We start from the raw sequence: 57,671 nt of genomic DNA on the forward strand, positions 1-57,671 counted from the left end.
CAACCCGCCATCGCCTCTGCCCAGCCCGCATCATTTTCCAGATCGGCAGCGAAGAAATGCAGCCTGGCGTTGTCGATGTTCAGCCAGCCGCGAACCTCGCCCTCGCGCTTGAGGCTGCGAACGGTCGTGTTCACTGACCAGCCATTGTCGATCAACTGCCGGATCAGGAAGCCCGCGATATAGCCGCTGCCCCCGGTGACCAGTGCCCTACCCGCCATGCGCGCCTCCCGTCCCGTTCGGCAGGAAGATAGCGTATCGGATCCTATTTCAGAAGCACCAGTTCCTCGGCCATGCTCGGGTGCAGCGCGACCGTCGCGTCGAAATCGGCCTTGGTCAGCCCGGCCTTTACGGCGATGGCGGCGGCTTGCAGGATTTCGGGCGCGTCGGGGCCAATCATGTGCAGCCCGACGACCTGGTCAGTCGCCGCATTGACGATCATCTTGTACAGCGCGCGCTCGTTGCGGCCCGCGAGGACATTCTTCATCGCGCGGAAATCGCTGGTGTAGACGCGGATCGAACCGAGCTTGTTGCGCGCCTCGGCCTCGGTCATCCCGACCGCCCCGATCGGCGGGTGGCTGAACACCGCGCTCGGGACATTCTGATAGTCGACCACCGTCGGCTTGCCGCCATAGAAGGTGTCGGAGAAAGCCTGCCCCTCGCGGATTGCCACGGGCGTGAGCTGGATGCGGTTGGTGACGTCGCCGACCGCGAAGATGCTCGGCACCGACGACTGGTTGCGTTCGTCGACCTTGATCGCACCGTCCTTGTCGAGTTTGACGCCGACCTCTTCGAGCCCGATGCCGCGGCTGTTCGGCACGCGCCCTGCCGCAACCAGCACCGCGTCGGCCTGCATCGGCTCGCAGCCTTCCAGATGGACGGTCAGTGATCCGTCGTCATTCTTTTCGATCGACCGAAACGGTGCGTTGAACTTGAAATCTATGCCCTTCGTCATCGAAATCTGGAGCAGCCGGTCGCGGATCTGTTCGTCATAACCGCGCAGGATCGTGTCGCCGCGATTGACGATCGTCACCTTGCTGCCGAATTCGTTGAAGATGCCGGCGAACTCGTTGGCGATATAGCCGCCGCCCGCGATCACGACCCGCTTCGGCAGCGTTTCGAGATGGAAGACCTCGTTCGAGGTGATCGCATGTTCGCTGCCCGGAAATTCGGGAACATGCGGCCAGCCGCCCGTCGCGACCAGGATGCGCTCGGCAGTGAGTTCGGTCCCGTCGGCGAGCCGCACCTTCTGCGGACCGACAACCGTCGCACGCGTCCTGAGGACCGTCACCTTGTGATTGTCGAGCGTCTGGCCATAAAGGCCTTCGAGCCGGTCGACCTCGGCGAGCACATTGTCGCGCAGTACCGGCCAGTCGAATTTGCAATCGGGCACGTCCCAGCCGAACTTGCGCGCATCGTGGATATCTTCGGCAAAATGGGCGCCATAAACGAGCAGCTTCTTGGGCACGCACCCGCGAATGACGCAAGTGCCGCCGACCCGATACTCTTCGGCTACCGCAACGCGTGCGCCGTGCGACGCCGCAATGCGCGAGGCGCGGACGCCGCCCGAACCGGCACCGATGACAAAGAGATCATAGTCGAAATCGCTCATGGAAAACCCCTGAATTGGACAGGCAGGCATTCGCGCCCGGCGCCTATGTGGTTACACGGGCGCAGCTTGCCAATCGAAATTTGCGTTCAGTGACAGCGGCGCGGCCTCAGTCGCCGAGCGCCGCCTGCATCAGCGCCTGCGTCGCCGCGTCGAACTCGACCGTGCCTTCGGCCAGCCCCTTCGCCATCTCCTTGCCCAACTCGACCCCGAACTGGTCGAACGGGTTGATCCCGAGCAGCACGGCATTGGCAAAGACGCGGTGCTCGTAAAAGGCAATCAGCGCACCAAGGCTGCGCGGCGTCACCTGATCGAGCAGGATCGTCGTCGAGGGACGGTTGCCGGGATAATTGCGTGCACCGTCCTCGCTCGCACGCCCCGTCATCAGCGCCGCGCCCTGCGCAATGCAGTTGGCGACGAGCGTTTCGTGGTGCGCATCGTCGAGCAGATGATCGGGTTCGCGCGCAACGACGAACTCGACCGGGGTCAAGTGCGTGCCCTGATGGAGCAACTGGAACACCGCATGCTGCGCGTCGGTGCCGACACCGCCCCAGGTGATCGGCGCGGTCTGCTGCGCGAGCGGCTGTCCGTCGAAGGTCACCGACTTGCCGTTCGATTCCATTTCGAGTTGCTGCAGATAGTCGGGAAGCAGGCGCAGCCGCTCGTCATAAGCGAACACCGCGCGCGTCTGGCAACCGAGGCGGTTGGCATAGATCTGGTCGGCAAAGGCCGCGAGCAGGCAGATATTGTCGGCGCTGTCGGCCAGCCGGAAATGACGGTCCATCTCCCCCGCGCCTTCGAGCAGGTCGGCGAAGGCATCCCACCCAAGCGCGAGCGCCGCCGGGAAGCCGATCGACGACCAGAGCGAATAGCGTCCGCCGACGGTTTCGTTGAACGGGAGGATGCGCGTTTCGTCGATCCCCCATTCCATCGCGCGCTCGGGCTTGGCGGTCAGCGCGATAAAGCGGCCGAGCGGATCTTCGACGCCCGCCTCGCCCAGCCATTGCAGTGCAGAACTGGCGTTGAGCAGCGTCTCGGTGGTCGTGAAGGTCTTGGATGCGACGGCGACAAGCGTGTGTTCGGGGCTGAACTTCGCAAAGGCTTCGTCGAGCGCCGCGCCGTCGACATTCGATACCACCGCGACGTCGTAACGATCGCTGTGGCGGCCGAGCGCGTCGACGAGCAGATCGGGGCCGAGTGCCGATCCGCCGATACCGATATGCAGCAGGTGGCGGATCTCCCCGAACGCGCCCGCCTCGATCGCATCGACCATCATCCGCATCCGTTGATGCAGCGCCTGCGCGACATGCACCGATTCCGGCGCTCCGTCGCCACGTTCGGCGCTATGTTCGGCGGCGCGGCCCTCGGTCGGGTTGGCGATGCCGCCGGCAAAAAGCGTCTTGCGGCGCCCGTCGAAATCCTGCGCCGCCGCAAGATCCGACAGCGTTGCAATCGCGGCATCGTCGAGATGCGTCTTGGCGAAATCGAAACGGATATCGGCGACGCTCCGCACCAGCGCCTGCAGCCGCCTTTGCGGATCGGCCGCGACCAGATCGGTCAGCTTTTGCGGCTGCCAGTCGGAAAGGGCCTGCCAGGCCTGCGGAGCGGTCGTCATGCGCATCTGTCCTCGAAGGAGTGAATCTTCCGATTTTCTCTAGGCCCCCGTACCCCCGGGCGCCAGTGCCGTCCGCCGATATTTGCTTGACGTGGCAACCTATTCATAGCCAATGCCGCGGCATGACCAATGCCAGCTTTACCGCCGATGTGACGCCCCCGACCGAGCCCGCGCCGCCCGCCCCCACCCCGGCACCGGTGTCGGCCAAGGAAGAAGCGGTCGACACCGTCCGCTTCCTCGCCCTGCTCGCAATCGCGGTGTTGATTTTCCGCAGCTTTTTCCTGTCGCCCTTCAACATCCCGTCGGAATCGATGCAGCCGCGCCTGCTGATCGGCGACTATCTGCTCGTGAACAAAATGGCCTATGGCTATTCGAAATACAGCCTGCCGTTCAGCGTGCCGCTGATCCCGGGCCGTATTTTCCCGCGCACACCCGAACGCGGCGACGTCGTCGTGTTCAAGGCGCCGCCGGTCAACGACAATGATTATATAAAGCGCGTCATTGGCCTGCCCGGCGACAGCGTGCAGGTGAAGGACGGCATCGTCTGGCTCAATGGCACCCCGCTGAAGCGCGAAGCGATGCCCGACCTCGTCATCCCGGTCACCCAGAACATGATCGACGCGTCGCGCGCGACGGGCACGCTGCCTTGCTACTCGATGGAGTTCGAAGAGGTCGCTGCCGACGGCCAGCGCCAGTGCCGCTACAAACAGTTCAAGGAAACGCTGCCCGGCGGTAAAAGCTATGCAATCCTCGACATCACCAACATCCCCGAGGACAATACCCCGCTCGTCGCCGTTCCCGCAGGCCATTTGTTCCTGATGGGCGATAATCGCGACCGCAGCGCCGACAGCCGTTTCCCCGCGATGGAAAATCAGGGCATCGGCCTTGTTCCCGAAGAAAACCTCGTCGGCCACGCGCTCGTCGGCATGTTCTCGACCGACGGCTCCGCGAGCTGGTTCAACCCGATCAGCTGGTTCACCGCCGCGCGCTGGAGCCGCATCGGGGACGGTTTTTGAACGACGCGCTCGATACCGGGGCGCTCGCCGGCATCATCGGCGACGCTCCGGGCGATCCGGCGCTCTACGACTTGGCGCTGACGCATGGCAGTACCGGACGCGCCGATTATCAGCGGCTCGAGTTTCTCGGCGATCGCGTGCTCGGGCTCGTGATCGCGGCCGAACTCTACACCCGCTTTCCGATGGCGAGCGAGGGCGAGATGTCGTCCCGGCTGCACGTGCTGGCATCGGGCGCGACTTGCGCCGCAGTCGCGCGCAAGCTCGACCTGACCGGGCTTATCCGTTTTGGCGCGCAGGCGCGCAACGATGGCGGGCGTTACAGCGACAATATCGCCGCCGACGCGATGGAGGCCTTGATCGGTGCGCTCTGGCTCGACAAGGGCGCCGATGCCGCACGCAGCTTCATCCTGGCGCACTGGAACGAGATGATCGACGGGCAGCAGGCCGCGCCGAAACATCCCAAGGCGGCGCTCCAGGAATGGGCGCTGGCGCGCAAGCGACGCCCGCCCGAATATGAGATCGTGTCGCGCGAAGGCCCCGACCATGCGCCGCGCTTTCGCGTTGCGGTGAGCGTCGGCAAGCTCGCCCGCGCCGAAGCCGAGGGCGCATCGAAACAGGCGGCCGAAAAGGCCGCAGCGGCGGCGCTGCTCGCCGAACTTGAAGGAATGAAACCATGACCCACCGCTGCGGATTTGTCGCCGTCGTCGGCGCGCCCAATGCGGGCAAATCGACGATCGTCAACGCGCTCGTCGGCCAGAAGGTCGCGATCGTCAGTCCGAAGGCACAGACGACACGCACGCGCCTGATGGGCGTCGCGATGGACGGCGAAGCCCAGATCGTCCTGATCGATACGCCCGGCATTTTTGCGCCGACGCGCCGGCTCGACCGCGCGATGGTCGCCGCCGCCTGGGGCAGCCTCGAGGAAGCCGAAGCGATCCTCGTCATGGTCGACGCCGCGGCGAAACTGACGGGCCGCGTCGAGCGCGTACTCGAAGGCATCGCGAACCGCCCCGAAAAGAAATATCTGGTGCTCAACAAGGTCGACCTGACCAAGAAGGACAAGTTGCTCACCATCGCGACCGACCTCAACGCCCGGGTTGCCTTCGACGAAACCTTCTTCATTTCGGCCAGCAGCGGCGACGGCGTGCCCGAACTCAAGGCGCATCTCGCCGAACTGATGCCCGAAGGTCCGTGGCATTTCCCCGAGGACGAGGTCAGCGATGCGCCCGAACGCATGCTGGCGGCCGAAATCACGCGCGAGCAGCTCTATCGCCAGCTCCACGAGGAACTGCCCTATCAGTCGACCGTCGAGACCGAGCTGTTCAAGACGCGTCCCGACGGCAGCGCCGAAATTCACCAGCAAATCTTCGTCGCACGCGACAACCAGCGCGCGATCGTGCTCGGCAAGGGCGGCGCGCGCATCAAGGAAATCGGTGCCCGCGCTCGCGCCGAACTGACCGAATTGATGGGCCGCAAGGTCCACCTGTTCCTGCACGTCAAGGTGAAGGAAAATTGGGACGAGGACCGCAGCGTCTATCGCGACATGGGGCTCGACTGGGTCGATTGAGGACGGCGCCCGAAGGCGCCGCCTACCTCAACTCGTCGTTTCGCGAACCAGCGTGATCCGTACCTTTCCGTCGCTCGACCGCATCCGCAGCCGATCGCCGTCGACCCAATAGCGCACGCGCAGATCGCCGTCGGGGACATAGATTTCCTTCTCGTTGATCTGGAAATCCTGATACATTTCGCCTTCACCGCGCAGAGGACGCTGGAAATAGGTGATAAATTCCTCGTCCTCGGTGAACTCCACCGTATCGCCGCGCGACAGATCTTCGACCCCATCCAGCGACACGACGCGCCATTTGCCGATCACACGCATCGGTTGAATCGCTTGCAATTCCAGCATCACCGGGTCGTCTTCTGCGACAGCGACGAATGCGACCGGCGACGGAGCGTTTGACCCGACAGCCGCCAGCGGCTGCATGGTCTTCGGCGCCTCACCGGCATAACCGGCGTAGATCGCCGCCTTGCCGCGCATCGTGCCGACGAGTTCGACTTCATTCTTCAGATCAGCGAAATCGACCGCCGTCAGCCGGTTGTTGATACCGTCAAGCAGCGCAAAGGCTGCCTTCGGGTTGCCGTCATGATGGAAAGCGCGCGTCGCGGCGTTCAGCGATACATATTCGTCGATCAATATCTGTGCGAGGCGCAGATTCTTGTGCGGAGCATCCGAAGGCGCCCCGACGCTCACGGCATCGTTATGCTTGCCGCCATCGAGCGCGCTGACATAGCTGAGCCGCACATCCATCAGCGGCGCCTGACCGTCCAGCGTGGCGGCCGGCAGGTTTGCCCGGCGGTCGGCTTTGGCCAGCGAGGCATAGATGCCACCGCCGTTCGACGACAGGAATACCGAGGGAATGGTGATTGCAACGGCGCCGTCGCGCCCTTCGCTCATCATCCCGTCCGGCACGCCGAACACGCCGCTGATCTTGTATCCCGGATGCGGGGCGAGCGTCATCACCAGATCATGCGCGACCTCGCTTACCATGTTGCGAAATTCCTTCCCCATCAGTTCGCCGCCCTTTCCGGGACCGTCGACGAAGAAGAGGTTGCCGCCGCGAACGCTGGACACTTTGGTCGCCAGCCTGCCGTCGAACTGGACCCCGACCCCGATGGTGGTCAGGCCAATACCCTTCCGCGACGCTTCCTCGGCCATGCCCATGAAACTGGCGGCGTCGGTACGGCCGACGTTCGGCTGTTCGTCGGTGAACAGCATCATGCGGACTGCGCCGTCAAAGGATCCGGCTTCCTTGAACGCGGCGTCATAGCCGAGCTTGAGACCCGCCTCCATATAGGTCGATCCCATGATCTCGATCGCGTCGATGGCGTCGTGCAACGCCTGTTTGTCACCGCTCGCAGCGGTGGGTTGCAAATGCACCTTGCTATCATCGCCATAGATGACGATGCCCAGCCGGTCCTGCGCACCAAGCTGATCGACCAGCGCATGCAGCGCCGCTTTCACATTGGTCATCGGATTACCCGACATCGACCCGGACCGGTCGACGACGGCCATAACGCTCGTCGGGCCGCGCTTCAGCTTGTCGGCATCGACATTGCTGTCGAAAGCCAGCCCCACGAACAGCCGGTCGTCGGGCCGCGTCGGCAGGTTTGCCGCCATCGACTGCACGTTCAGGCAAAACAGTTTTGCGCACGCCGCCGTGGACGGGAGCGTCAGATCATGATCGCCCATCAGTCCTTCGACCGTCAGCGATTCGGGGCGTGGCAGCGTCGTCGCCGTCAGCGCCATCGAACGGAAATGCTGGATATCCTGTGCACCGCCCTGGCGAATGCGCGTGCCGGTGACGATGACCTCGCTGAGACTCTCATCATCGTCCTGCGCGACATCTTGCGCGAAGGCCGAAAACGGCGCGGCGGTCGCCAGCAGCGCCAGCGTGGTCAACGATGCGTGGAAGAATTTGAAGCTTGCCATGTCCGCTCTCCCAAATCCCTGTTATCGGGAGAGGAAAGCTATCATGAATGCCGGCGCAACCGTAACGGAAAATGCGCATCCCCTGCCCCGCTTTCGGACGCTTGGAATCAGATCCGTCGGCAATCGTTCGGCGGCGGATTGCCGTCGAAGCGCGAAGTGATCCAGCCGATCGTTTCCTGCGCGCTGTCCTTTGCGCTCGCGCCATGGTCGCCCGTCATGTCGATCCAGCGCGTTGGGGTTCCGCGTTTGCACACTGCCTTTGCGAACTTGCGCGTGACCGCGGGGGCGACGATCGTGTCCTTGCTGCTCTGCGCAATGAGTAACGGCCCCGGAACGCGCGCCGGATCGACGCTGTTGGCGCGCTCGAACGAGGCAAAGGGTTCGATCTTCGCGATATCCTTGTTCTTCGTCGCGCGGGCGATGGTCAGGATGCCGAGGATGGTACCGAGCTTCGGCTTCTTGTTGAAGCTGACGCAATTATTCTCGGACAGCCGGCGGATGATACCCTGATTGGTCCGGTTGGTGATGCTGTCGAGCGAGAAATCGTAGAGGGTCGACCAGCTGTGGAGCGCGAAGGAGAGCAGCAGCGCGCGCGCATTCTTGTCGCTCCCCTGCGCGAGGTTGGCGCCCAGGTCGGTCGGCGGCGCCGCTGCGGCGGTGGCGACCAACGTCAGGTCGGGCGCATAGGAGCGCGCCTGCACGGCCGTCCACAAGGCGGCGTGGCCGCCCTGCGATTCACCCCAGACGGCGAAGCTGCTCCCTGCCGCTGCACCCGGAATCTCACGCGCCGCCCGCACGGCGTCGAGCACGGCGTTCGCGGTATCCTGTCCGACGAGAAACGGATGCATCGTCTGGCTGGCAAGCCCGATATAATCGGGCGCGACGACGACATAGCCGCTGCGAACCGCGTTCATCCCCGCCGAATATTCAAAGAAGTTCGGGCTGAGCGACGGCGCGCATTTTTCGGCGACGCCCCATGCGCCGTGGGTCCAGGCGATGACACGGCGCGGGCGCGGCGGGATCGCTTCCATCGGCGCAGCGACGACGCCCGTGACCGCTAGGCGCTGGCCGCTCCCGTTCGTGGTCCAATATTGCACGCGCCACGCTTGCGTTCCGGGCGGCGTGTCGGTCATCGGCTGAGCCGAGATCAGATAGCGCGATGGCTGTGCCGCAGCGGGCGGCGACAGCGCAGACAGGATGGCGAGCAGGATTACGGCATAGAAATGGCGCATCGAAAGACCTCCCGATGCGCCACCCTATCACGGCTCTTCTGCTGCGCAAACGCCGTGCGTTAACGCTATTCGGCCGCAGCCTTCTTCTTTGCCGGTGCCTTCTTGGCCGTAGGCTTTTTTGCCGCAACCTTCTTCTTCGGTGCGGCCTTCTTCTTGCCCTTCGCCGGCCCCTTCGCCGCGCGCGCGTCGATCAGCGCGATCGCCTCTTCGAGCGTGAGCGTTGCAGGGTCGGCGGTCTTGGGCAGCGTCGCATTGGTCGTGCCGTCGGTCACGTAAGGACCGAAGCGCCCCTCCATCAGCTTCATCTCGCCGCCGCTCGTCGGATGCGGGCCGAAGGTGTTGAGCGGCTCGGCCTTGGTCCGCCCGCGCCCGCCGCCCGCAGCAGCCTCGGCGATGCGAACGACCGCAGCGTTCATGCCGATGTCAAAGATTTCGGCGGTGCCCGTCAGCTTCGCATATTTGCCGTCGTGGAGCAGATAGGGGCCATAGCGCCCCAGCCCCGCCATGATCGGCTTGCCGCTTTCGGGATGCACCCCGACCTCGCGCGGCAGGCTCAAAAGCCGCAGCGCATAATCGAGGTCGAAATCCTCGCCCGGGATATCCTTCGGGATCGACGAGCGCTTTGCCTCCTTGCCGTCGCCGAGCTGGATATACGGCCCGAAGCGCCCGCTACGCTTCGTGACTTCCAGCCCGCTTTCGGGGTCGTTGCCCAGCGTCTCGGGCCCCGTATCGGCGCCGTCGCTACCACCCGGCTGCGCAAATTTTCGCGTATATTTGCAATCGGGATAATTGCTGCACGCGATGAAAGGCCCGAATTTGCCGCCGCGCAGCGCCAGCCGCCCGGTGCCGCAATTGGGGCAGAGGCGCGGGTCGCTGCCGTCGCCCTTGTCGGGGAAGAGATAGGGGCCGAGGAACTCGTCGAGCGCCGCGGTGATCTCCGACGGCTTCTGCTCCATCACCTCGCCGGTGCGCGGCTTGAAATCGCGCCAGAAACGTTCGAGCACTGCCTGCCATTGCGCGCGGCCGCCCGAGACGTCGTCGAGCTCTTCCTCGAGCCCGGCGGTGAAGTCGTAACCGACATAGCGTTCGAAGAAGCGTTCGAGGAACGCCGTCAGCAATCGCCCGCTTTCCTCGGGGATGAAGCGGTTCTTTTCGACCGTCACATAGGCGCGGTCCTTCAGCACCTGCAGGATCGACGCATAGGTCGACGGGCGCCCGATGCCGAGCTCCTCCATCTTCTTGACGAGGCTCGCTTCCGAATAGCGCGGCGGCGGCTGCGTCTCGTGGCTCTCGACCTCGACGCCGGTCTTCGCCGGTGCGTCGCCCTTCGCCATCGCGGGCAGCAGGCGCGCGTCGTCATCGTCGCCCGCATCGTCGCGGCTTTCGTCGTAGAGCGCGAGAAAGCCAGGGAATTTCACGACCTGCCCCGTCGCACGCATCACCGTCTTGCCGGTGCCGTCGGACAGATCGACGCTCGTGCGTTCGAGCCGTGCCGACGCCATCTGGCTCGCGAGCGCACGCTTCCAGATCAGCTCGTATAGCCGCGCATGATCGCCGCTCCCCGCCTTATCCTTCGAAAAATCGGTCGGGCGGATCGCTTCGTGCGCTTCCTGCGCATTCTTCGCCTTGGTCTGGTACTGACGCGGCTGGTCGGGGACATAGCCGCCATCGTAGCGCGTCGCGATCGCCTTGCGGGCCGCGCTGATCGCGCTGCCGTCCATCTGGACACCGTCGGTACGCATATAGGTGATCGCGCCATCCTCGTAGAGCGCCTGCGCGATGCGCATCGTGTGGCTTGCCGAGAAGCCCAATTTGCGCGCCGCTTCCTGTTGCAGCGTCGAGGTCGTGAAGGGCGGCGGCGGGTTGCGCGTCAGCGGCTTCGTTTCGACCGTATCGACGGTGAAATGGCCCGCCTTCACATCGGCTTCGGCGGCGCGTGCGTCGGCTTCGTTGGTGATCGAGAGGCGCTCGATCTTGTCGCCCTTCCATCGGGAAAGGCGCGCCTTGAACGGCGTACCGCCCATTTCGAACAGCCCGGTGACCGACCAATATTGCTGCGCAACAAAGGCCTCGATCTCGCGCTCGCGCTCGACCACCAGCCGCAGCGCGACCGACTGCACGCGCCCCGCCGACTTCGCGCCGGGCAGCTTGCGCCACAGCACCGGCGACAGGGTGAAGCCGACGAGATAGTCGAGCGCGCGGCGCGCACGATAGGCGTCGATCAGGTCGGTATCGAGTTCGCGCGGATGCGCCATCGCGTCGGTCACCGCCTGCTTCGTGATCGCGTTGAAGGTCACGCGATCGACCGATGCCGGCAGCGCCTTCTTCGCGCGCAGCAATTCCTGCACATGCCAGCTGATCGCTTCGCCCTCGCGATCAGGGTCGGTCGCGAGGATCAGGCGGTCGGCGCCCTTGGCCGCGTCCTGGATTTCCTTCAGCCGCTTCGCCTTGTCGGGATAGAGCTGCCATTGCATCGCAAAGCCGTCGTCGGGATCGACCGATCCGTCCTTGGGCGGCAGGTCGCGGACATGGCCATAGGACGCCAGAACCTTGAAATCGCGACCGAGATATTTCTCGATCGTCTTCGCCTTTGCGGGCGATTCCACAATCACCAATTGCATTGAAAAACTCGTTCCCCGAAAACTATTACGTACGTACGCGCGAGGGTGGCGCGGCTGGCGAGATCGTCAACTGAAAATTTTCTGAAGCTCGCGGGTCGGCGGCTCGATCACCGTCAACAGCGCAACCGCCGCAAGATACCCGCCGACGATGCCGGTTGAGGAGCAAAGATTCAATATGAATTGCATCAGGAATTCCTCGCCACCGAAAAAACCGGACATATGGCCCGCAAGCCAGAAGGGCCCCACCGACAGGGCCGCCATGATGATCGACAGGGCAAGCGCCGCCGGCCAATGCGCCTCCAGCAGCCGCCAGCTCCGTTCCATCGCGGCGCGGCGCCCGCCTCCATCGAGGATCAGGATGCTCCCCGCGAGATACCAGCGCGACGCGACGTAGAGACCGGGCAGGATCAGCAACAGCAGGCCAAGCGTTATCCCGAGCGCGATCAGAATCGCTTGCAGGACAACGCCGAGGCTCTGCGCGACACCGAGCGTCGGCGCCGCGCCCAGCCGCGTCAGCGCCTCGCCGGTCAGCCAGACCTGCACCCCGGTCAGGATCACCCAATAGGCGATCGCGACGCTCAACTGGAGTCCGATGTCTAGCTTTACGCTGGCGTCGGACATGACGCCCAGCGACGCGACGAGCAACCACGCAACGGCTATGGTCGCCGGCATCGCAGCGATCAATTGCCCGATCCGCCGCAGCGCCGGACCAAAAAGGCTGGCATCGAATTGCATCTTGTCCCCGTGGCCCGAGTATCAGGCGCGGGGTGTGGCGGGCGCACCACCGCCGCGTCAAGCGGATAACGGCGCGCCGCCCGTCATCAGGATCAACGCAGCGCGCCGAGCCGCCCGACCAGCATCGCGCTGGCGAGGCTCGCCGCTTTCGCCGCGCCCTCCTCATAATTGCCCGGCTTGGCGGTGAACTGGAACTTGCGCGTCTTGCCGAAGCGCAACCCGCCAAAGCCCGCGACGGCGGCAAGGCCGCCCGCGACGTTCGCGCCCGACTGGAGCGCCTTGTCGGTCCCGCTCGATGCATCCGCCTTTTCGACAAACTCCCCCTCGACCGCGACCGGTGCCTTGATCGTGATCACCGACTGTTTTCCGCTCGGCGCGATCAGCGTGATGCGCGAATAATCGGCGCTGACCGACAACGCGCTATTCACCTGAAGCCCGCCGAAACTGAAGGCGCCGGGGCGCTTCTGCTGCGAAAAGTCGATCAGGTAGACGACATCGACCACGCCGACGCCAGCCTCGCGCGCATAGTTGGTGAGCGCCATGCCCGCCTGCCCCGCCGACATGTTGATCCCCATGCTGCTCATGCCGGACCCCGTAAAGTCGCCCGGGATCATCAGCAGCGACGGCAGCGCCGACGGCTTGAAATAGGTCGCCTTGCCCTTGCTCCCTTTTTCCAGCGCGAGGTTGATATCGAGCGGCACTGCCTGCGACTTCGTCTTCGCGAGCGCCGGATGACCGAACAGGTCGCCCACCGCCTGCACCGAATAGCCGCCGGCGGAGAGTTGCGCGACGAAATCGGCATAGGCGGCATCGGCAATCGCCTGCATCATTTCGGGCGTCACGCCGACAAGTTCGCTCTTCGCCTTGGTCGTACCGCCGAATGCGCCCATCAGCCCGCCCGATGCCGCGGTGCGGTCGATCGATTCAAAGATAAAGCCGACGTTGAAGGCGCCGATCGCGACGGTCGAAACGCCTTTCGCATGCGCCGGGCCGGCGACCTTCACCGGTTCGGCGTCCTTGGCAGCGATGTTGGCGGGATGAGCCATCAGCGCGAGCGCGGCGACGGCCAAAAACAATGTCTTCATGGGTCCTACCTCCGACCCCTCACCCTGCCAGCCGACCCCACCGACCGAAGAGAGAGGTTAATCGAAGCAACCCACGGCCCCCGCATCGGTCAGATGCGGGGGTGTGTCAATGGCGTGACGTCAGAGCCTTATCCGTTCTGCCATTTGAAGTCGGCGGGCAGGATGCATTTGCCGGCGTCATATTTGCCGACGCTGCGGATGATTTCCTGATCCTCGGGCTCGATCCGGCGGCCGCTGATCTGGCTGTCGATCACGCGGCGCACCAGCGCGTCGAGCTTGGTCACCAGATAACAGTCGACGGCCGGCGGCGCGTGCGGATTGCCCACCCCGCTGTCGTCGGTCAGAAACAGGTAGCGCGACTGGGTCGCCGCCGCCATCGCGCGCATCGCATATTCGGCCTTGTCGGCGACACCCGACGCGGCAACCGGCGTGATGTGGATCCGCTTCGCACGCGCAACCTCGGCCGCCGCCCAGGTCCGCCCGAACTTGTCGTCGTGCGGCGGCGCGTCGGCGACGAGCAGCAGCGACTTCACCGCATCGGGGCGCCAATCCTGTCCGACCGCACGGATCATCGCCTGATCCATCGCTTCGGGGTAATCGCCGCCACCGTTCGCATCCTGCCGCGCCAGCGCGCCCTGCACGCGCCCGATGTCGCGATCGAACGCGACCGTGCGCGTGACATAATCGTCGCCGAGGTCGCGGTAGAAGACAAAGCCGATACGGATATCGAGGTCGCGATGCTTCGCAGTGATCGCGCCGATGATCGAGCGCAGTTCGGCCTGCAGATAGTTGATCTCGTCGCCCATGCTCCCCGTCGTGTCGACGACCAGCATCAGGTCGAGCTTCGTCGCTTTCGTTGCCGCCCGATTGGCGGTGAGCCCGACGAGTTGGCCGCCCGCGGCGTTGGAGACGAGCACAGGCCGCGCGTCGGCGATGTTCCGCCCCGCCTTGCGCGCCGAAACGGTGATGCGCTCGCTCAGCCGGTCGAGGCCGGGGAAGAACACCGCGCTGCCGTCGGCCTGCGTCGCCATGGTGATGCTGTTGCCGTCGCTGCACGTCACGACGACATCAGCGAAGGGAATCGGCTGGCCGTTGCGGTCGTTGACCTTGACCGTCACGACGCGCGTGGTGTCGACGCGCGGCAAGCTGCGCACCTCTTGCCCCAGGTCGCCGCTACGCCCGACATAGGCGGCATAAAGTTCGGGATTGAGCAGATCATCATGCTCGCCCGCGGTCAGCAAGCCGGATTGCGGCTGCGGTTGCGGATAGGGCCGCGGTGGCGGCACCGGCGACGGCCGCGCGACATAGTCCGCGGAGGATCCGGGCGCCGGCGGGGCCATCTTCGCCGAGCTTTCACTGGCGCGCGCCGCGCCGGTCACCACAACCTCTGAGGACTCGGCGGCATCGTACACCGGTGCGGGCGGCGGCGGCGGCGGTGGAGGGGGCGGCGGCGCCGACATCGGAGGCTCGGGTGCGACAACAGGCGACGGCGCCGCAGGATAGGCTTCGGGCGCCATCTCTTCGGCCCGTTCACGCACGCTGCCGCCATGCGTCTTGCGGCCACCGTTCGCCTGCTGCTGCGGCCGGACCTCCGGATCGATCTGTGGCAGCGGGCCGGCATTCCGGCAAAACCCCTGGTCGGGCATCGGTACCGATCGTGCCATCGCCACCGGGATCGGCGCCGGTGCCGATGCAAGCACCGCAGCCATCGTCACACCTGTCATGAGCCGGCTTCGCATCATCAAACTCTCCACTATGTGATACAATATCATCAACCTGTCGCTCGGCCGCTGAACCGTGGCTGAACCGCGATGAACTGTTGTATTGCGGGGCGTTAGCGCGCTATGCGGCCGATCACAGGAGTGAAATCTTTGCTCCGGCATGGCGCTCGACGCGTCCCGCCAGCTCAAGCTCGAGCAGGATCAGCTGCACCGTTGCCGCCCCCTGCCCCGATTGTCGCACCAGCTCGTCGACAGCGACCGGCGTCGGCCCCAGCAGGTCCACGAGCGCGCGGCGCTCGCCATCGCCCGCATCGATCGGCACGGATGCGCCGGCATATCGCGACGGCGGCTCACGAACCATCCGTGCATCGATCGGTCCGACCGCTTCCAGCACATCGTCGACCGTCTGGATCAGCGTCGCGCCTTCGCGGATCAGCAGGTTGCAGCCCTGCGCGCGCGGGTCGAGCGGCGATCCTGGCACCGCCATCACCTCGCGGCCATAATCGCCCGCGCGCCGCGCCGTAATCAGCGAGCCCGACCGCGGCGCCGCCTCGATCACCACCGTCCCGTGCGCCAGCCCTGCGATGATCCGGTTGCGCGAGGGAAAATGTCGCGCAAGCGGCTCGGCCCCCGGCGGCTGTTCGGCAACCAGCAACTGGTCGCTTGCGATCTTTTCCTGCAACGCCGCATTCTCGGGCGGAAAGGCGATGTCGATCCCGCTCGCGATCACCCCGACCGTCGATCCGCCGAGCGCGCCGATATGCGCCGCCGTATCGACGCCGCGCGCCAGGCCGCTCACGACCGTTATGTCGCGCGCCACCAGATCGGCGGCGAGCTGCCGGGCGAAGCGGCATGCGACCGCCGACGCGTTGCGGGCGCCGACGATCGCGACGCACGGACGGCGCAGCATCGCGGTGTCGCCGCGCACCACGACCACGGGCGGCGCACCCTCGACCTCGCGCAGCAGCGGCGAATAATCATCCTCGTCGCTGAAGACATGCCGCGCGCCCAGTTGCGCGGCGCGCTCCAGCTCGCGTTCGGCGATTTCGGCGGGCGCGAGCCGCGCCTTCCCCGCCCCGCCGCGCAACGCAAGGTCGGGCAAGGCGGCGAGCGCGGCCTCGCCCGATCCGAAACGCTGCATCAACTGATGCCAACTGACCGGCCCGACATGCGGCGTGCGGATCAACCGCAACCGCGCGAGCCGTTCGGCATGTGTCACGCGGCGTCCTTCTTGCCACCGATCCGCGGTTCGGTCCCTGCGCGCAGCCGGGCGATATTTTCGCGATGCCGCCACAGCACGATCACCGCGAGTCCGGCCAGGCCGACGGCATAGACCGGATAACCAAAGCCAAGCGCGGCGATCGGCGCCGACACCGCACCCAGCATCCCGCCGAGCGACGAGATGCGCGCGAGCAACACGGTGCCGATCCAGACCACCGCAAAGACCAGCCCGATCGGCCATGCCAGCGCGAGCGCGAGGCCGAGCAGCGTCGCAACACCCTTGCCGCCGCGAAAGCGCAGCCAGACAGGGTAGCAATGGCCGATCATCGCGGCCGCACCGGCGATCATCGCAGCATGGTCGCCCAGTTCTGGAACGAAGTGCCGCGCGAGCACGACCGCGACCGCACCCTTGGCGCCGTCGAGAACCAGCGTCGCCGCCGCCAGCCCCTTGCGCCCGGTACGCAGCACATTGGTCGCACCGATATTGCCCGACCCGATCTGGCGCAAATCGCCCGCGCCGAACAGGCGCGTCAGGATGACGCCAAAGGGGATCGAGCCGAGAAGATAGCCGACAGCGACCAGCAAAAATAAGGTCATGAAAATCCCCGCTCCGTTTCGGCTCCACCCCGTTTCGGTTAATGTGGCGATGTTGGCCGACGCAATCAATCGATTAGGAGCCGGCCCCGCCAAAATGGATTTGATAGCTAGCGCTGCCGCCTGCTAGGCGATACCCATGCACGACCCCGCACCCGACGCGCCCATCCTTTTCTTCGACAGCGGCCTTGGTGGGCTCACTGTGCTTGGCCCGACGCGCGCGCTGCTGCCGACCGCGCCGATCGTCTATGCCGCCGATTACGCTGGCCTGCCTTATGGCAAGAAGACGAACGAAGAACTTGCCGCGCGCGTCCCTGCCCTTCTCGGGCGCCTCGTCGAACGCTATCAACCGCGGCTTGCGGTCATCGCATGCAACACCGCCTCGACGATTGCTCTTGCGCACGTCCGTGCCGCGCTCGACCTGCCGATCGTCGGCACTGTCCCGGCGATCAAACCTGCGGCAGAGATGACGAAGAGCGGGGTGATCGGGGTTCTCGGAACCGAGGCGACCGTGCGCCAGCCCTATGTCGATGACCTTTCGGCGCGTTTCGCGGTCGGCAAGACCGTGCTCCGTCACGGCAGCCCCGGCCTCGTCACCGCAGCCGAGGCGAAACTCCGCGGTCAAGGACCGAACTGGCCTGCGATAGATCGTGCCATCTCGGGCCTGCGCGACCAGCCCGGCGGCACCGATATGGACGTCATCGTCCTCGCCTGCACCCATTTCCCGCTCTTGCAGGATGAACTGCAAGCGGTCGCCGGCGCGCATGTCCGGTTGATCGACGGCGCGGCAGGCATCGCACGGCGCATCGCGCATCTGACCGAGGGACAGCCGTGGCCAGCCACGGCAATGCCCGGCGTTGCCGTTTTCACGCGCAGCGAAGAGCGGCCTCCGCCGCCCCTCGCCGCACTCGCCCCTTATGGCATCGGATCGATAGAGACGATCTGATTCATTCTGCGCCGGCAGCACAGGAAGCAAGCCAGGCGATGTCGTCGGGCTGCGGCCCGTCGCCACCCGCGGCGCGAACGCGGGGCAATCCCGAGCGGCGCGAGACGCCGGTGCAACTCGCTGCATCGTCGCCCGAGGCGGCGAGCAGCCGTCCGTTGCAAAGGAACAGCTTTTCATCCGACGCAGCCCAGCCGACCTTTTCCGCGCCATCGGGCGCCCGGCCGGCACAATAAGTATCGGTCTCCGACCCCGGATCGCCGCAAATCTTTTCGATATGCGCGACATTCGCCTTCGCCGTACCGACAAATCGATGCTCGTAATAGGCGTTGGTCGCGAAGTCGCGCTGGACCCCGCACACCCGGCTGCCGCGCTGGACGAGCATGCGGTACGTACAAATCACGGACCCCTGATAGGGTTCGCAGCTCCTCCACATCCCCTCGAAGGGCACGGGTGCGAACGCCGGCGCAGGCGACGCGGACGCAACCGCGGCAATCGAGAGGATGGCGATCATTGCGAGGCGCATAACGATATTCTCCTTCACCCGGGGACGGTTCGCAACTTGAGGGGTTCGCGTCAACTTTGCGGTGCGATCGATCACAGTGCCCGGCTACCCGCGCGGAGGATGAGACAATTTGCCCCACAGCTGCGAATCGTTCGCACTGGCCTTTGGGCCCTTTCGGCGTTATTGGCCCGCGTGTTAATAGCCGCCGAGGGGAGCGGCCGAAGAGCCTGGACTGGCACCTGACTGCGGGGCTGAGACGTGAACTATAACGATATTTTTGCACGCGCGATCGACCGGCTGCACGAAGAAGGACGCTACCGCGTCTTTATCGACATTCTTCGCAACAAGGGCGCTTTCCCCAATGCGCGTTGCTTTGCCGGCCACAACGGGCCGAAGCCGATCACCGTCTGGTGCTCGAACGACTACCTCGCGATGGGCCAGCATCCCAAGGTCATCGCCGCGATGGAAGAGGCGCTGCACGACGTCGGCGCCGGTTCGGGCGGAACGCGCAACATCGGCGGCAATACCCATTATCATATCGACCTCGAACATGAGCTCGCCGACCTGCACGGCAAGGAAGGCGCATTGCTCTTCACTTCGGGTTATATCTCGAACGAGGCGACGCTCGGCACGCTCGGCAAGCTGCTGCCGAACTGCATCATCTATTCGGACGAACTCAATCACGCGTCGATGATCGCGGGCATCCGCAACTCGGGCTGCGAAAAGCGCGTGTGGCGCCACAACGACCTCGCGCATCTCGAGGAACTGCTCGCCGCCGACGATCCCGACGCGGCCAAGCTGATCGCATTCGAAAGCGTCTATTCGATGGACGGCGACGTCGCCCCGATCCACGCGATCTGCGATCTCGCCGAAAAGTATAACGCGCTCACCTATTGCGACGAAGTCCATGCCGTCGGCATGTACGGCCCGCGCGGCGGCGGCATCACCGACCGCGACGACGCCGCGAGCCGCGTGACGATCATCGAAGGCACGCTCGGCAAGGCGTTCGGCGTGATGGGCGGCTATATCGCCGCCGACAGGAATATCATCGACGTGATCCGCAGCTATGCGCCGGGTTTCATCTTCACGACCAGCCTGTCGCCGGTGCTCGTCGCGGGCGTCCTTGCGAGCGTGCGGCATCTCAAATCGTCGAGCGTCGAGCGCGACGCGCAGCAGGAAGCCGCGGCTTACCTCAAGCAAAGCTTCCGCGATGCTGGCCTGCCGGTGATGGATTCGACGACGCACATCGTCCCCTTGATGGTCGGCGACCCGGTGCGCGCGAAGAAGATCAGCGATATCCTGCTCGCCGAATATGGCGTCTATGTACAGCCGATCAACTTCCCGACCGTGCCGCGCGGCACCGAACGCCTGCGCTTCACGCCGGGGCCGGCACATGACGAGGCGATGATGCGTGAGTTGACCGAAGCACTGGTCGAAATCTGGGATCGTCTGGAGCTGCGCAAGGCCGCGTGATACGCATCCTGGCCTTTTTCATGGCGCTTAGCCTTGGCCTTTCGCTTGCGACTCAAAGTGACGCAAAGGATCGGAACCGGGTCTATTCGGTGATTTTCGCCGTCGATGTCGATGCGCAAGGACAGATTACCGGCTTCAACGTCGAGAAAGTAGTCGATCCGAAATCCGGCTCGACGGCCGCCGTAAAGGTGCCCGTGCCGGACGTTTACATAGAAGCCGCTCGCAAGAAAGCAGCAGCAAACGCCAAAGCGGGTGAGGCAAAACGTTACTTCACCTATTATTTTTTTGATCCGCGCTTCCCCGAATCCGCTGACGTCTTCCCCGGCCGATAAGGGCGCTCAAACCATGCAAAGCGACTTGATGGGCCAGCCGGGTTTCGACGATGTCGTCGTCGGACGCCGCAGCATCCGCGGCTTCCTCGACAAACCCGTGCCCAAGGCACTGATTGCGGAGATCCTCGAGGTCGCGATGCGTGCGCCCTCGTCGTTCAACAACCAGTGCTGGAATTTCTCGGTCGTCACCGGCGACGCGCTCGCGGCGATCCGGCGGGGCAACACCGACGGCATCCTTGCGGGCAAACCCGACAGCCGCGAATTTCGCCGCTTCGACGGCATCGCCGACGACCACCGCGCGCGCCAGATCGAGATTGCCAAACAGCTCTTCGGCGCGATGGGTATCGCGCGCGACGACAAGGACGCGCGGCAGGACTGGGTGCTCCGCGGTTTCCGCCAGTTCGATGCGCCCGTCAGCATCGTCGTGACCTATGACCGCGTGCTGCTTGGCAGCGATATCGCCCCCTTCGACTGCGGCGCCGTCACCAACGCGCTCGTCAATGCCGCCTGGTCGCGCGGGCTCGGCTGCGTGATCAACAGCCAAGGCATCATGCAAAGCCCCGTCGTGCGCGAACATGCGCGCATCCCCGACGATCAGGTGATCATGATCTGCGTCGCGATGGGCTGGCCCGACGCCGATTTCCCGGCAAACGCCGTCGTGTCGAACCGCAAGAGCGTCGACGACGCGGTGCGCTTCGTCGGCTTCGACGACTAGGACGTCCTTCGACAAGACCGGCGGGACCGGATAGGATGATGGCCGAACATCCTCCCCGACTCCGAAAGATTGTCATGCCAGCACAGCGTTATAGCTACACCGCGATCACGCTTCACTGGCTCATCGCGCTGCTGCTGGCCTTCCAGATCGCGCTCGGCTGGGCCCTCGAAGGGAATAACAGCCCTGAACTGTTCGCGCGCTATCAGCTCCACAAATCGGTCGGCATCGCGATCCTGTTGCTCAGCCTCGCGCGGCTGGCGACCCGCCTGTTCACGGCGCGTCCGCCCGCGTCCGACGGCCCGGCTTGGACGCGCGCGCTCGCCGCCACCGTCCATGCGCTCTTCTATCTCGTGATGATCCTCGGCCCGATCACCGGCTGGCTGCTCGTGTCGACCGCCAAGGTACAGGTGCCGACGCTGCTGTTCGGGATCATCCCCTGGCCCCATCTCCCCGTCGGCCGCATCTGGCATGAACCGGCGGAGGCGATCCACGGCGCGATGGCGTGGCTCGCCATCGGCCTGTTCCTGCTGCATATCGCGGGCGCACTTCGGCATCAGTGGCTGCTCGGCAAACCCGAGCTTCAGCGGATGATCCCTTTCGCAAGGGGCAAGGCGGTGGGCGTCGCGATCGGCGCGGTCGCGCTCGTCGCCGGAGCGATGGTCGCCGGGCAAATCGTCCATGCCGACAAGCCGCACGCCGCCGCCGAAATCGCCACCGCGCCCCTCGTCGCTGCCCCTACGGCCGCGCCCGCCGGCGAAACCGTGCAGGAAAAACCCGAAGAAGCCGACAAGATCGAAACCGAAGCCGAAAAGGCGGCCCAGCCGCTCGCCGACTGGACCGTCGCGTCGGGCGGACGGCTCGGCTTCACCGCGCGCTGGAATGGTGAGGCGATCGACGGCCGCTTCAGCCGCTGGCGCGCCGCCATTCGCTTCAGCCCCGACGACCTGCCCAAATCGACCATTCGCGTGACCGTCGATCTCGCCTCGGCCGACACCGGCGACGGACAGCGCGACGATTCGCTGAAGAGCAGCGACTTCTTCGACACCGGCGCGCATCCGTCGGCCGTCTTTGCCGCCAACGATGTCCGCCACCTTGGCGGCGAACGCTATGAGGCGCGCGGCACGCTCGATCTGCGCGGGGTAAAAAAGCCCGCGACGCTGCGCTTTACGCTGCGCATCGACGGCGACCGCGCACGCGTTGCCGGGACCGCGCGGATCGACCGCACCGCCTTTGGCGTCGGTCAGGGCGAATGGGCCGCGACCGACGCAATCGCCGCCGGCGTCAATATCGACTTTTCGTTCAACGCGACGCGCCCGGCATCCTGACCGTCAGCCTGCCGGACGCATCATTCCCCAGAAATGCGGGCCGCCGGGCACGTCCCATTCGACCTCGGTGACAAAGCCCAGCCGCTGATAAAGCGGCACATTTTCCGGCGTCGCGGTCTCCAGCCAGCAGGGCAGCCCGTCACGATCCGCGACGCCCGTTTGCGCACGGATGATCCGACCGCCATGCCCCTTCCCCTGATGCCCGGGACGCACGCCGACATAATGGAGATACCAGAAGCGCCCCTTCGGGCGATGCGCGTCGATGCTGCCCTGCACCTTCAGCCCGCGTGGCAGGGTGGCCCCGAAGGTCGCGACGAGCGGGACGACGGTACGCAGGAACTCGAACATACCGCTATGCGCCTGCCCCGGTGCCCGCCACAGCGCTGCCGCTTCGTCGCCCGACGCGCGCAGCGCCACACCCGCGCGCACGTCGGCAGGAACCAGCGTCCGGAACAGGCTACGCAGCGCCCGCGCGCGATGATCGGGATCGGGCAGTATCCACGACAGCGCCGGATCGGTTTGAAACGCCTGTGCCAGCGTTTCGGCGACCGCCTCCAACTCGCCCGGCTGTGCCGGCAGGATCGTTTCGGTCATCGCGCCTCCTCCGCGAAAAGAGCAAAGGCCATGACGCTTGGCAAGAGCTAGCGCGGATTCCTGTCGATCCGGAGCGACCAGGCATAGCCGCGATAGAGCCGCGTCACCGAAAGCCGCCCACCCATATCGTTCGCCACTTCGCGCGCGGCGTCGACCAGCAGGGCGCGCGGCGACACATGGAAACGCGCCAGCCAGCCAAGCAATGCCGCGCGAAACCAGCCGGGCATGTCCTCCTGTTGCCCGAAATCGACGATATGGAGCGATCCATAGGCCGACAGATGACGCGCGGCTTCGCGGATCGCCTCCTGCCATTCGGGGATCATCGAGAGCGTATAACTCTGGAAGATGCGGTCGAACCGGTCGACGCGAAACAGGCTGTGCGGATCGAATCCCGTCGCATCGCCCTGCGCGACGCTCACGCGCCGCCCCAGCCCCGCACGGGCAATCGCCGCGCGCGCGGTCTTCAGCATTTCCTCCGAAATGTCGATGCCGTGAAAATGGGCCCCCGGCCAGCAACGCGCCGCCGCGATCAGATTGCGCCCGGTGCCGCAACCGATTTCGAGCACATGCCCGCCCGCCGGCGGCATCAGTTCGTCGATCAACCGGTCGCGCCCGAGCAGATAATATTTGCGCGTCAGGTCATAGATATGACGCTGGCCGCGATAAACGCCGTCCATAAGCGCGGCATGCCCCTCCCCCGCCATCATGCTCAGCCCTTCAATATATAGAGATGGACCCCGCCATAAATCGCCGAACGGTCGCGCCGCGTGTAGGCGAGCGATTCATCGGCGCGATAATCCCATCGCCGCAGCAGGTCGTCCGGAAGCCGCCCGGGGAGCAAGGTCGGTTCGGCCGCGGTGCGGAAAAGGACGCGGGCGCCGGGACGCGCGGTGCGCGTGACCTCGCTCCAAAGCGCGGTCAATTGCGCATCGCTCATCCAGTCCTGCGCGTCGAGGAAGATATAGCGATCGAAGCTCGCGGCATCGGCGGCGGCGAGCATGTCGGTCATGTTCGCGTGGAGCATCGTCACCCGCCCGGCGCGCGCGCGGATGGCCTCATAATTTTCTGCCTGCAGATAGGGCGGCAGCGACGCCGCCCGGCCTTTGCCGTAGCCGCGCCCGAACGCCTGCCAGGCAAAATAATTGTCATCGAGCGGGAAGTCGCACGCGAGTTTTTCGAGCCGTGCGCGCAGCACGTCGGCCATCGGCTTGCCGCCAGCGAGCGCGTCATATTGCGCTGGCGGAATGCCCAGCCCGAACAGCGACGATCGCTGGTCCGTAATCCAGCGGATGAATTTGCGGTCGAAGAAAGGCGCGAATTTCTGCTCGAAAATCGCGCGCTGCTCCTCGATCGTCCTCGCTTCGAGGAACTGGCGCGGATCGATGCGGTGCATCCGCGCGACGAGGTGCGCGAGCCCGATGAAATTGCCGAGCAGCCCGCGCTTGTAGAGGCCGTGCGCAAACCCGTTGATCCGCCGGCGCCCCGCCAGGTCGCGCCCCTCCCAATAGCGGCGGGTCACCTCGTCGAGATAAGGACGGACGAAGATGCGATAGTCGGCGATATTCGCGTCATTGTCGGCATCGGCGAAAAAGCGGCGAAGGCTCGTGTGGTCGGGCAGCCGCTGGATCGCCACACGTTTCAGATTGTTGAGCGCGACATGCGCGGTGTTGAGGTCGACCGCGACGATCTCCGCCGGATCGGCCGTCAGATAGGAAAAGACGTTACAGCCGCCGCTGGCGATCGTCGCGATCCGGTTGCCCGGCTCGATCGCCAGCGCTTCCATGTCGACCACCGGGTCTTCCCATATCTGGGCATAGACCAAGCCTTTGAATGCCAGCGCGAAGGCGCGGTCGAGCAGGCGTTGTTTCTGTTCGCCGTCTTCGCGGACGACGGCGGCGGCGATCTTGCGGTTGGGTTGGCTGGCCATGCGAATGGGTATCCCGGACAAGGTTGATCCGGGCCCGCCCATGACAGGCTTTCATGCGATTCCCGTGCCGGTTCGATGACAATTCGGCGACGACGTCGAAAAATACGCGCCGCCGGACCGCTCCTAGTCGCGGCAGTAGCCTTCGCCTTCCTTGACGATCAGGCATTCCTTCTTGCCCGCGAGATATTTGAGGCCGGTTTCGTCGCCGCTGCCGCGGCGCAGGCTCAGCTCTTCGCTCCCGCGCTTGAACTTGATGCCATGTTCGCTGTCTTCGCCGTCATAGATCCCCTTCGTGTCGAGGTCGGACTGCATCTCGAGCTTGTATTTGCCGGGCTCGGCGGTCGTGATCGTGGCATACATGCCCTCGACACCCGTCCATTTACCCGCCCAGCTCGCAAAGCGGTGCGGCGCGGTCGCGGGATCGGTCGCCTCGGCGCCCTCGGTGGGCACGGTTTCGACCGGAACCTCGGTCGTAGTGGCATCGGTCGGTGCAGGCGCGGGCGCCTCGGCCTTTTCGCAGCCGGCCAACAGCACCAGCGCGGCGGCGCTCGCCAATATTGCACTCTTCTGCATCTTGTTTCTCCTTCCCCGTCCAAACGCGCGGGCGCGGATAAGTTTCCACCGGCTTATTCGGTGATGATTTCCGCAAATTTCAGCGGGTCGACATTTCCGCCCGACAGCGTGACGAGCGTCGCGTCGGTGAGCGACACCTTGCCCGCGAGCACTGCCGCGAGTGCCGCCGCCCCGCCGGGTTCGACGACGAGGTGCAGTTTCTCGAACACCAGCCGTATCGCATTGCGCACTTCGTTCCGCGTCACGGCGACGCCTTTGACACCCCGCGTCTGCAACACCGCAAAGTTGATCGGCCATGTCTCAGGCGTCTGCAGCGCGTCGCACTCGGTCGGGTAAGCCATATCCTTGACCGACAGGATGTTGCCCGCGGCAAGGCTGCGCGTCACATCGTCCCAGCCCTCGGGCTCGACCGCGACGATCTCGGCGTCGGGCAGCGCAAGCGCGAGCCCTGCCGACAGGCCGCCGCCACCGCAGCAGGCGGCGACCTTGTCGGGTTCTCCGATCCCGCGCGCGATCATCTGCGCTTTCGCTTCGATCCCCGTGCTGCCCTGCCCTTCGATGATCCACGGATCGCCATAGGCATGGACGAGCGTGCCGCCGCGTTCGTCCAGCAACTTCGCCGCGACGGCATCGCGCGATTCCGTGACGCGATCGTACAGTACGACCTCGGCGCCCAGCTGGCGCGTCGCGGCGAGCTTCATCGCCGGCGCGTTGCCCGGCATCACGATCGTCGCCTTGATCCCGAGACGCTTCGCCGCCCATGCGACCCCTTGGGCATGATTGCCGCTCGACACGCCCACGACCCCCGCCGCCGCCTGTTCGGGCGTCAGATCGGTCAAGCGGTGCCAGGCGCCGCGGATCTTGAATGCGCCGACAGGCTGCAGGCATTCGGCCTTGCACCAGATCGTCTTGCCCTCGACGTCGAGCGGCAACAGCGGCGTTTGTGGCAGCAATGCAGCGACTTTCGCTGCGGCGCGTTCGACACCCGCCAGCGTCGGCGCACGGTTCGGGTTCAGCAAGGGATCGGGGCTTTGTTCTGTCATGGCTTCGTCCTATAGGGCGCGGCATACAACACAAGCCGCAGCATAGCGGGCAGGAGATTTTTCATGAGCAAGGTTCTGGTGATCGGCGCGGGCGGCGTCGGATCGGTTGCGGTGCACAAGATGGCGATGAACCCCGACATCTTTCCCGACATCACGCTGGCAAGCCGCCGCAAGTTCAAATGCGACGCGATCGCCGAATCGGTGAAGGAACGCACCGGCGTGACGATCAACACTGCCGAGGTCGACGCCGACCATATCGACGCGACCGCGGCGCTGATCCGCTCGATCGGCGCGACTCATGTCGTGAACCTCGCTTTGCCCTATCAGGACCTCACGATCATGGAGGCGTGCCTGTCGACCGGCGCGCATTATATGGACACCGCGAACTATGAGCCGCGCGACGAGGCGAAGTTCGAATATCATTGGCAGTGGGCGTATCAGGACCGCTTCAAGGATGCCGGCCTGATGGCGCTGCTCGGTTCGGGCTTCGACCCCGGCGTGACGAGCGTCTTCACGACCTGGCTCAAGAAGCATCATTTCGACCGCATCGACACGCTCGACATTCTCGACTGCAACGGCGGCGATCACGGCCAGCATTTCGCGACCAACTTTAACCCCGAGATCAACATCCGCGAAGTCACCGCCGTCGCGCGCCACTGGGAAAATGGCGACTGGGTCGAAACCCCGCCAATGTCGGTGAAGCAGAAGTTCGACTTCGAAGCCGTCGGAGAAAAGACGATGTACCTCATGTATCATGAGGAAATCGAAAGCCTGAAGACGCACCTGCCCGAGATCAAGCGCATCCGTTTCTGGATGACCTTCGGCGAGGCCTATATCACCCACCTCACCGTCCTCCAGAATGTCGGCATGACGCGCATCGATCCGGTGATCTACGAAGGCCGCGAGATCATCCCGCTGCAGTTCCTGAAGGCCGTGCTACCCGAACCGTCGAGCCTCGGCGAGACCACGAAGGGCAAGACCAACATCGGCGTCATCGCGACCGGCCTTGGCAAGGACGGCAAGGAAAAGACGCTCTACCTTTACAATATCTGCGATCACGAAGAGGCGTTTGCCGAAACGGGCAACCAGGCGGTGAGCTATACCACCGGCGTTCCCGCGATGATCGGCGCGGCGATGATGGTGACCGGCACATGGAGCGGCGACGGCGTGTTCAACATGGAACAGATGGATCCCGATCCCTTCATGGAGATGCTGAACAAGCATGGCCTGCCCTGGCAGGTGAAGGAATTGGGCGCGCCGCTCGATTTCTGAGTCCATTCCCTTTTTCGTCATTCCCGCGAAAGCGGGAACCCAGTAGCGACGGTGAAACTGGGTTCCCGCTTTCGCGGGAATGACGAAGGGTAGTTTGAGATCATGAAGCTCCACATTGCCGCGCTTGCCTTGCTCGTGGCCTTTTCAACCCCCGCAGCAGCCCAAACCGACGACGCCTACGCCCCCGCACGCGCGATCGTCGCCGACATCGGCAAGATCGTGACGCCAAACGGCGTGCAGGAAACGTTCGAGGTCACGCTCGGCGGCGCGCGGCAGGTCGTGAACGTCCGCGGCTCCGACCGCGACAATCCGATCCTGATATTCGTCCACGGCGGCCCCGGCGCGGTCGAAATGCCCTTTGCCTGGGCCTTCCAGCGGCCGTGGGAGGACGTCTTCACCGTCGTCCAGTACGACCAGCGCGGCGCGGGGCGCAGCTATCCGCTGAACGATCCCGCGACGCTCGCCCCAACGATGACCCCCGAACGCTACCGCGACGACGCGATCGAACTGATCGAATTGCTCGGGAAGCGCTATGGCAAGCGCAAGGTCGTGCTGATGGGGCACAGCTGGGGCTCGATCGTCGGCCTGTCGGTCGCGGTGAAGCGCCCCGACCTCCTCTATGCCTATGTCGGCGTCGGTCAGGGAATCGATTTCCGCGAAGGTGAAAAGGCAGGGATGGCGTGGACGCGCGCCAAGGCGCTGGCGGCGGGCAACAGCGAGGCCGTTGCCGCGATCGACGCGCTCGCGCCCTATCCGTCGGGCGACTTCACCATCGCCAAGGCTGACGGCTGGCGCAAATATGCGATCCCCTATGGCTCGCTCATCTATAACAAGCCCGACCTCAAATATTATTTCCAGACGCCGCGCCTATCCCCGGAGTACACGGAGGCCGACCGGCAGGCGTGGGGCAAGGGCAGCGAACTTTCGGTGACGACGCTCTGGCCGCGCCTCGCCGACGTCAGCTTCACAAAGGTGAAGAAGATGGACGTGCCGCTCGTCTTCCTGCTCGGACGGCACGACTATACTGTCCCTTCGCCTGTGGCGGCCCAGTGGTTCGGACAGGTCAAGGCACCCTCGAAGAAGCTCGTCTGGCTCGAACATTCGGCGCATATGCCGATGGTCGAGGAGCCGGGGCATTTCTTCTCCGCGCTGCTCCGCGACGTACTACCGCTGACGAAAGACTAGGATAAACCCTGACATGACCGCCTATCTCGCGCCGATCGGGCTGCTGTTCGTCTCGAACATCTTCATGACCTTTGCCTGGTACGGACAGCTTGGCGCGGTATCGCGGCCGGTCTGGCTGGCGGTGCTGATCGCGTGGGGCATCGCCTTCTTCGAATATTGCCTCGTCATCCCCGCGAACCGCATCGGCTATGGCGTTTACAGCGCCGCCGAACTCAAGACCTTGCAAGAAGTCATAACCCTGATCATATTCGCCGGGTTCGCGGTCTTCTGGCTCGGTGAGAAGCTGACCCTGAACCATCTCGTCGGCTTCGGTCTGATTGCGGCGGGGGCGTTCTTCATTTTCAAGGGACCGATTGCGGTCTGACAGGATTTTACAGCGACATGGAAACCCGTGCCGGCGATCCCGGAGCCTTTGCCCGCTTCGACCTGACCCGCGTCCCCTCTCCCGCCTTCGTCGTCGATGCCGCCAAGGTACGCGCCAACCTGTCGGTGCTGCGCCATATCGGCGACGCATCGGGCGCGCGCGTGCTCGCGGCGCTCAAGGCCTTTTCGATGTGGTCGCTGGGGCCGGTGGTCGCGGAATATCTCGACGGCGTCTGCGCCTCGGGCCTCTATGAAGCCCGGCTCGGCCGCGGCGAATATGGCGGCGAGGTCGCGACCTATTGCGCCGGCTACAAGGAAGCCGACCTGCCCGAAATCGCGGCGCTGTCCGATCACCTGATCTTCAACTCGCCCGGCCAGATCACGCGCTTCCGCCCGCTGCTCGACGAACTGCGCGCAAAGGGCGAAAGCTTCGACATCGGGCTGCGCATCAACCCGATGCACAGCGAGGGCGAGGTTCCGAAATACGACCCCGCCGCGCCGTGCAGCCGCCTCGGCTTCCCGATCAGCCAGCTCTTGCCCGAACATATGGAGGGCGTCGACGGCATCCATATGCACAGCCTGTGCGAACAGGATTTCCCGCCGCTCCAACGCACCTGGAATGCGGTGCAACCGATGCTGCGCCCCTTCTTCGGCCAGCTCAAATGGATCAATTTCGGCGGCGGCCATCATGTGACGCGCGCCGACTATCAGGTCGACGACCTGATCGCCTTCCTGAAACAGGTCCGCGCCGCGACCGACTGCGACGTAATGATCGAACCCGGCGAGGCGATCGCACTCGACGCCGGCATCCTCGTCGGCGAAGTCCTCGACCTGTTCGACAATGGCATGCCGATCGGCATCACCGACATTTCGGCAACGTGCCACATGCCCGACGTGATCGAGGCGCCCTACCGGCCCGCGATGCTGGGCGAAGGCAGCGAAGGCATGCCGACGCGCCTCGGCGGCCCCTCGTGTCTCGCGGGCGATGTGATCGGCGATTATCGCCTGCCCGGCGGCGCCCGCATCGGCCAGCGCTTCGCCTTCCTCGACCAGGCGCATTATTCGATGGTGAAGACGAACACCTTCAACGGCGTTCCGCTGCCGTCGATCTGGCTGTGGGACAGCGAAACCGACGAACTCAAGCTGGTCCGCGAATTCGGCTATGAGGATTTCAAGACGCGGCTGGGGTGATGCGCGATGCCGGACCCGCTGGACATGACCGGACTTTGGACCGGCCAATATCGCTATCCCGAACCGTGGGTTCCTCCGACGGGATTTGTCGCGACGATCAATGACAACGCAGGTTCGTTGTCGGGCACGACGACAGAAGCCTCCGAGTTGATCGACGGTGACGAACGCGCCGACATCCGCGGCACGCGAAACGGCGCTGCGGTGAGCTTTCACAAATATTATGACGGCGACGGGGCCTATGGCCACTCGGTGACCTACGATGGCGTGCTGAGCAGCGACGGGCAGCAAGTCGACGGCCGCTGGGCAATCGACGACTATTCGGGCACCTTCGTCATGTACCGCAATCTGGAGTCGTTCGAGAATGAACAACTCGAAGAGTCCGAAAAGGTCGGCGTAACCATCCAGGCATCGCCTGGCTGACGCTCGGTCAGAAATGCGACCCGTTGAAGATCAGCGCAACGGCTCGGCCACGCGCGTCGGTTGCGGCGAGCGCGTTCCAGACATCCTCGCATTCGAACCCGCACGATATCGTGCGCTCCTCGTGGCGCGCGGTGATCTTGTAGCGTCCCGCGGCGGCCTGACGGCAACCGTTCGCGGCACGCCCCTTGGCAAAGGTGGCATTGCGGGCGCTCGCATTACCCTTGGTCGGGATTGCCTTCATTGCCGCGCGTGCACTGTCGACCGTCGTGCAGCTATACACCGCGCCCATCGTCGACGGGTCGTAATTCAACACGCCGCCGGGAATGAACTCCGACAGCCAGCGCTCGTAATCGGTTCGCGGATGCCTGTCGTTGCCGGTTTCATCGACGATCCCGATGACGCGCGTGCCACTCGCATTGACGCCGCGATAGACCAGATGCGTCTCGCTGCCCCCCGCAAGCGGCAACGTCCGCCGCGCGATCACCTGCTGGATCGTGATCGTCGATTTGGCGTCCGCGCTGCTTTGCGAACAGCCCGTCGCGGCGAGCCCCCTGAAGAACAGGGCCGTGTCGATCGTGTGGTTCCGCGGCGCCGGCTGAACGCCGTAATAGCTGCCCAGCATCTCGCGCGCGGCGGCTTCGCCGGGGCAGACGACGGTCGAGAAATCGTTCGGGATATCGGTTTTTGCGGGCAGCGGCTCGCTCGATCCCTGCGCCGCCAACATCATCGCAAAAGCTGCAAGAAGCATCGATGTTCCCTTTTTCGTTTCAACGACAGGAACTTATCGTCCGGATCGCTGCGAGGTCAATCGGCAGGCGGCACCAATTCCGCCAGCGCCTGATGGATATCGCTGACGACGACAGATCCTTCACCGACCGACGAGGCGACGCGCTTGACCGATCCCTTGCGGACGTCGCCGATGGCATAGATGCGCGGCCAGCTCGTTTCGAACCGGCTCGGCATGCGGTCGAGCGACCAGCCCGCTTTGACGAGTTCGAGCGGTGCGATGTCGGCGCCGGTCTTCACGAAACCGCGCTCGTCGCACACCATTTCGCGCGGCAGCCAACCGGTGTTCGGGCTGGCGCCGAGGAACAGGAACAGGAAGCTGCAATCGCAATGGCTTTCGGCACCGGTTTCGCGGCAGCGATAGGTCAGCCCCGCCAGATGATCCTCGCCGTGCAACGCGACGACGTCGGTCGACGGGACGATCTCGATGTTCGGATGTTCTTCCAGCCGCTTGACCAGATATTCGGACATGGTGTCACGCAGACTCGACCGGCGGAAGATGACATAGACCTTCTTCGCGACACTCGCGAGATAGATCGCCCCCTGTCCCGCCGAATTGCCCGCGCCGACGATCGTCACCTCGGCATTGCCGCAAAGCTGCGCCTCCATCGGGGTCGCGCCATAATAGATGCCGCGCCCTTCATAGGATTCGATGCCCTCGATCGGCAGGCGCTGATATTGCGCGCCGCTCGCGACCACCACCGCGCGGCTGCGCAGTTTGCGGCCGTCGACAAGATGCAGACAATAGGCTTCGCCATCGCGGCCGATCGACGCGGCGCGTACCGGCGACACCAGTCGCGCCCCGAATTTCTGCGCCTGCACCGTCGCGCGCCGCGCAAGCTCGTTCCCCGAAATGCCAGTCGGAAAGCCGAGATAATTTTCGATCTTCGACGATGTCCCGGCCTGCCCGCCCGGCGCGAGCGCGTCGAGCGCGATCACCGTCAGCCCTTCCGACGCCGCATAGACCGCCGCCGCCAGCCCGCCGGGGCCGCTGCCGACGACCAGCACGTCGGCGGTCGCGCCATCGGGGAGCAGATCGAGCCCGAGCCCCGCCGCAAGCTGTTCGGGCGTCGGCTGGACCAGCACTTCGGCGGCGCCGAGGATCGCGACCGGAAGTTGGTCCTCGCTCAGCCCGCGTTCGGCGAGCAGATGCGCAGCGACCGGGCCGTCGGCGGGATCGAACCAGCGATGCGCGACACCATGCTTCATCAACAGGTCGCGCATCGCATAGACGCTGCGATCCATCGCCGCGCCGATGATGATCGTGACCGCAAAGCCGCGATGCTTGCTGAACTCGCGCCGCGCCGACAGCACGCGGATGAAGATATCCGAAAAATGGCTGTTGCCCGCGATCAGCCGCTGGAAATCGGCGTGCGCGATGCGCAATATCTCGCCGTCCGCGCCCATTTCGACCCGCGACAGGTGCCGCTGGCCGGTCAGCACCGACAGGTCGCCCGCAAACTGTCCATGCTCCATCCAGCCGACGCGCTTGCACCCTTCGTCGGTCGACGCGTAAATATCGGTGTGGCCCGACAACGTGACGATGCAGTCGGGCGCCATCGCCCCTTCCTCGACGATCAGATCGCCCGCCTTGTGCGATTCGACCGCGCCGAACGCCCGAAGTTCGCCCAGTTCCGCGTCGGAAAAAGTGTGATTAACCTCGGCGCGGGAAACCATGACGGGAGAGTCCTTTCGGCTATGCTTGTCGATGACCCCTAGCGCGGCCGCTGTCCCTTGTCTCGCATTTGCGCGGCTTGGCGCACATCGGCCCCGGTTCGGCCCCACTGTTACCACCACGTTACAAAATTGCGCGATAGGGTCTTTACAGGGGGGACCCCCCTGCATATATCGCCCTCCGCTGCCCCAGGGGGACTTCCAATAACCGCAAGGCAGCCTTGGATGTTTAACGTTATTTTTGGGGGTCCCTTGAGTTGCACCAGCATCATAGCGCCCACGGGCTGATTCAGGCACTTTCGCCGATCGAACCTGTTACGCTTGTCCGCCCGCACGCCGCGCGGCGCGCAGCGCGTTTCTTCATCGAGCGTTTTCCCGGCACGACCATGTATGCGGTCAAGGCGAATCCGTCGCCCGACCTCCTGCGCGTGCTGTGGGATTCCGGCGTCACCCATTATGACGTGGCCTCGATCGCCGAGGTGCGTCTGGTCGCCCGCACGCTCCCCGAAGCGACGCTCTGCTTCATGCATCCCGTGAAGGCCGAGGAAGCGATTTCCGAAGCCTATTGGAAGCATGGCGTGCGCACCTTCTCGCTCGATACGATGGACGAGCTCGAGAAGATCGTCCGTGCGACCGAGGGCGCGCAGGATCTGAACCTGCTCGTGCGCCTGCGTGTTTCGTCCGACCATTCGAAGCTCAGCCTCGCCGCCAAGTTCGGCGCCGAAGCCGACGAAGTCGTCGAGCTGCTGATGGCGACCCGCCAGGCCGCCGACGCGCTCGGCATCTGCTTCCATGTCGGCAGCCAGGCGATGACGCCGCACGCCTATGCGCAGGCGATGGAACGCGTCCGCGCCGCAATCGTCGCGGCGTCGGTCACGGTCGATATCATCGATGTCGGCGGGGGTTTCCCCTCGTCCTATCCCGGCATGGAGCCCCCCCCGCTCGACGCCTATTTCGAGACGATCCACCGCAGCTTCGAAAGCCTGCCGATCAGCTATTCGGCCGAACTCTGGTGCGAACCGGGCCGCGCGCTGTCGGCCGAGTATAGCTCGCTGATCGTCCGCGTCGAAAAGCGCCGCGGCGAGGAACTGTACATCAACGACGGCGCCTATGGCGCGCTATTCGACGCCGCGCATGTCGGCTGGCGCTTCCCCGTCTCGCTGCAACGCGAGCCCAAGAGCGATGCCGAAATGGTGCCGTTCAGCTTCTATGGTCCGACCTGCGACGATCTCGACCATATGGCAGGCCCCTTCTTCCTGCCCGCCGACATCAAGGCCGGCGATTTCATCGAGATCGGCATGCTCGGAGCCTATGGCTGCGCGATGCGGACCAAGTTCAACGGCTTCGGCGCCGACGAAACCCACGTCGTCAGCGACGAGCCGATGGCCAGCCTCTACACCGGCGAAGTCGAACAGGAGCGCCGCAGCGCGACGGTGACCAAGCTGTTCTGAACCGGACAGCATAAAGGAAATGAAAAGGGCTGGCGCGGTGACGCGACCAGCCCTTTTTCGTGCGCCATCGAAAAAGAAGCCCGCCGGCAGAACCGGCGGGCCTGAAAAGAACAGGATGGCCTTGCGGACCATCCTGCCCTTGGGTCGCACCCGATGAATGCGTCATCCGGAGCGGCGTTTCGCTACCCATCCGGGTAGCAAGGCGAATATTTTGCACTTTTTCCCACCCGATATTGGTGTATCGCCGGTCCACTGACGGTCCGAATGCGCCGCTTGCCGGGGATGTGCGTGTCGATTGATGTTCCGATCCATGGTCCGGGTCATAACGAACCCGCCGAATGGGAAACGCTCAACGCGCTGATCGGGCTCATCTACGATTCGGTCCTCGAACCCGAACGATGGAACGAAACGCTCGCGCGCATAACCGCCGCGCTATGCCCGCTCAGCTGGGAAGCAGCGTTCATCCTGTGGGAAAGCAGCAGCCCGCCGCGCGCGCGCTTTGTCGCGGCGACCGGCCTCGCCGCAGGGGTGCAGGAAATCTACACCGCGGTCTACGCCGGCAACCATCCCTGGTCGCGCAAGCTGATGCGCTATGGCAACGGCAGCGTCGTCGACAGCTTCGATGTCATCACGCGCGAAGAATTTGCTGAATCGCCCTTTTTCCAGAACTTCCTCGCGCCATGGGGGATCGACCGGCTCGTCGGCGTCCTGCTCGACCGGCGCGGCGGCGAACGGCTCGGGCTGTTGCTGCCCGGCCCCGGCGACCGCGACGTCGAACGGCTCAAGCGCGGGCTACGCATTCTGGCTCCGCACATCCAGCGCGCGATGCGGATCAGCGACCGTGTCGCCAGCCTCGAGCTCGCCGCCGGCGCCGCCCGCGCCGCGGCCGATTTCGCACCTTTCGCGATCTTCAGCCTCGACGACCAGCTCCGGATCCTCGCCGCGAACAGCCGCGCGGCGCAATATGAAAAGGCGGGGTTCATCCGCCTCGCGCAGGACCGTTTCGCCTTCGCGCATCCCGCGACGCAGAAGAAACTGCTCGACCTTGTCAGGAACCCGGCGCCGACCGGGCTGGCATTTCAGGCCATCGGCACCTCGGGGAGCGAATGCCCGGTGCTGATCGCGCGCATATCGCCGCAATCGGCGCAGCATATCGGCGGGTTCACCGCTGGCGCATCGCTGATCGTCACGCTGGGAAGCTCGCCAGGCGAAACCCCCGTGGTCGAGATCGACCGCGTCGCGCAATGGTTCGGCCTCACCCCGGCCGAAGCGCGGCTCGCCGTCGCGCTCGCCGGCGGGCAGACGCTGCAGGACTACGCCGCGCTCCGCGCCGTCAGCCTCAATGCCGTGCGCTTCCTCCTCAAGGGCACCTTCCGCAAGACCGGCGCGGCAAGTCAGGCGCAACTCGTGGCCATGATCGCCCGCCTGCCCGCCCCCGGGGACAATTGACGCCGCAACGCGCCGTCTTTCCCGTGCGCCCTCCTTATGCTAGCCCGCCTCCGGGCGGCACCGAATATGCGCGATCGCGCGCGCCCTAGCGAATGCCGAGCCTATGCAGCCCTTCCATCATCTCCTCGCGAACAATCTGGTCGCCAACATCACCAATTTCACGGTGTGGTTCGCGCTGACCTTCTGGACCTTCCTCGAAACGAAATCGGTGTTCGCTACGGGGATGATCGCGGGCATCTACCTCGTGCTCACCGCCGGGCTCGGCATCTGGTTCGGCAGCCTCGTCGATCATCATCGCAAACGGCGCATGATGATCGCGTCCAGCCTCGTCTCGCTCGCGGTCTATGCCGTCGCGCTCGGTGCCTACGCGCTTGTGCCCGATATCCGCGCGGCGCGTGTTGCCAGCCCCGGCCTGTGGTTTTTCATCCTGCTGACGATGCTCGGCGTCATCGCAGGCAATATCCGCATGATCGCCCTTCCCACGCTCGTCACCTTGCTCGTGCCCGAGGACCGGCGCGACAAGGCGAACGGCCTCGTCGGCATGGTCAGCGGCATCGGTTTCCTGACGACCTCGGCGATCAGCGGCTTTCTCGTCGCATGGGGCGGCATGGTCGCGACACTGGGGTTCGCCATCCTCTTCTCCGCGCTCGCTGCCGTCGACCTGCTGTTCGTGCCGGTCGACGAACCGCGCGCGGCCGAGGAGCATGACGCGCCGCGGCGCATCGATCTCGCCGGGACCTTCCGCCTCGTCCTCGCCATCCCCGGGCTGTTCGCGCTGATCCTCTTTGCCGCGTTCAACAACCTGCTCGGCGGCGTTTTCATGGCGTTGATGGACGCCTATGGCCTTTCGTTGATGAAGGTCGAGGCGTGGGGCCTGCTGTGGGCCGTCACGTCGAGCGCCTTCATCCTCAGCGGCGCGTTGATCGCGCGCACCGGCCTTGGCGTAAACCCCGTCCGCACGCTGCTGTTCGTCAATCTGGTCACCTGGGCGGTCGCGGCGGTCTTCACCGTCCAGTCGTCGATCCTGTTGCTCGCGGTCGGCTGTTTCATCTGGATGTTCCTCGGCCCCTATGCCGAGGCGGCCGAACAGACGACCTTGCAAAAGGTCGTTCCTTTTGAACGGCAGGGCCGCGTCTTCGGTTTTGCGCAGTCGGTCGAACAGGCGGCGTCGCCGCTGACGGCCTTCCTCATCGCGCCGCTGACGCAGTTCGTCTTCGTGCCCTTCATGACCGACGGTGCGGGCGCCGACGCGATCGGCGACTGGTACGGGCGCGGCCCCGAACGCGGCATGGCGCTGGTTTTCACGATCGCGGGCCTGCTCGGCATGCTGCTGACGGTCGCGGCGCTCTGCTCGCGATCCTATCGCCGTATCTCGGCCGCCTATGCCGCCGGGACCGGCGACGATGCGCGCGACCTGACAGAACAGCCAGTCTGACGACGAACCCCCTTCCGTTTTACTTTGCAATCATTCTATCGTGCGGGCGCAACTGTGAGAGGATGCGCATCAAATGCTGTCAGGAATACGGATCGTCGACCTCACTACGGTCATCTTCGGCCCCTATGCGACGCAGATGCTCGCCGACCTCGGCGCCGAAGTGATCAAGGTCGAAACGCCAGGCACGGGCGACATCTCGCGCTATCTCGGCACCGGCGTCCCCGACCCGACGATGGGGTCGATCCATCTCACCGTGAACCGTGGCAAGCGATCGATCGCGCTCGACCTCAAGAAGCCGGAGGATGCGGCGATCCTTCGCGACCTGATCGCCGGCGCCGACGTCTTTTTCCACAATGTCCGCGGCAAGGCGATTGCCCGCCTCGGCTTCGACTATGAAGGCTGCAAGGCACTCAAGCCCGACATCATCTACGTCCACGGCACCGGCTTCGGGCAGGACGGCCCTTATGCCGACCTCCAGGCCTATGACGACGTCATCCAGGCCGCGACGGGCACCACCAGCCTGCTGCCGCGCGTCGACGGTGACCCGCGCCCGCGCTATTTCCCTTCGCTCATCGCCGACAAGATCGCCGGCCAGTTCGGCGCGCAGGCGATTCTGGCAGCGCTCGTCCACAAGCTGCGCACCGGCGAGGGTCAAGAGGTCGAAGTACCGATGTTCGAATGCTTCGCGTCCTTCATGCTGACCGAACATTTGCGCGACGCAGCGCTTGACCCGCCGATCGGCCCCGCGGGCTATCCGCGCCAGCTCGATCCGACGCGCCAGCCTTTCCCGACCAGCGACGGCTATCTCGCCATCGTGCCCTACACGCCCGAATCGACCGCGCGGCTGATGGCGCTGCTCGGCAGCGCCGACCTGCTCGACACGCCCGAATATGAAGCGGCAAAGGCCAAGGGGCAGCACATGCAGATCATCTATTCGGAAATCGCGCGCAAGACGCCGGCAAGGACTTCGGCCGAATGGCTCGACCTCTTCGCCGCCAACGATATCCCCGCGATGGCGGCGCGCGATCTTCAGGATATCAAGGACGATCCGCATTTCGTCGCGACCGGCTTCTTCCGCCATCGCACCCATCCCGATGTCGGCAATTTCCACGAGATGCAGCCGCCGGTGAAATATGGCGCGATGCCACCCCACGACCTCGGCTTCGCGCCGCGCGTCGACGGCGACGGCGCGGCGATTCGCTCCGAATTGGGGCGCTGAACTTGACCGGTTGCAAAGCCTGCAAAGCGTCTTAGCATCGCGCCACATAAAGAAGGGGGGAGCCAATGCCAGAAAATCTGCTCGCACCCGGCGCGGTGCTCGCGCTGTGGACGCTCATCATGCTCGGCTGGGTCGCCGCGACGCGGTTTCCGGCCCTCGCCAAGTCGGGTATCGATCTGAAGGCAGCGCCCCCGGGTGGCCGCGGAGCCGACCTTGAAAACATCCTGCCGCCGCAGGTGAACTGGAAATCGCACAATTATACGCACCTGCTGGAACAGCCGACGCTCTTCTATGCGGTGATCATCTTCCTGCACCTGTCAGGCGGCAGCACCGACGTGACGCGCGGCCTTGCGTGGGCCTATGTCGTTTTGCGCATCATCCACAGCCTGTGGCAGGCGCGCGTGAATCGTGTACCCGTGCGCTTCATGATCTTCGGGCTGTCGACTTTCTGCCTGCTCGCATTGTCGTTGCTGGCGGTGATCGCCACACTGGGTTGAAGGGGGAAAGACGATGGATACGAACGCGATATTGGGGCCGGTTGCGACGCTGGCGCTTTGGTCGATGATCATGTGGGTGTGGATGTACGCGACGCGCATCCCGGCGATGCAACGCGCGAAGATCGACGCCGCCAAGATGGTCGGCGGCACCGGCAAGGGCCTCGACGATGTATTGCCGCCCGAAGTGCAGTGGAAAGCGCACAACTACAACCATCTGATGGAACAGCCGACCGTCTTTTACGCGGTCGCTATCGCCCTCGCGATCGGCGGCATGGGCGGCGGGCTCAACGCCCAGCTCGCGTGGGCCTATGTGGCCTTGCGCATCCTGCACAGCCTGATCCAGGCGACAGTCAACCGCGTGATGTGGCGCTTCGGTATCTTCGCGCTCGCCAGCCTCGCGCTGCTCGCGCTCTGCATCCACGCCTTCATGGGCTTTGTGCTGCACTGACAAGCCTTTCCTCTCCCGCAAGCGGGAGGGAAGTTCAACGCGAAAAGCGGCTGGCCAGTTCCACATGGGTCGACCAGCGGAACTGGCCGACGGGCTGGACCCAATCGAGGCGGTAGCCGCCTTCGATCAACAGCTTCGCGTCGCGCGCGAAGCTGGCCGGATTGCAGCTGACATAGGCGATGACGGGCGTACTCGACGCCGCGAGCTGCTTCACCTGCTCCTCGGCGCCCGCGCGCGGCGGATCGAGAATGACCGCGCCGAAGCGGTTGATCTCTGCGGGCACCAGCGGCCGGCGGAACAGGTCGCGATGCTCGCCCGCCACCAGCGCGCGCTGGCGGTTCGCCGCCGCCGTCAACGCAGCGATCGCATCGCGCGCGCCTTCGGCGGCATAAACCTTGCGCCCCGCCTGCACCGACAGCGCAAAGGTGCCGACGCCCGCGAACAGGTCGGCGACCGCGCCCGCATCGCCGATCGCGCGGCGCACCGCATCGACCAACGCCGCCTGCCCCGTCGCCGTCGGCTGGAGGAAAGCGAAGGGCGGCACTTCGACAAGCACATCGCCGAACCGCATCGTCGGCGGTTCAGGTTGCCACAGGATTTCGAGGCCATCGCCCTGGTCGATCGCAAAGCGCGCGAGGCTGTTCGCGCCGGCGAAGTCCTGCAGCGCCATCGCGGCGTCGAGCCCCTCGGCCTTGACGCCCTCGAGGATCAGTTCGACGCCCTGGTCGAGCACCTGCATCTTGACCTTCACCGGGCGCCGCGGCTGCGCGATCATCGCCAGCAAGGCGCGCACCGGTTCGATCAGCGCGAACAGTTCGGGCAGCAACAGCGGGCATATCCGCATGTCGACGATCTGGTTGCTCTGCGCCGCGTTGAACCCGATCGCGACCTGTTTGCCCGTGCGGAGTGCGCTCAGTGCGGCGCGGCGGCGGCTGTGCGGCGGCGACAAAAGCGCGGGCAGGATGGTGTCGCATGCGACCTCCTGCCCCGCCAGTCCGCCCGCCACACGGTCGCGTACGAAATCGGCCAGCGCCGGCTCGGCGACATGCTGGAGCTGGCAGCCGCCGCATTTGCCGAAGTGGCGGCACGGCGGATCGGCACGGTTCGGTCCCGGGATGATGATGCCGTCGTCGCGCACGCGGTCGCCCGGCACGGCGCCCGCCACATGGCGGCCGTCGCCCGTCACGCCATCGCCGCGCGCGGCGATGCGCTCGATCAGCGCAGCTTCAGTCATTTCAGTCCCTAACCAGATCGTCGGCTACAAGGCCGGGGCCTATACGCGCGGCCTGCGCGATATGCCACCCCACCGCTGCGACCGCCGCGTCGAAGACATCGCCGCCGCGCGCCAGCATCGCGCCGCAAGCCCCAGCCAGCACGTCGCCCGTCCCCGCCGTTGCAAGCCAGGGGTTTCCCGGCCAGGCCGCAGCGACACGGCCGTCGGGCGCCGCGATAATCGTATCGGCGCCCTTGTAGATCACGACCGCCTGCGTCCGCACCGCCGCCGCCTTCGCACGGTCGATCTTGCTGCCGTAAAGCTGCGGAAAGGCGCGCACGAACTCGCCCTCGTGCGGGGTCAGGATCGCTTTGCACCGCATTTCCGACAGGCGCGGCAACGCGGCATCGATCGCCGCGGCGTCGAGCACCAAAGGCTTGCCCGAATCGAGCGCCGCCTCGACATCGAAAATCAGCTCGTCGCCCGCCGGAAACCCTGGCCCGATGACCACCGCACCGATGCGCGGATCGTCCAGCCGCTCGCCGAATTTCTCGTCGCTTTCGGTGATAATCGCCGAAAAAGGCGCCTGTTCGCTGCCGTCGAGCACGACATAGCCGGCGCCCGCGCGCAGCGCCGCCGCGGCGGTCAATCCCGCGGCCCCGCGCATCGGTCCCGCGAACACCAACACCATGCCGCGCGTGAACTTATGCGCCGCGGCGTCGGGCGGCAGGCTCTCCGCCGCGGCGATCGTCCGCATCCGCCGGTTCGCCGCGATCCCGATGGGCGCGAGCAGTACGCGCCCGCACGCCTGCGCGGCGGGCAGCAGCACATGCGCGGGTTTGAGCGCCCCCAGCGCCAGCGTCACATCGGCCGCGAGCGGCGGCATCCAGCCGGCGATGGCGTCGGCATCGACCCCGCTCGGAACGTCGACCGCGAGGATACGCCGGTCGGCAAAATGCCCCAGAATGATCGCGAGGTCGTCGGCGAGCGGCCGCGACAAGCCGACGCCGAATAGCGCGTCGACGATCAGCGGCGCCGGCGCGGTCCTGCCGTCGAGCGGCTCGACCGGCCCGGTCCACAACGCGCGCGCCGCCTTCGCCAGCCCGGTTGCCGGTTCGCCAAGCGCCGCCACGCGCACCGTGGCACCGCGCGCCGCCAGCAAACGTGCCGCGACATAGCCGTCGCCACCATTGTTTCCGGGTCCGCACAGGATCAGGATCGGCGCGTCCGCCGCCATGCGCCAGGCCATGTCGGCGATCGCCGCCCCGGCATGGTCCATGAGTTCAGACAGCGACGTGCCCTGCACCGCGCACGCGGCCTCGGCCTCGCGCATCGCCTTGGTGGTCAGGATCGGGGCGTCGGCGGGAACGGACATGCCCCGCCCTATCACGAACGCGCGAATGCGCCTACTTCGCGCCGCTCGTATTGGCGGTCAGGCGGTACCGGTCGTTGCCGATCGCGACTTCGATCACATTGTCGCCGACGATACTGACCTTCGCCGGTTCGGCGCCATCGGCCGATACCACGCCGCGTCCGTCGGTGGTGATCTGGAGGCGGCGATAACCGACATTGGCGCGTCCCACGACAAGGATCGTCCCGCCCTCGCCGCTCATTTCCTCAACCGTGCAGGTGCGGTCGAACAGCTTTGCGCCTTCGAGCGCGCATTCGATACGGCCGTTTTCCGCCGCCTCGCGCGAACCGCGCGCTTCGGCCTCGGCCAGCTCGCCATTGTCGGGCGCGCGGTTGCACGCCGTCAGCAGCAACAGCGACAGGACCGCCCCCCGTTTCGAAATCATGTCTTGCCCACCTTCAGTTGCGACAGGTCGCGCACTGCGCCTCTCGCGGCACTCGTCGTCATCGCGGCATAGGCCTGAAGTGCTACCGAAACCTTGCGCGGGCGCGGCTTAGCGGGTTGCCATGCCGCATCGCCCTTAGCTTCCATCGCCGCGCGCCGCTCGGCGAGCACGCTGTCGGCGACCATCAGATTGATCGTCCGCTTCGGGATATCGATTTCGATTATGTCGCCATTCTCGACCAGCCCGATCGTGCCGCCTTCGGCCGCTTCAGGCGACGCATGGCCGATTGACAGGCCCGATGTGCCGCCCGAAAAACGACCGTCGGTGACCAGCGCACAGGCGGCGCCCAGCCCCTTCGACTTGAGGTAACTCGTCGGATAAAGCATTTCCTGCATTCCCGGCCCGCCCTTCGGTCCCTCGTAACGGATGACCACAACGTCGCCCGCCTCGACCTGCCCGGTCAGGATGCCCGCCACCGCCGCGTCCTGGCTTTCATAAACCTTGGCCGGGCCCGAAAATTTCAGGATATTCTCGTCGACGCCGGCGGTCTTCACGATACAGCCGTCAAGCGCGATATTGCCCGACAATACGGCAAGCCCGCCATCCTTGCTGAACGCATGCTCAGCCGAGCGGATCACGCCGGTTTCACGGTCGAGGTCGAGGTCGTCCCAGCGCCGGTCCTGGCTGAACGCGGTCTGCGTCGGCACGCCGCCGGGCGCTGCCATGAAGAATTTCTGCACCTCGGGGTCGTTGGTGCGCGATATATCCCATTTGTTGAGCGCATCGCCCAGCGTCGCACTGTGCACCGTCGGCAGATGCGCGTGGATCAGCCCCGCGCGCTCGAGCTGGCCAAGGATCGCCATGATCCCGCCCGCGCGGTGGACATCCTCCATATGCACGTCGCTCTTCGCCGGCGCGACCTTCGACAGGCACGGCACACGCCGCGACAGCCGGTCGATATCCTCCATCGTGAAATCGACCCCCGCCTCGAACGCCGCGGCGAGCAGGTGCAGCACCGTGTTGGTCGACCCGCCCATCGCGATGTCGAGGCTCATCGCATTTTCGAACGCCTCGAACGTCGCGATGTTGCGCGGCAGGACGCTGTCGTCATCCTCTTCATAATGGCGGCGGCACATGTCGACGACCAGCCGCCCCGCGGTCAGGAACAGCGCCTTGCGGTCGGCATGCGTCGCCAGCGTCGATCCGTTGCCCGGCAGCGACAACCCCAGCGCCTCGGTCAGGCAGTTCATCGAATTCGCGGTGAACATACCCGAGCACGAGCCGCAGGTCGGGCACGCTGCCTGCTCGATCGCGGTGACTTCCTCATCGCTATATTTCTCGTCGGCGGCGGCGACCATCGCATCCACCAGATCGAGCGCGACGGTCTTGCCCTTCAGCACGACCTTGCCCGCCTCCATCGGCCCGCCCGACACGAACACGACCGGAATATTGATGCGCAGCGCCGCCATCAGCATGCCCGGGGTGATCTTGTCGCAATTCGAAATGCACACCATCGCGTCGGCGCAGTGCGCGTTGACCATATATTCGACGCTGTCGGCGATCAGGTCGCGGCTGGGCAGCGAATAGAGCATGCCGTCATGCCCCATCGCGATGCCATCATCGACCGCGATCGTGTTGAATTCCTTGGCGACACCGCCATGCGCCTCGATCTCGCGCGCGACCATCTGGCCGAGGTCTTTGAGGTGGACGTGCCCCGGCACGAATTGGGTAAAGCTGTTGACCACCGCGATGATCGGCTTGCCGAAATCGCTGTCCTTCATTCCGGTCGCGCGCCAGAGGCCGCGCGCGCCGGCCATATTGCGGCCATGGGTGGTGGTGCGCGAACGATATGAAGGCATTTTAGGCAATCCTGATAATAATATTTCAAAATTCAGCGAAGAAACGCGCCTCTACACGCCTATCAAACCAGATTCAATGCAACTTTACTGCACATGCGAGAAAGCCGCCCGGCGAATAACGCCTGCCCCGCCGCATCGCCGACCAGATCCTGCCGCATCTCGATCCCGACATAGGGAATGCCGTTCGCCTCGGCATGGCGGTTCATCGTCGCGTTGAGCAGCTTGCCCGAATAAGGCTGCTGGTCGCCGACGACCATATCCTCCGCCTCCAGCGCCGCGATCGCCGCGCCTGCCAGCCGGTCGTCCTCGTTATACAGCACCCCGACATGCCACGGCCGCGCCTGATCGGGATGCGCCGCGAGCGACGGCGTGAAACTGTGCAGCGACAGGATCATCGCGGGTCGATGCGCCGCGATCGTCGCCGCGATATGATCGTGATAGGGCCGGAAAAACCGCGCCAACCGCGCCTCGCGCCCCGCATCGTCAAGCGCATTGCCCGGCACCGCATGCCCATCGCTCGCGATCGGCAGCACGCCGGGCGCATCCTCGTCGCGATTGCAGTCGACGACCAGCCGCGACACGCCGCCGAGGATCGCCGCATCGACCGCGCCCGCTTCGACCAGCCGCGCCGCGACTTCGGCAACGCCGATATCGATCGCGATGTGGTTCGACAGCAGCGCCGGATCGATCCCCAGATCGATGTCGTCCGGCACAAAGGCCGACGCATGATCGGCGATCAGCAGGATGCCGTCCGCCCGCGCCGAGCCGATCTGCCGCCACGCTTCGCTCACCGCAACGCTCCTGCCATCGTCCACCATCCCGGATGCCGCTCGGCGAGTAAGGCCGCCGCCGCGTCGCGCTCGGCCGCCGCATCGAACAGCGCAAAACAGGTCGCCCCCGATCCCGACATACGCGCCAGCCAGGGGCGAAGCGCCCCGAGTTCGAGCAGGATATCGGCGATCGCCGGGCATTGTGCGATGGCGGGACGCTGCAAATCGTTGCGCGCGCCGAACAACCCTGCGCGCAGTTCGGCCCCCGTGAACAGCGCTCCGCGATCGATCCCGTCCCACGCCGCGAACACCGGACCCGTCGCCACGGGCAGCCGCGGATTGACGAGCAGCACCGGCGTTCCGCCGAGCCGCAATTCGGGTACCGCGCTCAATTCGGCGCCGACGCCGACGCCAAGACAGGTCTCGCTCGCCACGCAGGCGGCGATATCGGCGCCGAGCGGGCTCACGACGCGCGCCAGCGTCGCATCGCCCAGTTCGGGCAGGAATTGCGCACGGACCAGCCGCGCCATCGCCGCGGCGTCCGCCGACCCGCCGCCGATGCCCGCCGCCACCGGCAAATGCTTGGCCAGCGTCACCGCCAGCGGCGGCACGCGGCCGGCGCCATAGCGCGACCGCAGCAGCGCCAGCACCTGCATCACCAGATTGTCGGCGCCCGCACTCAACCCTTCGGCGAATTCGCCATCGATCGTGAGGCTGTCCACATCGGCAAACTCGGCCGTAATCGCGTCGCCGCCATCGACAAAGGCGAAGAGCGTCTCGATCTCATGGTAGCCGTCGGCGCGCCGCCCGCGGACGTGCAGCGCCAGGTTGATCTTGGCCCAGCCCATCTCGCGAAACGCGCTCATGGCGCGGTGTTCGCGGGGGTCAGCCCGTCGCGCAATTTGGCCTCCAGCCGCGTCGCCATCTCGGCCTCGGCGAGCAACGCCGCCGCGCGCCAGCTATACCGCGCCTGGAATTTGCGCCCCGCCTGCCAGTAAGCATCGCCCAGATGTTCGACGATCACCGCATTGTCGGGTTCGCCGCGCTGCGCCTTTTCGAGCAATTCGACCGCATCGTCGGTACGCCCGGTCAGGAAATAGGCCCAGCCGAGCGAGTCGGTGATGCTCGCATTTTGCGGCTCGCGTGCCCATGCCGCCTCGATCCGTGCGAGCGACTGCGGCACGTCCTTGCGCCGCTCAAGCGCCGAATAGCCGGCGAAGTTCAGGACGTTCGCATCGTCGGGGCGAAGCTTTACCGCCTTTTCCATCAGCGGTTCGGCGGCATCCCAGTCGCCGGCCTGCAACAGCAATTCGGCGCGCGCGATCAACAATGTTCCGCGTAACGACTGGTCGCCCTCGCTTTCTCCCAGCGACGCCTCGAGCCGTTCATAGGCCCGCGCGGCGGCTTTAGGATCGTCCGAGCGGCGCGCGACGTCGGCGAGGCGCACAAGCAGGCTGCGCGCGCCGGTTCCGGCCGCGGCAGCTTCGGCCAGCTTCGCCGCCCCCGCCACGTCGCCGGCGTCGGCGGTCAGCTCGGCGCGCCGCATCGCGAGCACCGGCGGCAGCGGCGAGCGCGAAGCACTCAGCAGCGCCATCGCTTCGTCGCGCTGTTCGTTACGGTCGAGCGCCTCCACCAGCGTCGCGCGCACCGCCCAATCCGTATCATTCAGCCAATAGGCCGCGCGCGCGAACAGCAAAGGCACGCGCGGGCTGCCGCCCGGCGTCCGCGCAAGCCCGTCGGCGAGCAGCCCCAGCCATTGCGCCGTGCCCGCGCGCGGCGTCGACACCGGCTGGTCGGGGAGGAGCAGCATCGGGTCCTCGCGCTGCCCCGAAGCGAGCGCGATCCGCCCGCGCAGCCGTTCGGCGGCGCCGCGTTTGCCCGCCTTGTCGAGTGTCGCTGCGAGACGCAGCGCGATCAGCTGGCTCGTCCGGTCGGTCAGCGTGGTCCTGTCGGCCAGCGCCTCCGCGTCGTCGGCGCGCTGCGCGGCAATCTGGACGAGCGCGACCTGAAGCATGAGCGAGGGGTCGGGCCGCGTGCGCCCCGCCGCCGCCAGCAAATGACGCTCGGGCAGCTTTTCGCGCGTGCCGACGTCGATCCACGCATTGACCGTCGGCTGGATCAGCCGCGCGATCGTATCGGCGCCGGCCTTGTCGTCGCGCCCCGACATCAGGTCGCGTGCGGCTTTCCAGTCCGACCGCCGCATCGCATCGACCATCAGCACCAGCTGGGCATCGAAACGGCGCTCGCCGGCGCTCCAGAGCTGCAACGCGGCGGCACGCGCGGCGTTGAGGTCGCCGGCCTGAATCGCCTGTTCGAGCATCCGCCCGCGCAGGCCGGGCAAGCCCGGTGCGAGGCTCGACGCCGTCGTCAGCGCCGACAGCGCCGCGGCGGGCTCACCGCCCTCTTCCGCCAGCCGCGCGCGGACCAACGCGTTCAGCGCCGCGCCGCTGTCGTCGACGGCCTGTGCCGGGACCGCTGCCGCAAAGGCGACAGCGGCCAGCAGCAAACGGGCGGGCTTACATATTCGGGTAATTGGGGCCTCCGCCGCCTTCGGGGGTGACCCAGTTGATATTCTGGGTCGGGTCCTTGATGTCGCACGTCTTGCAATGGACGCAATTCTGCGCGTTGATCACGAATTTCGGATCGCCTTCGGCCTCGCCGACGATCTCATAGACCCCCGCCGGGCAATAACGCTGCGCCGGTTCGTTATAGAGCGGCAGGTTATATTCGACCGGGATCGACGGATCCTTCAGTTGCAGGTGGACCGGCTGGTCTTCCTCATGGTTGGTGTTCGAAACGAACACCGACGACAGGCGGTCGAATGTCAGCACCCCGTCGGGCTTCGGATAGTCCGGTTTCGGCATGATGTCCGCGCGGTACAGGCTCTCATTGTCCGGATGATGCTTCATCGTGAACGGAACCTTGATCTTCAGCGTTTCGAGCCACATCGTCATGCCCGACAGGATCGTGCCCGCAAGGTCGCCATATTTCTCGACGAGCGGCAGCACGTTGCGGACGACGCTCAGTTCCTTTTTCACCCAACTGTCGTCATAGGCAGCCTGATAGGCGTCGAGCGTGTCGCTCGTCCGACCCGCGGTGACCGCGGCAAAGGCCGCCTCGGCCGCCATCATGCCCGACTTCATCGACGTGTGCGTGCCCTTGATGCGCGGAACGTTCAGGAAACCGGCGCTGTCGCCGATCAATGCGCCGCCGGGGAACGCGAGCTTCGGCACCGACTGGTAACCGCCATCGCTGATCGCGCGCGCGCCATAGGAGACGCGCTTGCCGCCCTTCAATATCTTCGCGATCTCGGGGTGCGTCTTCCACTTCTGCATCTCTTGGAACGGGGAGATGTGCGGATTGCGATAGTTGAGCCAGGTCACGAAACCGAGCGCGACCTGCCCGTTCGCCTGATGATAGAGGAAGCCGCCGCCATTGGCGTTCTGGTCGAGCGGCCAGCCCTGCGTGTGGATGACGCGGCCCGGCGCATGGTTCGCGGGGTCGATGTCCCAGAGTTCCTTGATGCCGAGACCATAGACTTGCGGCTCGCAATCGCTGTCGAGCGCGAATTGCGGCTTGATCATCTTGGTCAGATGGCCGCGCACGCCTTCGGCAAAGAAGGTATATTTCGCATGAAGCTCGAGGCCGGGGGCATAGTCGGCCTTGTGGCTGCCGTCGCGCGCGACGCCCATGTCGCCGGTCGCGACGCCCTTCACCGAGCCATCCTCGTTGTAGAGGATCTCGGCGGCGGGGAAGCCGGGGAAGATTTCGACGCCCAGCCCTTCGGCCTGCTCCGCCAGCCAGCGGCACAGATTGCCGAGGCTGCCCGTATAGGTGCCCTTGTTGTGCATGAAGGGCGGCGTGATGATGTGCGGCACGCCGATCTTCTTGGTCTTGGTCAGCACCCAATGCTGGTTGTCGTTGACCGGCACCTCGGCGAGCGGGCAGCCCATCTCGCGCCACTCGGGAAGCAGTTCGTCGAGCCCCTTGGGATCGATCACCGCCCCCGACAGGATATGCGCGCCGACTTCGGATCCCTTTTCGAGGATGCACACCGACAATTCGCTGCCGGCATCATTCGCCAATTGTTTGAGGCGGATCGCCGCCGAAAGCCCCGCCGGCCCTGCGCCGACGATGACCACGTCATAGGGCATCGATTCCCGTTCGCTCACCGCAAATACCTTTCTGCCGTCCCTGCGCGGACATTCATCGTGTCCTGCGCTCATTCTGTCACGATTTGCGATGCCCGCCAATTGACGCGTCCGTCAACTGCCTGTTTGAAACAAAATCATGGGTGGGCAAAATTCAGCCTTGCTGGCGGAAAGCATATGCGACTGGTGGTCGCTGGCGGGCGTCGATGCGCTTGTCGGCGAACAGTCGGCGGGCTGGCTCGTTGCGCCGCCTGCGAATGACGCTGCGGCAAAGCCGAAGCGCATCGTCCACGAAGAACCTGAACTGCCGCCCCTTCCGGCCGCGCTTCAACGACAGGACATCCCCGAGGCGGCCGAAACCAAGGGGCCTGTCGTCTTTCCCGACGACTGGAACGAATTTCAGGCCTGGCTGGCGAACGGCGACGATGTTCCGGGCAGCCAGTGGGACGCGCGCCGCATCCTCCCTGCCGGAGAGGCCGGCGCGCCGCTGATGCTCCTCACCGCATGGCCCGAAATAGACGACCAGCAGGACGGCACGCTCTTTTCCGGCGCGGCCGGACGGTTGCTCGATGCGATGCTGCGCGCGATCGGCATGGCGCGCGGCGATTGCTACGTCGCCAGCCTCGCGGTGACGCGCCCTGCCGGCGGCCGCTGCGATGGCAACGACGCCGCCGAACTCGACCGGTTGCTGTGGCATCATCTGCGGCTGGCCCGCCCCGGACGGCTCTTGCTGATCGGCGGCGACATCGTCCGCATGGCGGCCGCAAGCACGTTGCCCGATGTGCGCGGAAAGTTACTCGATATTAACCAAGATGGCGGCAAGGTGGACGCAGTGGCTGTGGCGCATCCCGCGATGCTGCTGGCCCGGCCCGCGCAAAAAGCGGCGGCCTGGGATAGCCTGAAACTGTTCAACCGGGGACGTTGACAGATGGAAAAGATGACCAAGACTCTCCTCTCCTGCGCCTTTCTCGCGATCGCGGCGAGCGCCTCACCCGTTCTGGCGGCCGACGCCGGCGATCGCGGCCTGATATCGGCGCCACAAACGGTACCCGACATCCTCTCGTCAAAGCAGAAACAGCTTTATACGCAAGTGCTCACCGCGATCCGCGGCCAGCGTTGGGCCGAAGCGAGATCGCTCCTCGACGGCACCGATAACGGCCCCCTCAGCGATTTCCTCCGCGCCGAGCTGCTCACCGCGGCGAACAGCCCACGCGCCGAAGTCGCCGACATCATGCCGATCCTCGCGCGCTCGCCTTATCTGCCGCAGGCCGAACAGCTCGGCCGGCTGGCGACCCGGCGCGGCGCCACCGATCTGCCGGCGCTCCCCTATCAGACGCGCCTGTCCTGGGCCGGCAGCGCGCCGCGCCGCCTCGGCGCCGACGCAGTCAGCGGCGATCCCGTCGCCGCCTCGCTCGCGCGCACGATTCCCGACCGGATCAAGAATGACGACCCCGCCGGCGCCGAAGCGCTGCTCAACGCCGCGACCGGGCTCGGTCCCGAAGCGCGCGCCGAATGGATGCAAAAGGTCGCCTGGTCCTATTATATCGAGAATGACGACCAGAATGCGCTTCGCCTGTCGCTCGCCTGCACGGCCGGCGGCGGCGGCGCATGGGCGACGCAGGGCGCGTGGGTGCAGGGGCTCGCCTCGTGGCGTCTGCGCGACTACCGCACGGCACTCGTCGCCTTCGACCGCGTCGCAAAGGAAGCGCCCGACAGCGAGCAGCGCGCCGCCGCTTATTATTGGGCCGCGCGCGCCGCGATCGCCGCCGGCGAGCCCGCATCGGTGCAGCCGCGCCTGCGCGCCGCCGCCGCCAACGAGGAAACCTTCTACGGCCTGCTCGCCGCCGAAACGCTCGGCGTCGAAACCAATGCCCAGCGCGAGAGCGTCCGCGCCGACCGCAGCGCCTGGCGCGCCCTCGAAGACCTGCCCAACGTCCGCATCGCGATGGGCCTGTCCGAAATCGGCGAGGATCAATATGCCGGCACCGTGCTGCGTCATCAGGCACTGATCGGCGACGCCCGCCAGCACGAACAATTGCTCGCGATCGCGGGCGCGCTCAGCCTTCCCGAAACGCAGCTCTATCTGGCGCACAACACGCCGCAGGGCCGCAAGCCCGCCGCGCAGACGCGCTACCCGCAACCCAAATGGGAACCCAATGGCGGGTGGAAGGTCGATCCGGCGCTCGTCTTTGCCCATACGTTGCAAGAATCGCGCTTCCAGCGCACCGTGGTCAGCCCCGCCGGCGCCTTCGGACTGATGCAGGTCCGCCCCGGCACCGCGCGCGACATCGCGCGCTGGCGCGGCGACAGCGGCACCGGCGATCTGCGCATCCCCGCCGTGAACATGGATATGGGGCAAAGCTATCTGCAATATCTCAGCAAGGATCCCTCGACCGGCGGCCTGCTGCCCAAGGTGATCGCCGCCTATAACGCCGGCCCCGCGCCGATCGCGCGCTGGCAGACCGAAATCCGCGATAATGGCGATCCGCTGCTTTACATGGAATCGATCCCCTATTGGGAAACGCGCGGCTATGTCGGCATCGTGCTGCGCAATTACTGGATGTACGAAGCCCAGCAGGGCAAGCCCTCGGTCAGCCGCGCCGCGCTGGCGCAGGGCAAATGGCCGCGCTTCCCCGACGGCAAGGATCGCACCCGCCTGACCTATGCCGGCAACCTCGCCAATGCCGATTGACGAGAGCCTGACCTTCAGGCCGGTCCGCATCGCGCTTTTAACGATATCGGACAGCCGCAGCGCGGCCGAGGACCGTTCGGGCGACAAGCTCGAGGAATTGCTGACCGGCGCCGGCCATATCCTCGCCGCGCGCGCGATCATCAAGGACGAGACCGACCTGATCGTCTCGCGGCTCCACAACTGGATCGACGACCCCGAGGTCGATGTGGTGATCACCACCGGCGGCACCGGCCTCACCGGCCGCGACGTGACGCCCGAGGCGCTGCACCGCCTCGACGGCAAGGACATCCCCGGTTTCGGCGAGTTGTTCCGCTGGCTCAGCTACCAGACGATCGGCACCTCGACGATCCAGTCGCGCGCCTGCGCGGTCGTCGCGCGCGGCACCTATATCTTCGCGCTTCCCGGTTCGACCGGCGCCGTCACTGACGCATGGGAAGGCATTCTCTCGACGCAGCTCGACAGCCGGCACAAGCCCTGCAACTTCGTCGAACTGATGCCGCGGTTGACCGAATAGGCCCGGCTGTCTCGTCATCCCGGACTTGGTCCGGGGTCCATTGCTTCGCTGTGGGATGGATACCGGATCGGGTCCGATAACGATGAAAGACGTCTTCGTCCTCATTTGTTCTTTATTTGTTCCCATCGCCGCGATATCGTCCCTTGGTGGAATCGTCCAAGCCCCTCCCCCCGATCGCAGGCCGCGGCGCACCGACCAATCTCCGCCCCACCCGCACCGGATCGGCCGAACGCGTCGCCGACGGCGACTGGCTCGACGCGGCGGAGGATATCGACGGCGACGCGCCGAAGCTGCGCACGACGGTGACCGTCGAGCATCCCAAAACGATCATTTCGCGCAACAAGTCCCCCGACATCAGCTTCGACCGCTCGATCAATCCCTATCGCGGCTGCGAGCATGGCTGCATCTATTGCTTCGCGCGCCCGACGCACGCCTTCCACGACCTGTCGCCCGGCCTCGATTTCGAAAGCCGCCTCTTCGCCAAACCCGATGCGGCGAAACTGCTCCGCGCCGAGCTCGCGAAGCGCGGCTATGTCGCCGCCCCGCTCGCGATCGGGACCAACACCGACGGTTATCAGCCGGTCGAGCGCGAATGGGGCATCACCCGCTCGATCGTCGAAGTGCTCGCCGAAACGCGCCATCCGCTCATCATCACGACCAAGTCCGACCGGCTGCTGCGCGATATCGAGCTGCTCGCCGATATGGCGCGCGACAATCTGGTCGGCGTTGCGGTGTCGGTAACGACGCTCGACCCGCACGTCGCGCGCACGCTCGAACCGCGCGCCCCGCACCCGCGCCGCCGCCTCGCCGCGATCCGCCGGCTGATCGACGCGGGCGTTCCGACACAGGTCAATATCTCGCCGATCATCCCCGCGATCACCGATCATGAGATCGAGGCGATCATGGCCGCCGCGGCCGAAGCCGGCGCGATCCGCGCGTCGTACATCCTGATGCGCCTGCCCTATGAGGTCGCGCCACTCTTTCGCGCCTGGCTCGCCGCGCATTATCCCGACCGCGCCGACAAGGTGATGCACATGGTGCAGGATATCCGCGGCGGCCGCGACAACGACCCCGATTTCTTCACGCGCATGAAGGGTCATGGCGTCTGGGCGCAGCTCATCCGCACGCGCGTCAAACGGTCGGCGCGCGAACATGGCATGGACAAAAGCTTCCCGCCGCTTCGCAGCGACCTGTTCCGCCCACCCGAGCGCGACGGGCAGATGGAGCTATTCTAGGCGGCCGTCAGCGACCGCAGCTTGTAATCCTTGTAATCGTCGCGGATCTGCCGCTTCAAAATCTTGCCTGTCGCGGTGTGCGGCAGTTCGTCGACAAAGACGATCTCGTCGGGCAGCCACCATTTGGCGACCTTGTCCTTCAGATAATCGGCGATCGCCGCTTCACTCGTCTCGGCGCCCGCCTTCTTGACAATCAGCAGGATCGGCCGCTCGTCCCATTTGGGGTGATAGACGCCGACGGCGGCCGCTTCCTGCACGCCCGGCGCACCGACCGCGGCATTTTCCAGTTCGATCGAGCTGATCCATTCGCCGCCAGACTTGATGACATCCTTCGCGCGGTCGGTGATCTGCATGACCCCGTCGGGGTGGATCACCGACACGTCGCCGGTGTCGAACCAGCCGTCGCCGTCGGTCGCATCCTTGTCAGCCCTGAAATAGCGCTGAATGATCCACGGTCCGCGGCATTGCAGCCGCCCGCTCGTCACCCCGTCGCGCGGCAGCTCATTGTCCTCGTCGTCGACGATACGAAGTTCGACCCCGAACGGCGGACAGCCCTGCCGGCACACGACATCGACCTGCTCGTCGAAGCTCATCGCGTCCCAGTTCCACGGACGCTTGCCCATCGTGCCGATCGGCGACGTTTCGGTCATGCCCCATGCGTGCGCGACTTCGACGCCCGCCTTCATGAAGCGTTCGATCATCGCGCGCGGCGCCGCCGACCCGCCGATGATGACGCGCTGCAATTTGCCATAATCGATGCCGGTCGCGTCCATATGGCCAAACATCGCGAGCCAAACGGTCGGCACGCCCGCGCTGTGCGTCACGCCCTCGGCGTGCATCAGGTCGCACAACACCTGCGCGTCGTTGGTCGCCGAAAAGACCAGCTTCGCGCCCACCGTCGCCGCGGCGAACGGAATGCCCCAGCTGTTCGCATGGAACATCGGCACGATCGGCAGGATGACGCTGCGGTTCGACATGTCGAACACGTCGGGCTGGATTTCGGTGATCGCGTGGACGACGTTCGAGCGATGCTCGTAGAGCACGCCCTTCGGATTGCCGGTCGTCCCGCTGGTATAGCAAAGCCCCACCGGATCGCGCTCGTCGAGCTCCACCCATTCAAAACCGCCGTCCTCGGCCTCGATCAGGTCGCGATACGACAGGTAGCCTTCGCGCGCCGGCGCATCGAACAGGATGAAATGCTCGACCGTCGGCAATTGGCCGCGCAGCCGCTCGACAATCGGCAGGAACATCGCGTCGAAGAACAGGACACGATCCTCGGCATGGTTGATGATGTAGATCAGCTGCTCATCGAACAGCCGCGGATTCACCGTGTGCAGCACCCCGCCCAGTCCCGCACTGCCGTACCAGCTGACCAGATGATGCGCATGGTTCATCGCCAGCGTCGCGATCCGGTCGCCCTTGTTCATGCCCAATTTGGTCATCGCGGCGGCAAAGCGGCGCGCATCCGTGCCGACATCGCCCCACGTCGTTCGCGTCATGCTGCCATCGGCCCAGCGCGAGACGATTTCGCGCGTCGCATGCTCGCGCGCGGCGTGGTCGATCAGGCTCGTGACGAGCAGCGGCTGGCCCTGCATTCCCATGGTGCGGCATCCTCATATTATCGTTGCACCACAGGAATAAGGTCGGAGGCAAAGCGCGCGCAAGGCAAAACAGGGCGCGACGGATGCGAAAAGACCGGATTCAGCCGGGAAGGCCATCCATATGAGGGATATCGGCCAGATCGACGTCCCATTCCGCACGGCTTGCACAGCTGATATGCGCGGTCGGTCGGATTCCGACCGGACCATCGAGGCTTCCTGCCGGAACGACAAGCAGCGTGCCATCCATCCGCACACCGGGAAGCGCCGAACCGCAGGTCCTGCAAAAGCTGCGCTCGTGCCGGGTATCGGGCACGCGATAGGATGCGATATTCGCTTCGCCCGACTGCCACATGATGGTCGCGTTGGAAGCGAACAGGTTCGCGCCGTGCGCCGAACCGCTATTCTTGCGGCATCGTGAGCAATGACACAGGAAGAAGGCGTCGAAGTCGCCCGCAATTGCGAACCGCACGGTACCGCAAAGGCAGCTCCCGGACGTTGTGGCTGCGGCCGTCATCGGCCACTATCGCGCCCGGAAATCGCGTGGCGCGACGAGCGACAAGGTCGCGTCGGTGACCCCGGCGACCATTCCGAGCCGCGAAACGCAGTCGGGGCCGAGCGCAAAGCTGCGGCCGAGTTCGACCCGGACATCCTCGTCGGTCAGCGGGTCACGGGTCGCGATGACGACCTTCCCGCGTGCATCGTCGCTCTTTTGAAGCAGGCGCGCGATTTCCGGCAGCGCTTCGGGCATCTCGACCCGGCAGGTCAGCTGTAAGGCGGCCGTCGCCGCAATGTCGACCAGCGACTGCGCGCCGCGCACCGTGACGCGCGGCGTTTCCTCGCCTTCGAGCAGGTCGAGTTCGACCGACAGCATCGCACAGCCGCCATCGGCTGCGAGCGCCTCGAGCGTCTTGCCCGCCATCTCGTCGAAACAGCTCGACTGGAACTGCCCGCTGCGGTCCGACAAGGTCAGGTTGAGGAAACGGTTGCCGCGCTGCGACACGCGCGGCCGCGCGCTTTCGACCATCGCCGCCATCACCATCGGGATACGCGTTCCCGGCGTCATTTCGACATTGTCGCAGATGTCGCCATAGGAACGCGCGCCGCGCGCCGAAATGATCGCCTCATACTGCTCGACCGGATGCGACGAGAAATAAAAACCGAACGCATCCTTCTCGCGCGTCATGCGCTCGGCAAGCGTCCAGGGCTCGGCAGCGGGCAGCTGCAACGCCGGCGCGATCGCGATGTCGCCGCCGAACAGGCCGCCCTGCCCCGTCGAGCGTTCGTGCGCCGAACTGTTCGCGCAGGCGAGCAGGCTCTCTGCCCCCGCAAAGGCGCGCGGGCGGTCGGGTTCGATACAGTCGAACGCGCCCGCGCCCGCCAGTGCCTCGATCTGGCGCCGGTTGAGCAGCTTGGGATCGATGCGGCTCGCAAAATCGTCGAGCGAGGCGAAATCGCCCTTGGCGCGCTCGGCGACGAGCGCTTCCATCGCCTTCTCACCGACGCCCTTCAACGCGCCGAGCGCGTAGCGGACGGTCAGTCCGTCGTCGCCGCGCCCGACCGAGAAATCGGCTTCGCTGTCGTTGACCGACGGCGGCGCGATGCCGACGTCGAGCCGGCGCATATCGTCGATGAAGATCGACAATTTGTCGGTCTGGTGGCTGTCGAACGACATCGATGCCGCAAAAAATTCGTGCGGATAATGCGCCTTCAGCCAGGCCGTCTGGTACGACAGCAACGCATAGGCCGCGGCATGGCTCTTGTTGAAACCATAGCCCGCGAACTTGTCGATCAAGTCGAACAGCTCGTTCGCCGCCTTAGGCGCGATCTCGTTATGCTCGCCGCAGCCCTTCACAAAGGTCTCGCGCTGCGCGTCCATCTCCGCCTGAACCTTCTTGCCCATCGCGCGGCGCAAAAGGTCGGCGCCGCCAAGGCTGTAGCCGGCGAGAATTTGCGCCGCCTGCATCACCTGTTCCTGATAGACGAAGATGCCGTAGGTTTCGGCGAGGATGCCTTCGAGCAGCGGGTGCGGATAGGCGATCGCCTCGCGCCCGTTCTTGCGGGCGCCGAACAGCGGGATATTGTCC

At 65.4% G+C, this 57,671-nt stretch carries 53 protein-coding genes (2 of these 53 cut by a window edge); 23 read left to right on the forward strand and 30 right to left on the reverse strand.

Annotated elements, in window-relative coordinates; translation table 11 throughout:
- From VGU00_RS16965 to pgi, 3 genes are all read right to left on the reverse strand, one after another.
- Positions 1-218 carry the 5' portion of an NAD-dependent epimerase/dehydratase family protein gene (locus tag VGU00_RS16965; protein WP_327470628.1) on the reverse strand. It extends 799 nt beyond the left edge of the window, so only the first 218 of its 1,017 coding nucleotides appear in the window; the start codon lies at positions 216-218; the stop codon falls past the left edge of the window.
- A gap of 44 nt (positions 219-262) precedes the next feature.
- Complete coding sequence (gene gor / locus VGU00_RS16970; RefSeq protein WP_327470630.1) at positions 263-1,609, reverse strand: glutathione-disulfide reductase; 1,347 nt, start codon at positions 1,607-1,609, stop codon at positions 263-265.
- Between the two features lie 106 nt (positions 1,610-1,715).
- On the reverse strand, positions 1,716-3,221 hold the full coding sequence (gene pgi / locus VGU00_RS16975; RefSeq protein WP_327470632.1) for a glucose-6-phosphate isomerase: 1,506 nt from the start codon (positions 3,219-3,221) through the stop codon (positions 1,716-1,718).
- Positions 3,222-3,418: 197 nt separating this feature from the next.
- On the opposite strand from pgi, the gene lepB reads away from it, so the two are divergent.
- The 3 genes from lepB to era are packed head-to-tail and all read left to right on the forward strand — an operon-like array spanning position 3,419 to position 5,804.
- Positions 3,419-4,237, forward strand: a complete 819-nt coding sequence (gene lepB / locus VGU00_RS16980; RefSeq protein ID WP_327470758.1) for a signal peptidase I — start codon at positions 3,419-3,421, stop codon at positions 4,235-4,237.
- Positions 4,234-4,914 (forward strand): ribonuclease III, encoded by a 681-nt coding sequence (gene rnc, locus VGU00_RS16985; RefSeq protein ID WP_327470633.1) that lies wholly within the window; start codon positions 4,234-4,236, stop codon positions 4,912-4,914. The genes lepB and rnc overlap by 4 nt, the downstream gene beginning before the upstream one ends.
- On the forward strand, positions 4,911-5,804 hold the full coding sequence (era, locus tag VGU00_RS16990; protein ID WP_327470635.1) for a GTPase Era: 894 nt from the start codon (positions 4,911-4,913) through the stop codon (positions 5,802-5,804). The genes rnc and era overlap by 4 nt, the downstream gene beginning before the upstream one ends.
- Positions 5,805-5,831: 27 nt before the next feature.
- On the opposite strand, the gene VGU00_RS16995 is transcribed toward era, so the two are convergent.
- From VGU00_RS16995 to plsY, 8 genes are all read right to left on the reverse strand, one after another.
- On the reverse strand, positions 5,832-7,727 hold the full coding sequence (locus VGU00_RS16995; RefSeq protein ID WP_327470637.1) for a vWA domain-containing protein: 1,896 nt from the start codon (positions 7,725-7,727) through the stop codon (positions 5,832-5,834).
- 107 nt (positions 7,728-7,834) lie between these two features.
- Positions 7,835-8,959 carry a lipase family protein gene (locus VGU00_RS17000; protein WP_327470639.1) on the reverse strand — a complete coding sequence of 375 codons (1,125 nt, stop codon included), beginning with the start codon at positions 8,957-8,959 and terminating at the stop codon, positions 7,835-7,837.
- Between the two features lie 65 nt (positions 8,960-9,024).
- Positions 9,025-11,580: a type I DNA topoisomerase gene (topA, locus tag VGU00_RS17005; protein ID WP_327470641.1), complete on the reverse strand. Its 2,556-nt coding sequence runs from the start codon at positions 11,578-11,580 to the stop codon at positions 9,025-9,027.
- A gap of 66 nt (positions 11,581-11,646) precedes the next feature.
- Complete coding sequence (locus VGU00_RS17010) at positions 11,647-12,315, reverse strand: hypothetical protein (protein WP_327470643.1); 669 nt, start codon at positions 12,313-12,315, stop codon at positions 11,647-11,649.
- 92 nt (positions 12,316-12,407) lie between these two features.
- The gene (locus VGU00_RS17015) at positions 12,408-13,400 is read right to left on the reverse strand and encodes a hypothetical protein (RefSeq protein WP_327470645.1); all 993 of its coding nucleotides are present in this window, start codon (positions 13,398-13,400) and stop codon (positions 12,408-12,410) included.
- Between the two features lie 128 nt (positions 13,401-13,528).
- Positions 13,529-15,142: a vWA domain-containing protein gene (locus VGU00_RS17020; protein WP_327470647.1), complete on the reverse strand. Its 1,614-nt coding sequence runs from the start codon at positions 15,140-15,142 to the stop codon at positions 13,529-13,531.
- A 112-nt stretch (positions 15,143-15,254) separates the two neighbouring features.
- Complete coding sequence (gene dprA, locus VGU00_RS17025) at positions 15,255-16,340, reverse strand: DNA-processing protein DprA (RefSeq protein WP_327470649.1); 1,086 nt, start codon at positions 16,338-16,340, stop codon at positions 15,255-15,257.
- On the reverse strand, positions 16,337-16,939 hold the full coding sequence (gene plsY / locus VGU00_RS17030; protein ID WP_327470651.1) for a glycerol-3-phosphate 1-O-acyltransferase PlsY: 603 nt from the start codon (positions 16,937-16,939) through the stop codon (positions 16,337-16,339). The genes dprA and plsY overlap by 4 nt, the downstream gene beginning before the upstream one ends.
- 136 nt (positions 16,940-17,075) lie before the next feature.
- On the opposite strand from plsY, the gene murI reads away from it, so the two are divergent.
- A complete protein-coding gene (gene murI, locus VGU00_RS17035) occupies positions 17,076-17,882 on the forward strand; it encodes a glutamate racemase (protein WP_327470653.1) in 807 nt (268 codons plus the stop codon).
- A gap of 1 nt (position 17,883) precedes the next feature.
- On the opposite strand, the gene VGU00_RS17040 is transcribed toward murI, so the two are convergent.
- Positions 17,884-18,405, reverse strand: coding sequence for a hypothetical protein (locus VGU00_RS17040; RefSeq protein WP_327470655.1), 522 nt, complete (start codon positions 18,403-18,405; stop codon positions 17,884-17,886).
- Positions 18,406-18,642: 237 nt separating this feature from the next.
- Here VGU00_RS17040 and hemA point away from each other — a divergent pair, with 237 nt between their 5' ends.
- The 4 genes from hemA (at position 18,643) to VGU00_RS17060 (ending at position 22,229) form a co-directional block, all read left to right on the forward strand.
- Entirely contained in the window at positions 18,643-19,857 is a 1,215-nt protein-coding gene (gene hemA / locus VGU00_RS17045) for a 5-aminolevulinate synthase (RefSeq protein WP_327470657.1), read from the forward strand.
- Complete coding sequence (locus VGU00_RS17050) at positions 19,854-20,189, forward strand: hypothetical protein (protein WP_327470659.1); 336 nt, start codon at positions 19,854-19,856, stop codon at positions 20,187-20,189. The genes hemA and VGU00_RS17050 overlap by 4 nt, the downstream gene beginning before the upstream one ends.
- A 13-nt stretch (positions 20,190-20,202) precedes the next feature.
- Entirely contained in the window at positions 20,203-20,904 is a 702-nt protein-coding gene (locus tag VGU00_RS17055) for a nitroreductase (RefSeq protein ID WP_327470661.1), read from the forward strand.
- Positions 20,905-20,978: 74 nt separating this feature from the next.
- On the forward strand, positions 20,979-22,229 hold the full coding sequence (locus VGU00_RS17060; RefSeq protein WP_327470663.1) for a YceI family protein: 1,251 nt from the start codon (positions 20,979-20,981) through the stop codon (positions 22,227-22,229).
- A gap of 3 nt (positions 22,230-22,232) precedes the next feature.
- On the opposite strand, the gene VGU00_RS17065 is transcribed toward VGU00_RS17060, so the two are convergent.
- The 5 genes from VGU00_RS17065 to VGU00_RS17085 all read right to left on the reverse strand — a co-directional run bounded on the left by VGU00_RS17065 (position 22,233) and on the right by VGU00_RS17085 (position 26,366).
- Positions 22,233-22,823: a GNAT family N-acetyltransferase gene (locus VGU00_RS17065; protein ID WP_327470665.1), complete on the reverse strand. Its 591-nt coding sequence runs from the start codon at positions 22,821-22,823 to the stop codon at positions 22,233-22,235.
- Between the two features lie 47 nt (positions 22,824-22,870).
- A complete protein-coding gene (locus VGU00_RS17070) occupies positions 22,871-23,530 on the reverse strand; it encodes a class I SAM-dependent methyltransferase (RefSeq protein WP_327470667.1) in 660 nt (219 codons plus the stop codon).
- Between the two features lie 2 nt (positions 23,531-23,532).
- On the reverse strand, positions 23,533-24,750 hold the full coding sequence (locus VGU00_RS17075) for a DUF3419 family protein (RefSeq protein WP_327470669.1): 1,218 nt from the start codon (positions 24,748-24,750) through the stop codon (positions 23,533-23,535).
- Between the two features lie 123 nt (positions 24,751-24,873).
- Positions 24,874-25,323: a hypothetical protein gene (locus VGU00_RS17080; RefSeq protein ID WP_327470671.1), complete on the reverse strand. Its 450-nt coding sequence runs from the start codon at positions 25,321-25,323 to the stop codon at positions 24,874-24,876.
- 53 nt (positions 25,324-25,376) lie between these two features.
- Positions 25,377-26,366 (reverse strand): threonine ammonia-lyase, encoded by a 990-nt coding sequence (locus VGU00_RS17085; RefSeq protein WP_327470673.1) that lies wholly within the window; start codon positions 26,364-26,366, stop codon positions 25,377-25,379.
- 63 nt (positions 26,367-26,429) lie between these two features.
- On the opposite strand from VGU00_RS17085, the gene VGU00_RS17090 reads away from it, so the two are divergent.
- From VGU00_RS17090 to VGU00_RS17110, 5 genes are all read left to right on the forward strand, one after another.
- Positions 26,430-27,638, forward strand: coding sequence for a saccharopine dehydrogenase family protein (locus VGU00_RS17090; protein ID WP_327470675.1), 1,209 nt, complete (start codon positions 26,430-26,432; stop codon positions 27,636-27,638).
- Positions 27,639-27,740: 102 nt separating this feature from the next.
- Positions 27,741-28,823, forward strand: coding sequence for an alpha/beta hydrolase (locus tag VGU00_RS17095; RefSeq protein ID WP_327470677.1), 1,083 nt, complete (start codon positions 27,741-27,743; stop codon positions 28,821-28,823).
- Positions 28,824-28,836: 13 nt separating this feature from the next.
- Positions 28,837-29,187 (forward strand): DMT family protein, encoded by a 351-nt coding sequence (locus VGU00_RS17100; RefSeq protein WP_192645682.1) that lies wholly within the window; start codon positions 28,837-28,839, stop codon positions 29,185-29,187.
- A gap of 17 nt (positions 29,188-29,204) precedes the next feature.
- A complete protein-coding gene (locus tag VGU00_RS17105; RefSeq protein WP_327470681.1) occupies positions 29,205-30,377 on the forward strand; it encodes a carboxynorspermidine decarboxylase in 1,173 nt (390 codons plus the stop codon).
- A 6-nt stretch (positions 30,378-30,383) separates the two neighbouring features.
- A complete protein-coding gene (locus VGU00_RS17110) occupies positions 30,384-30,797 on the forward strand; it encodes a hypothetical protein (protein ID WP_327470684.1) in 414 nt (137 codons plus the stop codon).
- 7 nt (positions 30,798-30,804) lie between these two features.
- Here the strand turns inward: VGU00_RS17110 and VGU00_RS17115 are convergent, their stop codons facing one another.
- On the reverse strand, positions 30,805-31,545 hold the full coding sequence (locus VGU00_RS17115) for a hypothetical protein (RefSeq protein WP_327470686.1): 741 nt from the start codon (positions 31,543-31,545) through the stop codon (positions 30,805-30,807).
- 56 nt (positions 31,546-31,601) lie between these two features.
- Positions 31,602-33,260, reverse strand: coding sequence for an FAD-dependent oxidoreductase (locus VGU00_RS17120; protein ID WP_327470689.1), 1,659 nt, complete (start codon positions 33,258-33,260; stop codon positions 31,602-31,604).
- A 254-nt stretch (positions 33,261-33,514) separates the two neighbouring features.
- Here VGU00_RS17120 and VGU00_RS17125 point away from each other — a divergent pair, with 254 nt between their 5' ends.
- The 6 genes from VGU00_RS17125 to VGU00_RS17150 all read left to right on the forward strand — a co-directional run bounded on the left by VGU00_RS17125 (position 33,515) and on the right by VGU00_RS17150 (position 39,756).
- The gene (locus VGU00_RS17125; protein WP_327470691.1) at positions 33,515-34,708 is read left to right on the forward strand and encodes a type III PLP-dependent enzyme; all 1,194 of its coding nucleotides are present in this window, start codon (positions 33,515-33,517) and stop codon (positions 34,706-34,708) included.
- 288 nt (positions 34,709-34,996) lie between these two features.
- A complete protein-coding gene (locus VGU00_RS17130; protein ID WP_327470693.1) occupies positions 34,997-36,157 on the forward strand; it encodes a hypothetical protein in 1,161 nt (386 codons plus the stop codon).
- 103 nt (positions 36,158-36,260) lie between these two features.
- On the forward strand, positions 36,261-37,592 hold the full coding sequence (locus VGU00_RS17135) for an MFS transporter (protein WP_327470695.1): 1,332 nt from the start codon (positions 36,261-36,263) through the stop codon (positions 37,590-37,592).
- A 73-nt stretch (positions 37,593-37,665) separates the two neighbouring features.
- Positions 37,666-38,811, forward strand: a complete 1,146-nt coding sequence (locus VGU00_RS17140) for a CoA transferase (RefSeq protein ID WP_327470696.1) — start codon at positions 37,666-37,668, stop codon at positions 38,809-38,811.
- Positions 38,812-38,876: 65 nt separating this feature from the next.
- Positions 38,877-39,308 (forward strand): MAPEG family protein, encoded by a 432-nt coding sequence (locus VGU00_RS17145; RefSeq protein WP_327470698.1) that lies wholly within the window; start codon positions 38,877-38,879, stop codon positions 39,306-39,308.
- A gap of 13 nt (positions 39,309-39,321) precedes the next feature.
- Positions 39,322-39,756 carry an MAPEG family protein gene (locus tag VGU00_RS17150; RefSeq protein WP_327470700.1) on the forward strand — a complete coding sequence of 145 codons (435 nt, stop codon included), beginning with the start codon at positions 39,322-39,324 and terminating at the stop codon, positions 39,754-39,756.
- 34 nt (positions 39,757-39,790) lie between these two features.
- Here VGU00_RS17150 and VGU00_RS17155 read toward each other — a convergent pair whose 3' ends face one another.
- From VGU00_RS17155 to VGU00_RS17190, 8 genes are all read right to left on the reverse strand, one after another.
- On the reverse strand, positions 39,791-40,990 hold the full coding sequence (locus VGU00_RS17155) for a class I SAM-dependent RNA methyltransferase (RefSeq protein WP_327470702.1): 1,200 nt from the start codon (positions 40,988-40,990) through the stop codon (positions 39,791-39,793).
- Between the two features lies 1 nt (position 40,991).
- Positions 40,992-42,344 carry an NAD(P)H-hydrate dehydratase gene (locus VGU00_RS17160; protein ID WP_327470704.1) on the reverse strand — a complete coding sequence of 451 codons (1,353 nt, stop codon included), beginning with the start codon at positions 42,342-42,344 and terminating at the stop codon, positions 40,992-40,994.
- A gap of 31 nt (positions 42,345-42,375) precedes the next feature.
- Positions 42,376-42,765: a hypothetical protein gene (locus tag VGU00_RS17165; RefSeq protein WP_327470706.1), complete on the reverse strand. Its 390-nt coding sequence runs from the start codon at positions 42,763-42,765 to the stop codon at positions 42,376-42,378.
- Entirely contained in the window at positions 42,762-44,624 is a 1,863-nt protein-coding gene (gene ilvD / locus VGU00_RS17170) for a dihydroxy-acid dehydratase (protein ID WP_327470707.1), read from the reverse strand. The genes VGU00_RS17165 and ilvD overlap by 4 nt, the downstream gene beginning before the upstream one ends.
- A 62-nt stretch (positions 44,625-44,686) precedes the next feature.
- Positions 44,687-45,415: an N-formylglutamate amidohydrolase gene (locus VGU00_RS17175; RefSeq protein WP_327470709.1), complete on the reverse strand. Its 729-nt coding sequence runs from the start codon at positions 45,413-45,415 to the stop codon at positions 44,687-44,689.
- A complete protein-coding gene (locus tag VGU00_RS17180) occupies positions 45,412-46,260 on the reverse strand; it encodes a 4-(cytidine 5'-diphospho)-2-C-methyl-D-erythritol kinase (protein ID WP_327470711.1) in 849 nt (282 codons plus the stop codon). Before VGU00_RS17180 ends, VGU00_RS17175 begins: the two co-directional genes overlap by 4 nt.
- Complete coding sequence (locus tag VGU00_RS17185; protein ID WP_327470713.1) at positions 46,257-47,900, reverse strand: tetratricopeptide repeat protein; 1,644 nt, start codon at positions 47,898-47,900, stop codon at positions 46,257-46,259. The genes VGU00_RS17180 and VGU00_RS17185 overlap by 4 nt, the downstream gene beginning before the upstream one ends.
- Positions 47,901-47,910: 10 nt before the next feature.
- Positions 47,911-49,566 (reverse strand): electron transfer flavoprotein-ubiquinone oxidoreductase, encoded by a 1,656-nt coding sequence (locus tag VGU00_RS17190; protein ID WP_327470715.1) that lies wholly within the window; start codon positions 49,564-49,566, stop codon positions 47,911-47,913.
- A 118-nt stretch (positions 49,567-49,684) separates the two neighbouring features.
- Here VGU00_RS17190 and VGU00_RS17195 point away from each other — a divergent pair, with 118 nt between their 5' ends.
- From VGU00_RS17195 to VGU00_RS17210, 4 genes are all read left to right on the forward strand, one after another.
- On the forward strand, positions 49,685-50,470 hold the full coding sequence (locus tag VGU00_RS17195; protein WP_327470717.1) for a uracil-DNA glycosylase family protein: 786 nt from the start codon (positions 49,685-49,687) through the stop codon (positions 50,468-50,470).
- A 12-nt stretch (positions 50,471-50,482) separates the two neighbouring features.
- Positions 50,483-52,237, forward strand: a complete 1,755-nt coding sequence (locus VGU00_RS17200) for a lytic transglycosylase domain-containing protein (protein ID WP_327470719.1) — start codon at positions 50,483-50,485, stop codon at positions 52,235-52,237.
- Positions 52,227-52,751, forward strand: a complete 525-nt coding sequence (gene moaB, locus VGU00_RS17205; RefSeq protein WP_327470721.1) for a molybdenum cofactor biosynthesis protein B — start codon at positions 52,227-52,229, stop codon at positions 52,749-52,751. The genes VGU00_RS17200 and moaB overlap by 11 nt, the downstream gene beginning before the upstream one ends.
- A 146-nt stretch (positions 52,752-52,897) precedes the next feature.
- A complete protein-coding gene (locus tag VGU00_RS17210) occupies positions 52,898-53,986 on the forward strand; it encodes a PA0069 family radical SAM protein (RefSeq protein ID WP_414713567.1) in 1,089 nt (362 codons plus the stop codon).
- Here the strand turns inward: VGU00_RS17210 and VGU00_RS17215 are convergent.
- From VGU00_RS17215 to dnaE, 3 genes are all read right to left on the reverse strand, one after another.
- A complete protein-coding gene (locus VGU00_RS17215; RefSeq protein WP_327470723.1) occupies positions 53,983-55,587 on the reverse strand; it encodes a long-chain fatty acid--CoA ligase in 1,605 nt (534 codons plus the stop codon). The two genes, VGU00_RS17210 and VGU00_RS17215, sit on opposite strands and share 4 nt — an antisense overlap.
- 100 nt (positions 55,588-55,687) lie before the next feature.
- Positions 55,688-56,056: a GFA family protein gene (locus VGU00_RS17220; RefSeq protein ID WP_327470725.1), complete on the reverse strand. Its 369-nt coding sequence runs from the start codon at positions 56,054-56,056 to the stop codon at positions 55,688-55,690.
- A gap of 51 nt (positions 56,057-56,107) precedes the next feature.
- A protein-coding gene (dnaE, locus tag VGU00_RS17225) for a DNA polymerase III subunit alpha (RefSeq protein ID WP_327470727.1) crosses the window boundary here: on the reverse strand, positions 56,108-57,671 show its 3' end. It continues 1,922 nt past the right edge of the window; only the last 1,564 of its 3,486 coding nucleotides appear in the window; the start codon falls outside the window, past its right edge; its stop codon occupies positions 56,108-56,110.

The sequence above is a fragment of the Sphingopyxis sp. genome, assembly GCF_035944815.1.
Classification (GTDB): Bacteria; Pseudomonadota; Alphaproteobacteria; order Sphingomonadales; family Sphingomonadaceae; genus Sphingopyxis.

What these genes read in the sequence shown, in the direction of transcription:
- era (WP_327470635.1), top strand. Translation starts at nt 4,911, where the DNA reads ATGACCCACCGCTGCGGATTTGTCGCCGTCGTCGGCGCGCCCAATGCG.
- VGU00_RS17015 (WP_327470645.1), bottom strand. Translation starts at nt 13,400, where the DNA reads ATGAAGACATTGTTTTTGGCCGTCGCCGCGCTCGCGCTGATGGCTCAT.
- VGU00_RS17060 (WP_327470663.1), top strand. Translation starts at nt 20,979, where the DNA reads ATGCCAGCACAGCGTTATAGCTACACCGCGATCACGCTTCACTGGCTC.
- VGU00_RS17085 (WP_327470673.1), bottom strand. Translation starts at nt 26,366, where the DNA reads ATGACAGAACAAAGCCCCGATCCCTTGCTGAACCCGAACCGTGCGCCG.
- VGU00_RS17065 (WP_327470665.1), bottom strand. Translation starts at nt 22,823, where the DNA reads ATGACCGAAACGATCCTGCCGGCACAGCCGGGCGAGTTGGAGGCGGTC.
- VGU00_RS17160 (WP_327470704.1), bottom strand. Translation starts at nt 42,344, where the DNA reads ATGTCCGTTCCCGCCGACGCCCCGATCCTGACCACCAAGGCGATGCGC.
- VGU00_RS16995 (WP_327470637.1), bottom strand. Translation starts at nt 7,727, where the DNA reads ATGGCAAGCTTCAAATTCTTCCACGCATCGTTGACCACGCTGGCGCTG.
- VGU00_RS17180 (WP_327470711.1), bottom strand. Translation starts at nt 46,260, where the DNA reads ATGAGCGCGTTTCGCGAGATGGGCTGGGCCAAGATCAACCTGGCGCTG.
- VGU00_RS17120 (WP_327470689.1), bottom strand. Translation starts at nt 33,260, where the DNA reads ATGGTTTCCCGCGCCGAGGTTAATCACACTTTTTCCGACGCGGAACTG.
- murI (WP_327470653.1), top strand. Translation starts at nt 17,076, where the DNA reads ATGCACGACCCCGCACCCGACGCGCCCATCCTTTTCTTCGACAGCGGC.
- VGU00_RS17145 (WP_327470698.1), top strand. Translation starts at nt 38,877, where the DNA reads ATGCCAGAAAATCTGCTCGCACCCGGCGCGGTGCTCGCGCTGTGGACG.
- VGU00_RS17075 (WP_327470669.1), bottom strand. Translation starts at nt 24,750, where the DNA reads ATGGCCAGCCAACCCAACCGCAAGATCGCCGCCGCCGTCGTCCGCGAA.
- gor (WP_327470630.1), bottom strand. Translation starts at nt 1,609, where the DNA reads ATGAGCGATTTCGACTATGATCTCTTTGTCATCGGTGCCGGTTCGGGC.
- VGU00_RS17055 (WP_327470661.1), top strand. Translation starts at nt 20,203, where the DNA reads ATGCAAAGCGACTTGATGGGCCAGCCGGGTTTCGACGATGTCGTCGTC.
- VGU00_RS17140 (WP_327470696.1), top strand. Translation starts at nt 37,666, where the DNA reads ATGCTGTCAGGAATACGGATCGTCGACCTCACTACGGTCATCTTCGGC.
- ilvD (WP_327470707.1), bottom strand. Translation starts at nt 44,624, where the DNA reads ATGCCTTCATATCGTTCGCGCACCACCACCCATGGCCGCAATATGGCC.
- VGU00_RS17080 (WP_327470671.1), bottom strand. Translation starts at nt 25,323, where the DNA reads ATGCAGAAGAGTGCAATATTGGCGAGCGCCGCCGCGCTGGTGCTGTTG.
- VGU00_RS17155 (WP_327470702.1), bottom strand. Translation starts at nt 40,990, where the DNA reads ATGACTGAAGCTGCGCTGATCGAGCGCATCGCCGCGCGCGGCGATGGC.
- VGU00_RS17040 (WP_327470655.1), bottom strand. Translation starts at nt 18,405, where the DNA reads ATGCGCCTCGCAATGATCGCCATCCTCTCGATTGCCGCGGTTGCGTCC.
- VGU00_RS17115 (WP_327470686.1), bottom strand. Translation starts at nt 31,545, where the DNA reads ATGCTTCTTGCAGCTTTTGCGATGATGTTGGCGGCGCAGGGATCGAGC.
- VGU00_RS17195 (WP_327470717.1), top strand. Translation starts at nt 49,685, where the DNA reads ATGGGTGGGCAAAATTCAGCCTTGCTGGCGGAAAGCATATGCGACTGG.
- VGU00_RS17020 (WP_327470647.1), bottom strand. Translation starts at nt 15,142, where the DNA reads ATGATGCGAAGCCGGCTCATGACAGGTGTGACGATGGCTGCGGTGCTT.
- VGU00_RS17070 (WP_327470667.1), bottom strand. Translation starts at nt 23,530, where the DNA reads ATGATGGCGGGGGAGGGGCATGCCGCGCTTATGGACGGCGTTTATCGC.
- VGU00_RS17165 (WP_327470706.1), bottom strand. Translation starts at nt 42,765, where the DNA reads ATGATTTCGAAACGGGGGGCGGTCCTGTCGCTGTTGCTGCTGACGGCG.
- pgi (WP_327470632.1), bottom strand. Translation starts at nt 3,221, where the DNA reads ATGACGACCGCTCCGCAGGCCTGGCAGGCCCTTTCCGACTGGCAGCCG.
- VGU00_RS17215 (WP_327470723.1), bottom strand. Translation starts at nt 55,587, where the DNA reads ATGGGAATGCAGGGCCAGCCGCTGCTCGTCACGAGCCTGATCGACCAC.
- VGU00_RS17105 (WP_327470681.1), top strand. Translation starts at nt 29,205, where the DNA reads ATGGAAACCCGTGCCGGCGATCCCGGAGCCTTTGCCCGCTTCGACCTG.
- VGU00_RS17135 (WP_327470695.1), top strand. Translation starts at nt 36,261, where the DNA reads ATGCAGCCCTTCCATCATCTCCTCGCGAACAATCTGGTCGCCAACATC.
- VGU00_RS17110 (WP_327470684.1), top strand. Translation starts at nt 30,384, where the DNA reads ATGCCGGACCCGCTGGACATGACCGGACTTTGGACCGGCCAATATCGC.
- topA (WP_327470641.1), bottom strand. Translation starts at nt 11,580, where the DNA reads ATGCAATTGGTGATTGTGGAATCGCCCGCAAAGGCGAAGACGATCGAG.
- VGU00_RS17150 (WP_327470700.1), top strand. Translation starts at nt 39,322, where the DNA reads ATGGATACGAACGCGATATTGGGGCCGGTTGCGACGCTGGCGCTTTGG.
- VGU00_RS17010 (WP_327470643.1), bottom strand. Translation starts at nt 12,315, where the DNA reads ATGCAATTCGATGCCAGCCTTTTTGGTCCGGCGCTGCGGCGGATCGGG.
- VGU00_RS17100 (WP_192645682.1), top strand. Translation starts at nt 28,837, where the DNA reads ATGACCGCCTATCTCGCGCCGATCGGGCTGCTGTTCGTCTCGAACATC.
- plsY (WP_327470651.1), bottom strand. Translation starts at nt 16,939, where the DNA reads ATGACCTTATTTTTGCTGGTCGCTGTCGGCTATCTTCTCGGCTCGATC.
- VGU00_RS17090 (WP_327470675.1), top strand. Translation starts at nt 26,430, where the DNA reads ATGAGCAAGGTTCTGGTGATCGGCGCGGGCGGCGTCGGATCGGTTGCG.
- VGU00_RS17095 (WP_327470677.1), top strand. Translation starts at nt 27,741, where the DNA reads ATGAAGCTCCACATTGCCGCGCTTGCCTTGCTCGTGGCCTTTTCAACC.
- VGU00_RS17200 (WP_327470719.1), top strand. Translation starts at nt 50,483, where the DNA reads ATGACCAAGACTCTCCTCTCCTGCGCCTTTCTCGCGATCGCGGCGAGC.
- moaB (WP_327470721.1), top strand. Translation starts at nt 52,227, where the DNA reads ATGCCGATTGACGAGAGCCTGACCTTCAGGCCGGTCCGCATCGCGCTT.
- VGU00_RS17000 (WP_327470639.1), bottom strand. Translation starts at nt 8,959, where the DNA reads ATGCGCCATTTCTATGCCGTAATCCTGCTCGCCATCCTGTCTGCGCTG.